This window comes from Demequina pelophila (assembly GCF_000971175.1).
Lineage (GTDB): Bacteria > Actinomycetota > Actinomycetes > Actinomycetales > Demequinaceae > Demequina > Demequina pelophila.
The window spans coordinates 56,567-111,901 of sequence record NZ_BBLY01000001.1; the positions used below are offsets into that span (position 1 = coordinate 56,567).

General features: G+C 73.6%; 58 protein-coding genes (2 of these 58 only partly in view). 48 read left to right on the forward strand and 10 right to left on the reverse strand.

Translation table 11 applies throughout. The features are described from left to right. Positions 1-489 carry the 5' portion of a DUF885 domain-containing protein gene (locus AOM03_RS00255; RefSeq protein ID WP_062377128.1) on the reverse strand. The gene continues 1,149 nt to the left of window position 1, outside the view, so only the first 489 of its 1,638 coding nucleotides appear in the window; it begins with the start codon at positions 487-489; its stop codon lies beyond the left edge, outside the window. A gap of 103 nt (positions 490-592) precedes the next feature. Further along, positions 593-988, reverse strand: a complete 396-nt coding sequence (locus AOM03_RS00260; protein WP_062377130.1) for a VOC family protein — start codon at positions 986-988, stop codon at positions 593-595. A gap of 219 nt (positions 989-1,207) precedes the next feature. Here AOM03_RS00260 and AOM03_RS00265 point away from each other — a divergent pair, with 219 nt between their 5' ends. Beyond that, positions 1,208-1,759, forward strand: coding sequence for an RNA polymerase sigma factor (locus AOM03_RS00265; protein ID WP_062377132.1), 552 nt, complete (start codon positions 1,208-1,210; stop codon positions 1,757-1,759). Continuing rightward, the gene (locus tag AOM03_RS00270) at positions 1,744-2,601 is read left to right on the forward strand and encodes a hypothetical protein (RefSeq protein WP_156157553.1); all 858 of its coding nucleotides are present in this window, start codon (positions 1,744-1,746) and stop codon (positions 2,599-2,601) included. Before AOM03_RS00265 ends, AOM03_RS00270 begins: the two co-directional genes overlap by 16 nt. 36 nt (positions 2,602-2,637) lie before the next feature. Here AOM03_RS00270 and AOM03_RS00275 read toward each other — a convergent pair whose 3' ends face one another. After that, positions 2,638-4,278 carry an MFS transporter gene (locus AOM03_RS00275; RefSeq protein ID WP_062377137.1) on the reverse strand — a complete coding sequence of 547 codons (1,641 nt, stop codon included), beginning with the start codon at positions 4,276-4,278 and terminating at the stop codon, positions 2,638-2,640. A gap of 305 nt (positions 4,279-4,583) precedes the next feature. Here AOM03_RS00275 and AOM03_RS00280 point away from each other — a divergent pair, with 305 nt between their 5' ends. Further along, entirely contained in the window at positions 4,584-5,429 is an 846-nt protein-coding gene (locus AOM03_RS00280; RefSeq protein ID WP_156157554.1) for a hypothetical protein, read from the forward strand. Positions 5,430-5,451: 22 nt separating this feature from the next. After that, on the forward strand, positions 5,452-6,372 hold the full coding sequence (locus AOM03_RS00285) for a hypothetical protein (RefSeq protein WP_062377141.1): 921 nt from the start codon (positions 5,452-5,454) through the stop codon (positions 6,370-6,372). On the opposite strand, the gene AOM03_RS00290 is transcribed toward AOM03_RS00285, so the two are convergent. Both AOM03_RS00290 and AOM03_RS00295 read right to left on the reverse strand, forming a co-directional pair. Beyond that, positions 6,354-6,647, reverse strand: a complete 294-nt coding sequence (locus tag AOM03_RS00290) for a type II toxin-antitoxin system RelE/ParE family toxin (protein WP_062377142.1) — start codon at positions 6,645-6,647, stop codon at positions 6,354-6,356. The genes AOM03_RS00285 and AOM03_RS00290 overlap by 19 nt on opposite strands. Next, on the reverse strand, positions 6,644-6,889 hold the full coding sequence (locus AOM03_RS00295) for a ribbon-helix-helix protein, CopG family (RefSeq protein ID WP_062377143.1): 246 nt from the start codon (positions 6,887-6,889) through the stop codon (positions 6,644-6,646). The genes AOM03_RS00290 and AOM03_RS00295 overlap by 4 nt, the downstream gene beginning before the upstream one ends. A 194-nt stretch (positions 6,890-7,083) precedes the next feature. Here AOM03_RS00295 and AOM03_RS00300 point away from each other — a divergent pair, with 194 nt between their 5' ends. From AOM03_RS00300 to AOM03_RS00320, 5 genes are all read left to right on the forward strand, one after another. Continuing rightward, positions 7,084-7,980 carry a hypothetical protein gene (locus AOM03_RS00300; RefSeq protein ID WP_062377144.1) on the forward strand — a complete coding sequence of 299 codons (897 nt, stop codon included), beginning with the start codon at positions 7,084-7,086 and terminating at the stop codon, positions 7,978-7,980. Between the two features lie 34 nt (positions 7,981-8,014). Next, positions 8,015-8,581, forward strand: a complete 567-nt coding sequence (locus tag AOM03_RS00305) for a sigma-70 family RNA polymerase sigma factor (RefSeq protein WP_062377146.1) — start codon at positions 8,015-8,017, stop codon at positions 8,579-8,581. Next, positions 8,578-9,354, forward strand: a complete 777-nt coding sequence (locus AOM03_RS00310) for a hypothetical protein (RefSeq protein ID WP_062377149.1) — start codon at positions 8,578-8,580, stop codon at positions 9,352-9,354. Before AOM03_RS00305 ends, AOM03_RS00310 begins: the two co-directional genes overlap by 4 nt. A gap of 269 nt (positions 9,355-9,623) precedes the next feature. After that, positions 9,624-12,818: an isoleucine--tRNA ligase gene (ileS, locus tag AOM03_RS00315; RefSeq protein ID WP_062377150.1), complete on the forward strand. Its 3,195-nt coding sequence runs from the start codon at positions 9,624-9,626 to the stop codon at positions 12,816-12,818. Positions 12,819-12,980: 162 nt separating this feature from the next. Beyond that, positions 12,981-13,871, forward strand: a complete 891-nt coding sequence (locus AOM03_RS00320; protein ID WP_062377151.1) for a sulfurtransferase — start codon at positions 12,981-12,983, stop codon at positions 13,869-13,871. Between the two features lie 55 nt (positions 13,872-13,926). On the opposite strand, the gene AOM03_RS00325 is transcribed toward AOM03_RS00320, so the two are convergent. Next, positions 13,927-14,826, reverse strand: coding sequence for an aminotransferase class IV (locus AOM03_RS00325; RefSeq protein WP_062377152.1), 900 nt, complete (start codon positions 14,824-14,826; stop codon positions 13,927-13,929). A gap of 49 nt (positions 14,827-14,875) precedes the next feature. Then, on the reverse strand, positions 14,876-16,177 hold the full coding sequence (locus AOM03_RS00330; protein WP_062377154.1) for a hypothetical protein: 1,302 nt from the start codon (positions 16,175-16,177) through the stop codon (positions 14,876-14,878). A gap of 182 nt (positions 16,178-16,359) precedes the next feature. On the opposite strand from AOM03_RS00330, the gene AOM03_RS00335 reads away from it, so the two are divergent. Genes AOM03_RS00335 through AOM03_RS00350 form a run of 4 tightly spaced genes read left to right on the forward strand, consistent with a single transcriptional unit; the run spans position 16,360 to position 19,646 of the window. Then, positions 16,360-17,319, forward strand: a complete 960-nt coding sequence (locus AOM03_RS00335; protein ID WP_062377156.1) for a folylpolyglutamate synthase/dihydrofolate synthase family protein — start codon at positions 16,360-16,362, stop codon at positions 17,317-17,319. Between the two features lie 13 nt (positions 17,320-17,332). Continuing rightward, a complete protein-coding gene (locus AOM03_RS00340; RefSeq protein ID WP_062377158.1) occupies positions 17,333-18,730 on the forward strand; it encodes a bifunctional folylpolyglutamate synthase/dihydrofolate synthase in 1,398 nt (465 codons plus the stop codon). Beyond that, a complete protein-coding gene (locus tag AOM03_RS00345; RefSeq protein WP_062377160.1) occupies positions 18,727-19,203 on the forward strand; it encodes a DUF4233 domain-containing protein in 477 nt (158 codons plus the stop codon). The genes AOM03_RS00340 and AOM03_RS00345 overlap by 4 nt, the downstream gene beginning before the upstream one ends. After that, positions 19,200-19,646 carry a hypothetical protein gene (locus AOM03_RS00350; RefSeq protein ID WP_062377162.1) on the forward strand — a complete coding sequence of 149 codons (447 nt, stop codon included), beginning with the start codon at positions 19,200-19,202 and terminating at the stop codon, positions 19,644-19,646. Before AOM03_RS00345 ends, AOM03_RS00350 begins: the two co-directional genes overlap by 4 nt. A gap of 97 nt (positions 19,647-19,743) precedes the next feature. Here the strand turns inward: AOM03_RS00350 and AOM03_RS00355 are convergent, their stop codons facing one another. Further along, on the reverse strand, positions 19,744-20,253 hold the full coding sequence (locus AOM03_RS00355) for an adenine phosphoribosyltransferase (RefSeq protein WP_062377164.1): 510 nt from the start codon (positions 20,251-20,253) through the stop codon (positions 19,744-19,746). A gap of 125 nt (positions 20,254-20,378) precedes the next feature. Between AOM03_RS00355 and ndk the strand changes: the two genes are divergently transcribed. The 17 genes from ndk (at position 20,379) to AOM03_RS00440 (ending at position 39,222) form a co-directional block, all read left to right on the forward strand. Continuing rightward, a complete protein-coding gene (gene ndk, locus AOM03_RS00360) occupies positions 20,379-20,798 on the forward strand; it encodes a nucleoside-diphosphate kinase (protein WP_062377166.1) in 420 nt (139 codons plus the stop codon). Between the two features lie 130 nt (positions 20,799-20,928). Then, positions 20,929-24,483 carry a chromosome segregation protein SMC gene (smc, locus tag AOM03_RS00365; RefSeq protein WP_062377169.1) on the forward strand — a complete coding sequence of 1,185 codons (3,555 nt, stop codon included), beginning with the start codon at positions 20,929-20,931 and terminating at the stop codon, positions 24,481-24,483. Positions 24,484-24,788: 305 nt separating this feature from the next. Next, the gene (locus AOM03_RS00370) at positions 24,789-25,016 is read left to right on the forward strand and encodes a hypothetical protein (RefSeq protein ID WP_156157556.1); all 228 of its coding nucleotides are present in this window, start codon (positions 24,789-24,791) and stop codon (positions 25,014-25,016) included. Positions 25,017-25,040: 24 nt separating this feature from the next. Beyond that, positions 25,041-26,204: a signal recognition particle-docking protein FtsY gene (gene ftsY / locus AOM03_RS00375; RefSeq protein WP_227589823.1), complete on the forward strand. Its 1,164-nt coding sequence runs from the start codon at positions 25,041-25,043 to the stop codon at positions 26,202-26,204. A gap of 248 nt (positions 26,205-26,452) precedes the next feature. After that, on the forward strand, positions 26,453-27,694 hold the full coding sequence (locus AOM03_RS00380) for an ammonium transporter (RefSeq protein ID WP_062377172.1): 1,242 nt from the start codon (positions 26,453-26,455) through the stop codon (positions 27,692-27,694). Between the two features lie 3 nt (positions 27,695-27,697). Beyond that, positions 27,698-28,036, forward strand: coding sequence for a P-II family nitrogen regulator (locus AOM03_RS00385; protein WP_042215355.1), 339 nt, complete (start codon positions 27,698-27,700; stop codon positions 28,034-28,036). A gap of 17 nt (positions 28,037-28,053) precedes the next feature. Continuing rightward, positions 28,054-29,844 (forward strand): [protein-PII] uridylyltransferase family protein, encoded by a 1,791-nt coding sequence (locus AOM03_RS00390; RefSeq protein WP_062377175.1) that lies wholly within the window; start codon positions 28,054-28,056, stop codon positions 29,842-29,844. A 30-nt stretch (positions 29,845-29,874) separates the two neighbouring features. Beyond that, positions 29,875-31,464, forward strand: coding sequence for a signal recognition particle protein (ffh, locus tag AOM03_RS00395; RefSeq protein WP_062377177.1), 1,590 nt, complete (start codon positions 29,875-29,877; stop codon positions 31,462-31,464). A gap of 7 nt (positions 31,465-31,471) precedes the next feature. Beyond that, positions 31,472-32,539 carry an amidohydrolase family protein gene (locus tag AOM03_RS00400; RefSeq protein ID WP_062379036.1) on the forward strand — a complete coding sequence of 356 codons (1,068 nt, stop codon included), beginning with the start codon at positions 31,472-31,474 and terminating at the stop codon, positions 32,537-32,539. Between the two features lie 125 nt (positions 32,540-32,664). Beyond that, the gene (locus tag AOM03_RS00405; protein ID WP_162197248.1) at positions 32,665-33,288 is read left to right on the forward strand and encodes an FMN-binding protein; all 624 of its coding nucleotides are present in this window, start codon (positions 32,665-32,667) and stop codon (positions 33,286-33,288) included. Beyond that, on the forward strand, positions 33,285-34,676 hold the full coding sequence (locus AOM03_RS00410; protein ID WP_062377182.1) for a ferredoxin reductase family protein: 1,392 nt from the start codon (positions 33,285-33,287) through the stop codon (positions 34,674-34,676). The genes AOM03_RS00405 and AOM03_RS00410 overlap by 4 nt, the downstream gene beginning before the upstream one ends. A 205-nt stretch (positions 34,677-34,881) precedes the next feature. Then, positions 34,882-36,228 carry a ferredoxin reductase family protein gene (locus AOM03_RS00415; protein ID WP_062377184.1) on the forward strand — a complete coding sequence of 449 codons (1,347 nt, stop codon included), beginning with the start codon at positions 34,882-34,884 and terminating at the stop codon, positions 36,226-36,228. An 11-nt stretch (positions 36,229-36,239) separates the two neighbouring features. After that, complete coding sequence (locus AOM03_RS00420) at positions 36,240-36,725, forward strand: FMN-binding protein (protein WP_062377186.1); 486 nt, start codon at positions 36,240-36,242, stop codon at positions 36,723-36,725. After that, on the forward strand, positions 36,725-37,531 hold the full coding sequence (locus AOM03_RS00425; protein WP_062377188.1) for an FMN-binding protein: 807 nt from the start codon (positions 36,725-36,727) through the stop codon (positions 37,529-37,531). Before AOM03_RS00420 ends, AOM03_RS00425 begins: the two co-directional genes overlap by 1 nt. Before the next feature lie 46 nt (positions 37,532-37,577). Then, positions 37,578-38,366 (forward strand): FAD:protein FMN transferase, encoded by a 789-nt coding sequence (locus tag AOM03_RS00430; protein ID WP_062377190.1) that lies wholly within the window; start codon positions 37,578-37,580, stop codon positions 38,364-38,366. Positions 38,367-38,529: 163 nt separating this feature from the next. Further along, positions 38,530-38,988: a 30S ribosomal protein S16 gene (rpsP, locus tag AOM03_RS00435; protein ID WP_062377191.1), complete on the forward strand. Its 459-nt coding sequence runs from the start codon at positions 38,530-38,532 to the stop codon at positions 38,986-38,988. Between the two features lie 3 nt (positions 38,989-38,991). Next, positions 38,992-39,222: a KH domain-containing protein gene (locus tag AOM03_RS00440; RefSeq protein ID WP_062377193.1), complete on the forward strand. Its 231-nt coding sequence runs from the start codon at positions 38,992-38,994 to the stop codon at positions 39,220-39,222. An 87-nt stretch (positions 39,223-39,309) separates the two neighbouring features. Here AOM03_RS00440 and AOM03_RS00445 read toward each other — a convergent pair whose 3' ends face one another. Further along, positions 39,310-39,720, reverse strand: a complete 411-nt coding sequence (locus tag AOM03_RS00445; protein ID WP_062377195.1) for a hypothetical protein — start codon at positions 39,718-39,720, stop codon at positions 39,310-39,312. Positions 39,721-39,813: 93 nt separating this feature from the next. On the opposite strand from AOM03_RS00445, the gene rimM reads away from it, so the two are divergent. The 13 genes from rimM (at position 39,814) to AOM03_RS00510 (ending at position 50,489) form a co-directional block, all read left to right on the forward strand. Next, positions 39,814-40,350, forward strand: a complete 537-nt coding sequence (gene rimM, locus AOM03_RS00450) for a ribosome maturation factor RimM (protein WP_062377198.1) — start codon at positions 39,814-39,816, stop codon at positions 40,348-40,350. Between the two features lie 2 nt (positions 40,351-40,352). Further along, a complete protein-coding gene (gene trmD / locus AOM03_RS00455) occupies positions 40,353-41,060 on the forward strand; it encodes a tRNA (guanosine(37)-N1)-methyltransferase TrmD (protein ID WP_062377200.1) in 708 nt (235 codons plus the stop codon). Between the two features lie 166 nt (positions 41,061-41,226). After that, complete coding sequence (rplS, locus tag AOM03_RS00460; protein ID WP_062377202.1) at positions 41,227-41,574, forward strand: 50S ribosomal protein L19; 348 nt, start codon at positions 41,227-41,229, stop codon at positions 41,572-41,574. An 89-nt stretch (positions 41,575-41,663) separates the two neighbouring features. Then, complete coding sequence (gene lepB / locus AOM03_RS00465; RefSeq protein ID WP_162197249.1) at positions 41,664-42,293, forward strand: signal peptidase I; 630 nt, start codon at positions 41,664-41,666, stop codon at positions 42,291-42,293. A 1-nt stretch (position 42,294) separates the two neighbouring features. Then, a complete protein-coding gene (gene rnhB, locus AOM03_RS00470; protein ID WP_062377207.1) occupies positions 42,295-42,978 on the forward strand; it encodes a ribonuclease HII in 684 nt (227 codons plus the stop codon). A 67-nt stretch (positions 42,979-43,045) separates the two neighbouring features. Continuing rightward, a complete protein-coding gene (locus AOM03_RS00475; protein WP_062377209.1) occupies positions 43,046-43,369 on the forward strand; it encodes a DUF2469 domain-containing protein in 324 nt (107 codons plus the stop codon). Positions 43,370-43,512: 143 nt separating this feature from the next. Next, positions 43,513-44,133 (forward strand): winged helix-turn-helix domain-containing protein, encoded by a 621-nt coding sequence (locus tag AOM03_RS00480; protein ID WP_062377211.1) that lies wholly within the window; start codon positions 43,513-43,515, stop codon positions 44,131-44,133. Further along, positions 44,130-45,413, forward strand: a complete 1,284-nt coding sequence (locus AOM03_RS00485; RefSeq protein WP_062377213.1) for an MFS transporter — start codon at positions 44,130-44,132, stop codon at positions 45,411-45,413. Before AOM03_RS00480 ends, AOM03_RS00485 begins: the two co-directional genes overlap by 4 nt. A 110-nt stretch (positions 45,414-45,523) precedes the next feature. Then, positions 45,524-45,880, forward strand: coding sequence for a YraN family protein (locus AOM03_RS12925; protein ID WP_062377215.1), 357 nt, complete (start codon positions 45,524-45,526; stop codon positions 45,878-45,880). Beyond that, positions 45,877-47,385 carry a YifB family Mg chelatase-like AAA ATPase gene (locus AOM03_RS00495; protein ID WP_227589825.1) on the forward strand — a complete coding sequence of 503 codons (1,509 nt, stop codon included), beginning with the start codon at positions 45,877-45,879 and terminating at the stop codon, positions 47,383-47,385. The genes AOM03_RS12925 and AOM03_RS00495 overlap by 4 nt, the downstream gene beginning before the upstream one ends. A 25-nt stretch (positions 47,386-47,410) precedes the next feature. Continuing rightward, complete coding sequence (gene dprA / locus AOM03_RS00500; RefSeq protein WP_062377216.1) at positions 47,411-48,610, forward strand: DNA-processing protein DprA; 1,200 nt, start codon at positions 47,411-47,413, stop codon at positions 48,608-48,610. A 75-nt stretch (positions 48,611-48,685) separates the two neighbouring features. After that, a complete protein-coding gene (locus AOM03_RS00505; RefSeq protein ID WP_062377217.1) occupies positions 48,686-49,660 on the forward strand; it encodes a tyrosine recombinase XerC in 975 nt (324 codons plus the stop codon). A gap of 13 nt (positions 49,661-49,673) precedes the next feature. Then, complete coding sequence (locus tag AOM03_RS00510; RefSeq protein ID WP_162197250.1) at positions 49,674-50,489, forward strand: FliA/WhiG family RNA polymerase sigma factor; 816 nt, start codon at positions 49,674-49,676, stop codon at positions 50,487-50,489. 4 nt (positions 50,490-50,493) lie between these two features. On the opposite strand, the gene AOM03_RS00515 is transcribed toward AOM03_RS00510, so the two are convergent. Continuing rightward, a complete protein-coding gene (locus AOM03_RS00515) occupies positions 50,494-51,057 on the reverse strand; it encodes a murein hydrolase activator EnvC family protein (RefSeq protein ID WP_062377219.1) in 564 nt (187 codons plus the stop codon). 337 nt (positions 51,058-51,394) lie between these two features. Here AOM03_RS00515 and rpsB point away from each other — a divergent pair, with 337 nt between their 5' ends. The 5 genes in view from rpsB to AOM03_RS00540 are tightly spaced (at most 52 nt apart) and all read left to right on the forward strand, a layout consistent with a single transcriptional unit that may run on beyond the window. After that, entirely contained in the window at positions 51,395-52,297 is a 903-nt protein-coding gene (rpsB, locus tag AOM03_RS00520) for a 30S ribosomal protein S2 (RefSeq protein WP_062377220.1), read from the forward strand. A gap of 10 nt (positions 52,298-52,307) precedes the next feature. After that, the gene (gene tsf, locus AOM03_RS00525) at positions 52,308-53,147 is read left to right on the forward strand and encodes a translation elongation factor Ts (protein WP_062377221.1); all 840 of its coding nucleotides are present in this window, start codon (positions 52,308-52,310) and stop codon (positions 53,145-53,147) included. Between the two features lie 52 nt (positions 53,148-53,199). Further along, positions 53,200-53,946 carry a UMP kinase gene (gene pyrH / locus AOM03_RS00530; protein ID WP_062377222.1) on the forward strand — a complete coding sequence of 249 codons (747 nt, stop codon included), beginning with the start codon at positions 53,200-53,202 and terminating at the stop codon, positions 53,944-53,946. A gap of 26 nt (positions 53,947-53,972) precedes the next feature. Beyond that, entirely contained in the window at positions 53,973-54,530 is a 558-nt protein-coding gene (frr, locus tag AOM03_RS00535) for a ribosome recycling factor (protein ID WP_062377224.1), read from the forward strand. 31 nt (positions 54,531-54,561) lie between these two features. Continuing rightward, a protein-coding gene (locus AOM03_RS00540; protein ID WP_062377226.1) for a phosphatidate cytidylyltransferase crosses the window boundary here: on the forward strand, positions 54,562-55,335 show its 5' portion. Its footprint extends 390 nt past the window's final position; only the first 774 of its 1,164 coding nucleotides appear in the window; the start codon lies at positions 54,562-54,564; its stop codon lies beyond the right edge, outside the window.

Below are 55,335 nucleotides of genomic sequence, written 5' to 3' on the forward strand. Positions count from 1 at the left end.
GACCGATGCGGCGGTCTCCTCGAGGTGGCGGCGCAGGGCCACGCGGCCCTCGCCGGCGGCGGCCTCGGCCACGTCCATGAGCTGGTCGAGCATGGCCGGCATCGCGCGGAGCTTGGCGAGGTAGGCCTCGCCGTGCTCGGCGGTGGTGAGCGGGAAGTTGCCGATGAAGGACAGCAGCATCTCCCACACGCCCATGCGGGGGTTGAGGTGCAGCAGCTCGGGGGTCCACGGGTCGCGGGCGATCTCCGCGCGGGCCGTCGTGATGATGACGTCGCGCAGCACGATCGCCTGCGGGTCCGTGCCGGGGTCGATCGCCTCCGCACGGGCGGCGAAGTCCTCGAGCTCGCGGCACGCGGTCGCGCGGCCCTCGGGGGTGAAGTCGTCCCACTCGGCCAGGCGGTCGATCTTGCCCGTCCACATGAGCGAGATGGGGCTGAGGGCGATGGCGTAGTCGTAGAACTCGTCGGCGAGCGTCTCCAGTGCGGTCATGGGGGCGACCCTATCGGCCCGCGCGGGGCCCGGATTCACCCGGGCGCCGACCGTGACGTCGCGCCAGGATCGCCCCGCGCGAACTCCCTGGTTCAGTCTCCGGTCACTCGCTGAGCCCCTGTCCCACGAGGAACCAGTTGCCCGCCGGGTCCTTGAACCAGGCGTTCATGGTCCCCGAATCGCCTGGCATGCGGGCGATCCCGTCCGCGTCCGTCATGTCGGTGACCAGGGGCTCGATCCCGGCCGCACGCATCTTCGCGACGGTGGCCACCAGGTCCTCCACCTCGAAGTTGAGCACCGTGTGCGTGGCAGGGACGTGGCCCTCCTTCTCATACACGAGAGTCCGGTGCCCGCCGGGATGGTGGATCTCGATCATGCCCGGCATCTCGGGGCTCTCGAAGAACGTCACCTCGAGACCCAGGGTGTCGCCGTAGAACTTCCTCGCCGACTCGACGTCGTCCGTCGAGAAACTGCCGAATGCGCGTGCCTCGCCAAGCATGAGAGGCCCCCTTCCGATCGGGTTCGACCCCGGGACAGGGGCCGATGCGCTCGGCGCCCCGAGCGCACCGTTCCAGTGTGCGCCCGCTCCCGCGAGGTCGCGAGGCCAGCAGCCGCATCGTCCCTCGCCCCAACCGCACGCGCCCCGCAGGTGTTGAGAGCGCATGATGGAACGACGGGAACCGCGGCGCCGGACCGGCGCCGGGGACGGGGGCCGGCCATGAGGTCGTGGGAAGGCGTGCTCGAGACGCTCGTCCGCGAGCGCCGCGGCGCACTGGTGGGATTCGCCTACCTGCTCACCGGCGACCGCCCGGCCGCCGAGGACCTGGTGCACGACGCGATCATCCGCACCTTCTCCCGCGCCCGTCGGCTCGACAACATCCACGCCGCGGAGGGCTACGTGCGACGCGCGATCACGACCCAGTTCCTCAACGGCCGCCGGTCGGCGGCCACGGCCAGGTCCAAGCAGCACCTGCTCGTCGAGAGGGACATGGCCCCGGCCGATGCGCATGCCGGGGAGTCCGCCGAGGTCGCCAAGGCCTTGGCGACCCTGACGGACCGGCAGCGCGCGTGCATCGTCCTGAGGTACTTCGAGGACCTGAGCACGGATGAGACGGCGGACCGCCTGCGGATCTCCGCCGGCGCGGTCAAGCGCTACGTGCACGATGCGGTGGCGCGGCTGCGGGAGGAGCTTGGGGCGTTCGCCGCGCCCGAGCCGACGGCGGTGCAGGTGGGGGCGGCGAAGGGAGGTGCGTCATGGCACAGGAACTGAGGGACATGCTCGACGACCTGGCGCGGCACGAGCACATCGCGTTCGACCAGGAGCATCAGGCGGACGACCTGCTGCTGTACCGCAAGGCGATCCGCCCGCGACGGGCCGCTCGGCAGTGGGGGATCGGCGTGGCCGGCGCGGCCGCGACCGTGGCGCTGGTGGCCGGAGGCTTCGCGCTGGGCGGCGGGTGGGGCGCCGACCCGGTCCAGCCGATCACGTCCCCCGAGGTCGTGACGCCGTCGCCCGAGCCGACGGCCGGCGCGGAGGGCGCCGACGGCGACGCGCCGACGGACGGGACGGCGGACGGGACGGCGGACGCTGGAGCGCTCACGGGCCCGGAGGACTGGGAGGTCGAGCACTTCCTGCTCGACCCATCTCCGGCGGGCGCCGCGATCGCCGCCCCGGCGGTCGCGGGATTCGCCGAGTCGGAGTCGTGTGCCGCGCTGCCGGACCAGGGCGCGCTCGCGGGCGACGAGGGCCTGGGCGGCGAGGGACAGTTCCTAGGCGTCTTCTCGACGACCGGCGGCGCGAACGTGGTTCATGCCCGGGCCTTCGCCGCGGAGGACGCCGCACTGGCGTACCTGGACACGGTCGCGGCGACGGGCGCGGCCTGCGCGGACGCCCTCGCCGACTCGGGCGCGACGGTCAGCAGCTCGAGCATCGCCCTGACCGGCGTGCGCGGCCAGGCGGTGCGGGTGCGCCTCGACGGCGATCAGGCGGCCGGGGACGAGTGGGCGCTGTGGGTGCACGTCGACGGTCCGGATGCCGTCGCGGTGGTGGTGGAGCCGGGCGCGGACGACCTGGCTGCGCGCATCATCGGCGACTGGGTGCGCGAGCGGTAGCGGGCGAGGGGAGTGCGCGGGCGGAGTCCCTGGAACTCACCGCAGGTGCGTGTCGAGGTCCGCGACGTGGCCGCGTACGGCCGCCGCAAGCCCGCGCAGCCAGCCCCGCACCCCACGGGAGGTGGTGCGATGGGTGGCGCGCGCCGCATCGGCCCCCGCGGCAAGGGTGCCGTCGATTGCCCCGCGCGTCCGGCGGATCCACTCGCGGCGACGGTCCTCGAGCTCGCCACGCTGGGCGAGCGCGAGGCGCACGCGGCGGGCGACGTGGAGGCGGCGCAGCGTCCTGGGGTCGAGGCGCGCGGTGAGCGCGATGGCGCCCGCCGTGAGTCCCAACGACACGAGCGGCGTCGCCTGGAGGCCCCACCTCCCGACGATGAAGCCGCCCAGCAGCGGCCCCAGCGCGGCGCCCGAGTTCATCACCACCATGTACGTCGACGCGCCCAGGTCCGCGGGCCACGGGGTGTGGCGCAGCGCCCAGTTCAGCAGCGCGGCCACCAGGATCGCCCAGCCGGAGGCCTGAAGCACCTGCGCGCCCACCGCCCCATAGCCGTGGCCCAGGAGCATCGCGCCCCAGGCACCCGCGAGGATCACGAGCCCCACGGCGACAGTCTCGACGGGCCGGGTCGCGAGGAACCGGCCCACCACCAGCGTCGATCCCACCGCGACGGTGCCGCCCAGCGCGAACAGCACGGGCACGGTGGCCGTGCCCACGTGCGCGACGTCCGTGAAGAAGGGGACGACGTACGTCCACGTGGTCGACATGGCCACGGAGGCCGTGAACGTGACCGCGAGGACGCGCAGGTAGTCGCGCAGCGACGGCAGGTCGCCCCGGTCCTGGCGGGGGGCGGGGGCCTCGTCGGCGTCGTCGGGCTGGGCGTCGGGCTCGGCCGTGGCGCCGCGGGCGCGGGGCCGTCCGGGGAGCAGCCCGGCGAGCGCGACGGCGAGCAGGGCGCCCAGCGTGGCGAACCCCCAGTACGGCGCCTGCCAGCCCAGATGGGTGCCCGCCACCGTCACCAGCGGCGTCCCGATCACGCCCGCCGCGGACGCACCCAGCATCACCCGCGTCACGGTCCGGCCTCTCAGATGCGGGGCGAACATGCTCGCGGCGGTGGGCGCGACCACGGCCCAGAACAGGGCGTGCGCGGCGGCGGAGATGACGCGGCCGCCGGCGAGCTGCACGAAGTCTGTGGCGGTCGCCGCGACAGCGACGCCCGCGGTCCACACGGCCATCGTCACGCCGAGCGTGAGGCGGCGCGAGAGCCGCGCGGTGAGCGCGGTGAGCGGCAGCGCCGCGAGCACCACGGTGAGGGCGAAGGCGGTGGCCAGCAGGCCCACCTGCGCGACGGAGACCCCCAGGCCCTGTGCGATCGCCGGGCCGAGCGCCACGATGGACGCCTCGTTCGCGCCGGTGACGAACGCGCCGGCAGCGAGCGCGGCGAGCGCGAGTCCCGCGCGCCGCGGCGACAGCGTGAGCGAGGCGAGGCTGCGGACCCCGGGGTCCGCCTGGTCGACCACGACGGCCTCGCCGCCGGCGACCGTGGGAATGGCGAGGGTCGTGGGGTCGGCCTCCGGTGCATCGTCCCTGGTTGGGGTGCCGGTGCCGGGAGGGTGGGCCGGGGCGTGGTCGAGGACGTGCGCCAGCGAGTCGAGGTCGAGGGTGCGGGTGGAGTCGCTCATGGGTGGCTCCCTGGTCGGTGGCGGGCAAGGTGGGTGCGCCATCGGAGGGATCCGGCGGCGCGTGAGGGCCGCGCCGCCCAGCGAGCCCGGTCGGGGACCGGCTCGCCTGAAGTACCAACGGCGCGCCCGCCGGATCTGTTTCCGTCGTCGCGCCGCCGCATATCAACGTTAGGGCCGCGGGGGACGATGCGGAAGGGGCCTTGGGTTCTTTTCGCGTCTTCTTGCCCCCAACCTGAGGGGGCGACGACGTGTTGTGGTGGCAGAGGCGTCCGTACGGGGGCGCCCACCCTGGGGAGGGGACGATCATGCGAACTACAGTGAAGATCGCGGCGATCGCGTCGGCGGGAGCGTTCGCGCTGGCCGCGTGCACGACGTCGGAGTCGGCGGACACGACCGCGGAGGTGGCCGACGACGGCGCGCCCACCGCGGCTGCGGCCCCGGACACGAGTGCCGCCGGAAGCACGGCGCCTCAGGGGTCCATCGACTTCCCGGAGGCGCGCGGGGCCGCGGAGGAGCAGCTGCTCAACGCGTTGATCGCGTACGAACCCGAGATCGACGGCACGGACGCGACCATGCTCGGCGAGCGCGGCGTCGACAGCATCGACGACTTCCCGGACACCCCGCGCGTGGTGGATCCCGCCGCCTGCGGTCCCATCACCGAGGCGCTCTCGTTCGGGCAGGGCGATCGGGAGGGCAATGATGTGTTCGCGTACCTGTTCTACCTGTCGTCCGAAGGCGAGCCGATGGGCGACGTGGTGGCGGACGTGATGGTGCGGCTGTACGACAGCCCCGAGGGCGCTCAGGGCATCCCGGCGTCCGCACTTGCCGCCGCGGACGACTGCACGGGCTTCAGTGAGTCCATCCTCGAGCGCGGCAGCGAGGTGACGGTGAGCGGCGTCGCCGTGGACCGCGTGGCCTTCTCCAATCTGGATCGCGACGCCACGCGCGTGTCGGTGGTGGTCGAGTCCTGGATCGAGGACGGCGCCGACCGGCTGGATGGTCCACGCTTCGAGCGCCACTACTACTACCCAGTGGGCAACGCGGTGATCCGGGTGACCACGTACGAAGGCGAGGGCTACGGGCTCGACGATCCGCCGGTGGTCGTGGGCCAGCTCCTCACCGGCCTCATCGAGCACGCCGGGCTCGAGTAGCGGCGCGGGGGAGAGGCGCGAGATGAGCATCACGATGAGGTGGCCGGCGGCCGCGGCGGTCGGCGCCCTGGCGCTTGCGGCCTGCACCGGCGCCGGGCCCGACGCCCAGACGAGCGGAGCCCCGGACGAGGACGCTGCGGTGACGGCGGCCGCCTCGCCCGGGGACTCGCCCACGGCTTCGCCGACGGCTTCACCCGCGGCGGCGCCCGCGCCGGGCGACCGGCCCATCCATGACGTCGCGCTGGGCGAGTACATCGCGGGGTTCAGCCCCGACCTTGCGGGCGTCGGCGGGCGGGACGGCGAGGCGCTCGCCTGGACCCCCGACGACTCGCCCGAGGCGCGCTGGTTCCCCGTCACGGGATTCCATGAGGGGCCGGCCGCGGCCGTCGCGCCCGCGGACTGCGCGCCGCTGGAGGCCGGACTGCGACTCCTCACCGACCAGGACCTGACCGCGAGGTCCGGCGACGCGGTCGCGTCGCTCGGGTACGCCCAGACGCCGGGCGGCACCGCGTGGGAGAGCCACGTGGGGGTCGAGCTGCGCGTCTTCGCCGATGCCTCGGGCGCGGCGCAGACGCTCGCGGTCGTGGCGGGCTCGAGCGACTGCACCGAGTTCGAGGTAAGCGAGGCGGATGTCAATCCGCCGATGGTGACCCGTTTCACCGGCCTGCGGGTCGAGTCCGTCGACCTCGACGGGATCGACGGCCCGGTTGCGGAGGTGAGCGGCGGGGAGGTGGAAATGCTCGTCGACGGCGTGCCGCTCGAGGTCACGGACGAGGCGGGCGACGCACTCGAGGGGCCTACAGGGGAGGAATACGACGGTCACCAGTACCTCTATGCGACCGGGCCCTACCTCATCACGGTGAGGACGGGCCTGCTCGAGAATGACGACGCCGCCGCGGCCGCGGTGCTGTCCCAGCTCGTTGCCTACCTGGAGGCGGCCTGAGACGGATCGCGCCGGGTATGCAGGACTCGGAGCACCACGATGTCCGGGCCCTCAAGCCGGTAGAAGACTCCGAAGGGGAAGCGCCGCACGCGGGCGCGACGCACCCCGGGCATGCCCTCGACCGGCGGAGCGCCGTTGGGAAACATCTTCATCCGCTCGATCGCGCCGTCGAGGCTCTCGAGGAAGCGGGCCGCCGTCGCGTCGTCGACCTCGCGGTAGCGGTCGCGGATGTCGGCCAGGTCACGCGCGGCGCGCGCGGTGAGCCGGACGCTCACCGGTCGGAATGGAGATCGGCTCGCACCTGGTCCCAGTCCCGAAGCGACGCGTCCGGCTCATCGAGCGCGGCGGTGAGCAGTCGTCGTTCCTCGTCGCTCGGCACGTAGACCGCCTCGCCGAAGTGCGTGCGCAACGCTTCCTGAACCACCTCCGAACGTGTGCGGTGCTCGATCCTGCGGGCGCGCTCGACGATCTCGAAGAGCTCCTCCGGCAGGGTCACCGCGACCTTGCGCACCGCCATCGCCACTCCCACCGTTCGCTCGGGTATGACTTCAGCATACTCGCGGCCGTCGTCGTGCGGAAGGCGCCCGCCGGCGGCGCCGCCCGTCCTTCCAGCGTCATGTCGCACCGCCGCGCGGTGTCTCACAACCTCCGGGAGGGGTCGCCTGTTCTGAGCCTGTGGTGGCCGGGCGGCCGCCCGGGGGAGGCAGGATCATGAACGGACGAGAGAAGGGCACGGGGGCGGGCGCGCGGCGCCGTGGCGTCCTGGTCGCGGCGATGGCGTGCGTGGCGCCGCTGGTGGCGGCGTGCGATTCGGGCACCGCCGGCGACGAGGCGGCCGCGGATTCCGCGCCGACGGCGGCTGCGGACTCGGCGTCGGCGTCGTCGCCGGAGCCCACGGAGGACGCCGCTGCGGGGGCGACCGGCACGGCTCCCGCCGATGATCCCGACCTCTGGGATCGCTTGGAGGCGTTCGACGATGTGGTGGAGATCGAGGGCTTCGCGGTGCCGTCGAGATTCCGGTCGCCGGTCGATCGCGCGGACGGGTGGTACGGCTCGTCGACACCGGCCGTCGAGCCCGCCGACTGCGTCGGCTTCATGCGCGCCGAAGGCCTCGGCACGACCGCGGACCTGACCTCCGCCGCGGGCGACCTGATCAACCCCGTGTCGCCGTTCTTCCCTGGCGGCAAGCTTCCCGGCGAGGACGAGGCAGTGCCGAGCGTGAGCGTCTTCACGCGCGTCTTCGGCGACGAGGCGCTCGCCGGCGAGGTGACGCCGCTGCTCCTGGACGCCGATTGCACGACGTACACGACGATGGAGACATGGGACGATGGCACGTTCACGTCGCAGGTGGTGGTCGACGAGGTGACGGCGGTCGACCTGGAAGGGTTGTCGGAGCCCGCGGTGCGGATCGCCTACGGCGCCTCTTCCGCTTCCCTTCACGAGGAGGCCACCGGCGAGACCCAGGAATGGGCCGGCCCGCCCAGCGTCGCGTACGTGTACGTGGACGGGCCTTACGGGATCACGGTGGGCGTCGAGGGGGTCGACGGTGCGGAGGCCATCGCCGCGAGCGTGATCGGCCGGTTCCTCGACCACATGGCCGCCGAGTGACACCGGCGCGCACCCGAGCGATGATGGAGTGACGATGGCGGCGGCGGGAGGACGCACCATGGGGGCGTGGCACGGTGTGCTCGACACCCTGGTCCGCGAGCGCCGCAGCCGCCTGGTCGGCTACGCGTACCTGCTCTCGGGTGACCGGCCGACCGCCGAGGACCTGGTCCACGACGCGATCATCCGCGCGTTCACGCGCGCGCGACGGCTCGACCACGTCAACGAGGCCGAGGCCTACGTGCGCCGGGCGATCCTCACCCAATTCCTCAACGGTCGCAGTCGGCAGGCCGTGGCGCGCGCCAAGCAGCATCTGCTGATCGAGCGCGACGTCGCGCCGGCCGACGAGCACGCGGGCGAGCACGATGCGGTGGTTCTCGCGCTGCGCGAGCTTCCCGCCCGCCAGCGCGCGTGCGTGGTGCTTCGCCACGTCGAGGACCTGTCCACGTCGGAGACCGCCGAGCGGATGGGCGTCTCGGAGGGGGCGGTCAAGCGCTACCTGCACGATGCGCTGGAGCGCCTCCGGCAGACGCTGGGGGACCTGGGCGGCGAGCAAGCGCACGAGAGCGTCGCGGTCGAGGCACGACGAGGGGGTGCGCGATGACCGAGGACCTGCGCGGGCAGTTGCTCGCCTCGCTGGACAAGGAGGCGCGGCGCTTCGCTGCCGACCACCCCGGCGACGAGACGGGGCTCTACGAGCGCGCCATCGCGCCGGGCCGGCGTGCGCGGCGGATGCGCGAGGCGGCGGTCGGGATCGCCGCGACGGCCGTGCTCGCCGTCGGCGCGTACGCGCTGTTCGTCGACCGCGCGCCGATGGACCCGGCCCCGCCCGCACCGCCCGTCCCGGAAACCACCCTCGACCTGCGACTGCGCGAGTGGGAGCCGCCCGCGACGCTCGAGCCCGATCGCGCCGCGGAGGGCCTGGTCGAGACGTTCGGCCTCGAGGCCGGCGCCGTGCCCGGGTGCGACCTGCTCGACGCATATGCGCGGCTCGAGGCCGCTGCCGACCGGGGCGGGGCACCCGTGGCGCTCGGCGCCGTGGTGACGCCGGAGGGCGGCGCGAATGTGGCGGTCGCGCGCCGGTTCGCCTCGGAGGACGATGCGACGGCCTACCTGGGCGACGCGGCCACCACCGCGCGGGCGTGCGCGGACGAGGCGGCGGCCGCGGGGCTCGCGGTGACCGTCGGCGACGTGGGCCTGGCCACCGTCGCTGGTGAGGGGCTCCGGGTCGAGGTCACGGAGGTCGCGGAGCCCGACGTCGCGTGGACCGCATGGATCCACGTCCGGGGCGACGAGGCGCTCGCGGTCACCGTGGAGCCCGGCGCCCGCGACCTGGCGGGCGCGACGATCGTCGCGTGGTTCGTCGCGGCCGGATAGCGGCCCGCCCGGCCGCCGCCCGTCCTTGCCACGCTGTCCTACACTGGACGCACCAGCATCGACCCGGCCATCACCGGCGAGCTTGCGGAAGAACGGGCGCCACCCGGTGGCGGCGCCCCAGTAGACCCGCACGGGCAGCCCGTCACAGCGTTCACGAGAGGCGACCGCACCGGAAGGTGGGGGAGCAAGCGGGGTGGTACCGCGCATCGTCCCCAGGGACGGGGCGTCCTCGCAGTCGATGACGTCAGTGACCACCACGCGAGGACCGCATGAACGCCGCCCGTTACCCGCTGCACCGCTCCGCCGATCAGGACACCCATGCCGAGGTGCCGCCGTCGCCGCACTTCCCGTCGATCGAGACGGACGTGCTCGCGTACTGGGAGCACGACGGCACGTTCCAGGCGTCGATCGACAACCGCCCGGCCGAGAACCCGGCGGACGAGTTCGTCTTCTACGACGGCCCGCCCTTCGCGAACGGCCTGCCGCACTACGGCCACCTGCTCACCGGCTACGCCAAGGACGTGGTCCCGCGCTTCGAGACGATGCGCGGCAAGCGCGTCGAGCGTCGCTTCGGCTGGGACACCCACGGCCTGCCCGCGGAGCTCGAGGCCGAGCGCGTGCTGGGCATCACCGACAAGGCCCAGATCGACGAGATGGGCATCGCGGCGTTCAACGAGGCGTGCCGCTCGTCCGTCCTGAAGTACACCGAGGAGTGGGAGCAGTACGTCACCCGCCAGGCCCGCTGGGTGGACTTCGAGAACGACTACAAGACGCTCGACGTCACCTTCATGGAGTCGGTGATCTGGGCGTTCAAGACTCTCTACGACAAGGGCCTCGCCTACGAGGGCCACCGCGTGCTCCCGTACTGCTGGCGCGACGAGACCCCGCTGTCCAACCACGAGCTGCGCATGGACGACGACGTGTACGCCATGCGCCAGGACCCGGCGCTCACCGTGCTGCTGCCGCTGGTCGACGCGCCCGGCGACCTCGCGGGCGCGTCCGTGCTGGTGTGGACCACCACGCCGTGGACCCTGCCGTCGAACCTCGCCGCCGCGGTGGGCCCGGAGATCGAGTACTCCGTGGTGCGCCCGGTCGAGGGCGCGTTCGCCGGTCGCACGCTGGTGCTGGCCTCCGCGCGCGTCGCCGAGTATGCGCGCGAGCTGGGCGAGGGCTGCGAGACGGTCGCGACGGTGCCGGGCTCGGCGCTCGCGGGGCTGTCGTACCAGGCGCCCTTCGCGTACTTCGCGGGCACGGAGAACGCCCACCGCATCCTCGCGGGCGAGTTCGTCTCGACCGAGGACGGCACCGGAATCGTCCACCTGGCCCCCGGCTTCGGTGAGGACGATGCGGCCGTGTGCCAGGACGCCGGCATCCCCACCGTGGTGCCGGTCGACTCCAAGGGCCGCTTCACCAGCGAGGTCACTGACTACGCGGGCCAGCAGGTCTTCGACGCCAACCCCGTCATCATCAAGGACCTCAAGGAGCGCGGCACGGTCCTGCGCCACGAGACCTACGACCACAGCTACCCGCACTGCTGGCGCTGCCGCAACCCGCTCATCTACAAGGCCGTGTCCTCGTGGTTCGTGCGCGTGACCGAGTTCCGCGACCGCATGGTCGAGCTCAACGAGCAGATCCGCTGGGTGCCCGAGCACATCAAGCACGGGCAGTTCGGCAAGTGGCTCGAGGGCGCGCGCGACTGGTCCATCAGCCGCAACCGCTACTTCGGCACCCCGATCCCGGTGTGGGTGAGCGACGACCCGGCGCACCCGCGCATGGACGTTTACGGCTCGCTCGAGGAGCTCGAGCGCGACTTCGGGCGCCTGCCGCTCGACGAGCGCGGCGAGCCCAACCTCCACCGCCCCTACATCGACGACCTCACCCGGCCCAACCCCGACGACCCGACCGGCCGGTCGACCATGCGCCGCATCCCGGACGTGCTCGACGTGTGGTTCGACTCGGGCTCGATGCCGTTCGCGCAGGTGCACTACCCGTTCAACAACCGCGAGTGGTTCGACAGCCACTACCCGGGCGACTTCATCGTCGAGTACATCGGCCAGACCCGCGGCTGGTTCTACACCCTGCACGTCCTCGCGACGGCCCTGTTCGACAAGCCGAGCTTCAAGACCTGCGTGAGCCACGGCATCGTCCTCGGGTCCGACGGCCGCAAGATGTCCAAGTCCCTGCGCAACTACCCGGACGTCAACGAGGTGTTCCAGCGCGACGGCTCCGACGCGATGCGCTGGTTCCTCATGAGCTCGCCCATCCTGCGCGGCGGCAACCTGGTGGTCACCGAGGAGGGCATCCGCGAGGGCGTCCGCCAGGTGATGCTCCCACTGTGGTCCACCTACTACTTCTTCACCCTCTACGCGGGCGCCGCGAACGGCGGCGCGGGCGTGCTGGGCGTCGAGGTGGACGATGCGCGGGTCGCGTCGCTGCCGGTCATGGACCGGTACGTGCTCGCCAAGACGGCCGAGCTGGTCTCCACCGTCACCGAGCAGATGGAGGCGTTCGACGTGCCCGGCGCGTCCGAGTCGCTGCGCCAGTACATGGACCTGCTCACCAACTGGTACGTGCGCACCCAGCGCGACCGGTTCTGGGACGAGGACCAGGACGCGTTCGACACGCTCTACACGGTGCTGGTCACCGTGTCGCGCCTGGCCGCGCCGCTGCTGCCGCTCATGACCGAGGAGGTCTACCGCGGCCTCACCGGCGAGCGCTCCGTGCACCTCACCGACTACCCGGTCGCGCGCTCCGCGTGGGCCGACGCGTCGCTCGGGTCCGTCATGGACCAGGTGCGCGAGGTGGTGTCGAGCGCCCACGCGCTGCGCAAGAAGGAGCAGATCCGCGTGCGCCAGCCGCTCACGTCGCTCACGGTGGCGGTCGCGTCGCCGGCGCTGCTGGAGCCGTACGCCGCGCTCATCGCGTCCGAGCTGAATGTGCGCGAGGTGCGCCTGATCTCCATCGAGGAGTTCACCGCCGCCAACCCGGTCGAGCGTCGCCTCACGGTGAACGCGCGTGCGGCCGGCCCGCGCATCGGCAAGCAGGTGCAGGCCGCGATCAAGGGGTCCAAGACCGGCGACTGGTCCGAGGGCGCGGACGGGGTCGTGTCCGGCGGCGTCGCGCTGGTCGAGGGCGAGTACGCGCTCGAGACCGTGATCGGGGCGGACGGCGGCGCGGCCGCGGTGCTGCCCGGCGCCGAGGGCGGCTTCGTGCTGCTCGACACCGCGATCACGCCGGAGCTCGAGGCGGAGGGCTTCGCCCGCGATCTCATCCGCGCGATCCAGGACGAGCGCAAGAACGCCGGCCTCAACGTGTCCGACCGCATCGCGCTGCGCGTCACGGTGCCCGCCGAGCGGGTCGAGGCCGTCGAGGCGCACCGCGCGCTCATCGCGGGCGAGGTGCTCGCGACGTCGTTCGAGGTGACCGCCGGCGAGGCGCAGCAGATCGAGGTCGCGAAGGCCTGAGCCGTCCCCCCGCCCGTCACCCCTCCACACACAAAATGCGCTGCTCCACACATGCGTCGGCGTGTCGTCGGCGTGTCGCGCAGATATCAGCGATTCTGCGCCGCTGTGAGCCGGTCGTGTGTGGAGGAGTGACGGCGGGCGGGGGCGTGCAACGATGAGTTCATGACGGTGCTCATCGATGTCGCGCAGTTGACCCACGAGCTCGCCGGGGAGCGGCCGCCGCGGCTGCTCGACGTGCGGTGGGTGCTCACCAAGCCCGACGGACGCGAGGACCACGCCGCGGGTCATATCCCGGGCGCCGTGTACGTGGACCTCGACACCGACCTCGCCGCGCACGGCGAGCCCGAGGATGGCCGCCACCCGCTGCCCACCCGCGAGGCGTTCGAGGCGGCGGCGCGGCGGTGGGGACTCCAGGGCGGCGACGCGGTGGTGGTCTACGACCACGGCCCTGCGTTCGCCGCGGCCCGCGCCTGGTGGCTCCTGCGCCACGCGGGCGTCGACGTCCGGATCCTCGACGGCGGGCTCGAGGCGTGGATCGCGGCCGGCGGGGCGGTCGAGGCCGGCGCCGTGACGCCCCCGCCGGGGGCCATCACGCTCGACTGGGACCGCATGCCCGTCGTCGACGCCGACGGCGCCGGGACGTGGCCGTCGCACGGCACCCTGCTCGACGCGCGCGTGGGGGAGCGGTACCGCGGCGAGGTGGAGCCCGTCGACCCCGCCGCCGGTCACATCCCGGGCGCCATCAACGCCCCGACCGCCGCCAACGTGCATCCCGACGGGACGTTCCTGCACTCGGACGACCTGGTGGTCCGGTTCGCGGCGATGGGCTGCTGGGCGGACAGCGGCGCCGTCGCGGGCCGCGCCGCGGAGTCGGGCTCGGACCCGAACGCCCCGAAGGTCGCCGTCTACTGCGGCTCCGGGGTGACCGCGGCCCATCAGATCGCGGCTCTCGAGATCGCCGGCATCCCGGCCGCGCTCTACCCGGGGTCGTGGTCGCAGTGGTCCAACCAGGCGCATCGTCCCGTGGCGACGGGGGCCGAGCCCGGCGCCTGACGAGGACCCGCAGCGCGCCCGACGCGCCCAGCGCGCCCAACTCGCCCAGCGCGACCTACGCCCGCGCGAGCATGTCGTCCACGACCGCGCCGGTGAGCTCCCGGTCGATCGCGAGCTCCCGCCCGTCCAGCGTGTGCAGCGGGCGCAGGAGGAAGGCCGAGTCGGCGAGCCAGATCGCGTCCGCCGACGCGAGCTCGTCGACCCGGATGGCCCGGTAGTCGCACGTGAAGCCGCGCGCCTCGAACGCCTCGAACGCCGCGCGCTGGGCGGTGCCGTGCAGCAGGCCTCCGTCGATCTCGGGCGTCGAGACCATCCCGCCGTAGCGGACCAGCACCGTCGAGCGCGGCGCCTCGAGCACGAAGCCGTCGGTCGTGGTGAACACCACCTCCTGGGCCCCGCGCGCGGCGGCGTGGCGCAGCGCCGCCATGTTGACCGCATACGACAGGGTCTTGGCGCCGATGGTGAGCCACGGCGCGCTCGCCCCGATGCCCAGGGGATAGCCGCGGGTGAGCGTGATCGCGGAGACGCCGTCCCGGCGCGCGGGCCGCGGGTCGGGGAACTCGTCCGCATAGACGAAGCCGAACGGGCTGCCCGCAGGACGGTCGGGCGAGGCCTCGGCGCCGCCGCGCGTGTAGACGATCTTCACGAGCACGGTGGGCGGCGGGGCGTCCAGCGGCGCGAGGAACTCCCGCACCGCGGTCGCCACGGCGTCGCGCAGGTCGCCCAGGTCGGGCGCGGGCAGGTCGAGCATGCTCGCCGACTGGGCGAGCCGCTCGAGGTGCGGCTCGAGGTCGTGGATGCGGCCGTGGTGGACGCCCACGGACTCGAAGACGCCGTCGCCGCGGGTGAGCCCCTGGTCGGTGGCGGTCGCGATGGGCGTGGACGGGTCGATGACGCGCGCGGGCGCGGACGGCACGCCGGCGGCGGGCGAGCCGCAGAGGACGAGGACGGGCATGGCACCTCCCACCGGCCACCGTAGCCCCCGAGGGGACGATGCGCGACGGTCAGTTCGCGGGCGAGGCCGCCCCCGCGTCGGGGGTCGGGTCCGGTGCGGGGCCGGCCTCGGGCGCGGTCGTCGGGTCCTCCTCGGGCATCGGCTCCGGTGGGACCGTCGCCTCACTCGCGGAAGGGTCGGGGGAGTCCCCGCCCGCCTCCGCGTCGTCGGGACTCAGGGCCGTCCCGTCCGCACCCACCACGTCCCCGTCGACGCGCGTCCGGCGCAGCTCGACCTCGCCCGACGTCGCGATCACCGCGCCCGCGCCGCTCGTCGCTACGTTGCCCACCAGCGCGGAGGCGGAGATGCGCACGTCGTGCTGCCCGCCGCTCACGTGGAGGCCGCCGCCGGCGGCCGTCGCGGTGTTGTCCACCACCTGGCTGCCGGACACGTCGACCGCGGCCTCCTTCACCGCGATGGCGCCGCCGTGCGCGCACCAGTTCGACGTGAAGGTGGACCCGCTGATCGCGACGGGCTCCGCCGTGCCGACCGCCAGCACCGCCCCGCCGTGCCCGTCCGCGCTCGATCCGCAGGTGTGGCCCGTGACGAACGTGCGCTCGAGCGCGAGCGTGCCGCCCCGGACGGCCACCGCACCGCCGCCGCCCAGGTCCTCGAGCCCCAGGCCGCCCTCCAGGTCGCGCGGGCCGCCCTCCGCGTTGCCGTCGACCAGGGTGAGGCCCACGAGCTCGATGCGCGGGGTGGCGCGGGTGGTGCAGTCGTCCGCGAGGGTGCCCAGCCCCGCCTCGCACGCGTTCGCGTACAGCAGCGGCCGCTCGTGCGCCCCCGCGAGCGCCACCGTGCCGCCGCCGTCGATCCGGACGCGCTCGAGCGGCGCCCCGCCCTCCTCACAGCCCACGGTGTTGCACACGGTGAGGGTGGTGTCGAGCACGATGACGTGCAGCGCGGTCCCGCAGTCGAAGGAGATGTCCCCGCCCGCGCGCACGGCGGCCGCGACGGCCGCGGACGTGCACGTCTCGGGCGACCCGCCGCCCACGATCACGCGGTCCTCCTCCACCGCCACGATGCCCTGAGCGTCCCCGGCCGATGCGCCGGTCGCCCCGCGCCTCACGTCCGGCATGGGCTCGGGAGAGGGTGCCGCCGCCGCGGGTGCGGTGACCGCGGGCTGGACCTCGGGCGCGGCCTGGGGCCTCGCGGTGGGCGATGCGGTGGCGGCCTCGGGTGCCGATCCGCCGGTGGGGGCGGGCGACGCCCCGTACGCCCGGGGAGTCGCGGGAGGCGCGACGGTGCACGCGGTCAGTCCCAGAAGGGCGACCGCCGCGAACCCGAGGAGTGCCGGGGACGACTCACGCATGGCAGGAGAATAGGGGGCAAATCCGACATTCCCGACTCGGCGGCGTGTCGCACCGTGGGCGTGTCGCGACGCGCGACCCGAATCCGTGCATCGTCCCTGCTAGTGGCGAATGTGGCCACCATCACACCCCGGGAGGCGTCGTTTCGTCGGGTGGGCCGTCGGGGGTGGCTGAGAATGGTCGCGTGACGATGGACGTCTTCCCCGACCTCAGCCTGGCCGAGGCCGCGCGCGAGCTTGCCGCGCACCTCGAGGGCCGTCCGGGACCGCGTCGCGACGGCACCCTCATGCGGGTCTCGGACGCGCTGTCGCGGCTGGAGGATCCGCACCTCGACCTCGACATCATTCACATCGCCGGACTCGACGGACGGGCGTCGACCGCCCGCATGACCGAGGCGATCCTGCGCCGCCACGGGCTGCGCACCGCGCTGCTGGCGCCCGCGCGTCGTGGCGCAGAAGCGCTCTTCGTGGACGGCGCCGAGCTCGGGCCGGCCGCCCTGGTCGCGGCCTGGCGCCGCGCCGCCCCCGCGCTCCATCATGTGGACGCGCGTGCCGGCGAGGCGGGCCGCGCGACGCACGAGGAGGCGCTGCTGGTGCTCGGCCTCGTGGCCGCGCGCGCGGCCGAGGTGGACGTGGTGGTCCTCGAGGCCGCCGGCACGGACAGGGACGCGACGCACGCGGCCGATGCACGGGTCGCCGTCCTCGCGGACGTCGCCCCGGCGGGCGCCGGGACGGGTGCCTCGCGCGATGCCGCGGCCGGGACTCCGGCCACCCTCACGCCCGCCCAGGCGGCCCGCGCCGCGGCCGGGATCATCAAGCCGGGCGCCGCGGTGGTGTGCGGGCCGCAGCGCCCCGCGGCCGCGACCGTGATCGCGCAGGCGGTGGCCGCGCGCGGCGCCGTGCTCGCGGTCGACGGCCAGCGCCTGTCCGTCACCGATCGGCGCGAGGTCGAGCAGGGGCAGGTCGCCACGCTCACCACCGTCGCCCGCACGTACCGGGACGTCTTCGTCCCGGGCACGGGGGAGCGGGAGGCGCACCACGCGTTGCTCGCGCTCGCCGCGTGCGAGGCGTACGTGGGCGCCGGGATCCCGCGCGCGCTGCACCTGCCGTCCGTGGCGCACGGACTCGCCGCCGCTCCTGCATGAAACACTGGGGCCCATGACCGACCTTGACCTCGGTGGCCTGAGCCTCGAGGAGGCCGAGCGCGAGATCTACGCGCACATCGTCTCCCGCAACCCCGAGCACGACTTCGAACCCACCCTCGACCGCGTTCGCGCCGCCTGCGACCTGCTGGGCAGCCCGCAGGACGCCTACCGCGTGGTCCACGTCACCGGCACCAACGGCAAGACGTCCACCGCGCGCATGACCGAGTCGCTGGTGCGCGAGCACGGCCTGCGCACCGGGCTGCTCACCTCGCCGCACCTCACCACGGTGCGCGAGCGCATCCAGATCGACGGCGAGCCCATCTCCCGCGAGGACTTCGTGCGGCTGTGGCTCGACGTCGCGCCCATCCTGCACCTGGTGGACGCGCGCTCTGCGGAGTCCGGCGGGCCGCGCATGAGCTTCTTCGAGGTGCTCGTGGTGCTCGCGCTCGCCGCCTTCGCGGACGCCCCGGTGGACGTCGCGGTCGTCGAGGTGGGCATGGGCGGCGTCTGGGACGCCACCAACGTGGTGACCGCCGAGGTCGCCGTCGTCACCCCCGTGAGCCTCGACCACCAGGAGTGGCTGGGCGACTCGCTCGCGGACATCGCGGCGGAGAAGGCCGGCATCATCAAGGACGGCGCCGCCGTGGTGGTCGCCCACCAGAGCGAGTCCGTCGAGCCCGTCCTCGCGGTCGCGGCGCAGGAGCACTCCGCGCGCGCCTACTGGGAGGGCGAGGACCTCGAGGTGGTCGAGCGCACCCCCGGCGTGGGCGGCCAGCTGGTCACCCTGCGCACGCCCGCGGCCCGCTACGAGGACGTCTTCGTGCCCATGTACGGCGCGTACCAGGCGCACAACGCGCTGCTCGCGCTCGCGGCCACGGAGCTGCTGATGGCCGGCGGGGGAGAGCCCGCCGCGCTGTCCGGCGAGGTGGTCGAGGCGGGCTTCGCCGCCGCCACGTCCCCGGGCCGGCTCGAGGCGGTGCGCACGTCGCCGCTGATCCTGGTCGACGCCGCGCACAACCCCCACGGCATCGAGGCCATGGTCGGCGCGCTCGACGAGTCGTTCACCTTCGAGACGCTCGTGGGCGTCGTCGGCATCCTGCGCGACAAGGACGCCGAGGGCATCCTCGCCGCGCTCGAGGGCGCGCTCGAGCACGTGGTGATCACCGCATCGGCCTCCCCCCGGGCCATCCCGGTCGACGAGCTCGCGCCGCTCGCGCACCAGATCTTCGGCGAGGACCGCGTCACGGTCGCGGACACGCTGCCCGACGCGATCGACCACGCCGTCCAGCGCGCGGAGCGCGACTCGGACATCGGCGCCGGCGTGCTCGTGGTCGGCTCGGTCACGCTGATCGCCGAGGCGCGCATCCTCACCGGCGCGGACCGCCGCAAGGGCACCGGACAGGCGCGATGAGCGACGCGACCGACGCGCCCGAGCCCGCGCGCCCGCAGCGCCCCGCGCGCCTCACCCTCACTCAGTCCGTGCTCGCGCTGCAGGCGCTCGGCGCGCTGTTCGCCGTCCTGGTCCTGTGGGGCCTGGGCCGCACGGACATGGTGGACGTCCCCGCCTGGCTCACGTGGGGCGGCGGGCTCGGACTCGTCGTGCTCCTCGCCTTCGCGGCGGGCCGTCAGGACCGCCGCTGGGGCACCTGGCTGGGCTGGGCGCTCCAGGCGCCCATGCTGGTCGCGGGCCTCATCGAGCCCACGATCGCGATCATCGGCGCGATGTTCCTCGCGCTGTGGGTGACCGCGCTGCGCCTGGGCGGGCGCATCGATCGCGAGCGCGCGGAGCGCCTCGCGGCCGGGGACGATGCGACGGCCGGGGACGATGCAGCGGAGACCGCCGCGCCCGGCGCCCCGGGGGACGAGGCGGGGCGCGACCGATGAGCGGATTCCTGTGGCGCATGGGCGGCGCGCTCGCCGCCGGCCTCCTGGGCCTGTCCCTGGTGTTCTGGCAGCTCGAGCACGCCTCGCTGCTGCGCTTCGCGGGCGAGGGACGCCCGTCGCCCGCGGTGTACGCGCTGCTGTTCGCGGGGCTGGTGCTGCTGGGCGGCGCGGTCCTGTACGGCTTCACCCGGTGGTCGGCCTACCTGCGCGAGCATCCCGAGACCCGGCAGCTGCCGCCCTGGTTCCTCATCGGGCTCATCGTGTTCTCGGGGGCGCTGTTCGTGGTCGGCTCGGCGATCCACGCCGGCTGGGTCCGCGAGCAGGACCCCACCCCCGTCGAGATCTCGCAGGGCTTCGTCGCCTACGAGGTGTTCTTCGCCGCGCTCGCGCTGCTGCCGCTCGTGCTGCTCGCGGCCCGCTGGTCGCCGGGCTACCGGCACTGAATGCGGCTCCCGCGCGGGCGGCCACGCGGACGTCGCCCCGGATGCGACGAGGGGGCCGCGGCGGGATGTCCCGCCGCGGCCCCCACGCGCGTTCGGCTCAGATGGTGACGACCGACTGGATCTCGTAGCCCTCGAGCGCCGCGCGGCCGTCGAGCTCGCCCAGCTCCATGAGGAAGGCGAAGCGGACGCTCTTCGCGCCGCCGCGCTCGAGCATCTCCGCCACGGCGCGGGCGGTGCCGCCCGTCGCGAGCACGTCGTCGATCACCAGGACGTCGCGGCCCTCGATGGGGCCCGCCGCGACGGTGAGGTCCGTGGCGCCGTACTCCATCTTCACGCCCGCCTCGAGCAGGTCGGTGCCGGGCATCTTGCCCTTCTTGCGGACCATCGTCATGCCCACGCCCAGGGTCTGGGCGACCACCGGGGCGAAGATGAACCCGCGCGCGTCGATGCCGGCCACCACGTCCACGTTCGCCGCTCGCGGCGGCATGAGCGCGATGCAGGCCTCGCGGAAGCGCTCGGGGCTCGCGAGGATGGGTGCGATGTCGTAGAAGAGGACCCCCTCGATGGGGAAGTCGGGATACGTGTCGAAGTCGTCGATCGTGATCACGGGTCCATCCTGGCACGGGGCACCGACGCCGCGGCCCACCGCCGCGTGCCGGCCCGCGCATCGTCCCTCGATGATTGTGCATTGCCCCTGGTGCCACGCCCGCGCGCACCGCTAGGCTCCCGGCCATGACGGAGCGGACGTTGATCCTGGTCAAGCCCGATGGCGTGCGGCGCGGACTGTCGGGGGAGGTGCTCCGGCGGGTCGAGGCGAAGGGCTACGCGCTCGTCGCGGTCGAGCTGCGCACCGCGACGCCCGAGCTGCTCGCCGAGCACTACGCCGAGCACCTGGGCAAGCCCTTCTACGACCCGCTCGTGGAGTTCATGCTGTCGGGGCCGGTGCTCGCCGCGGTCGCCGAGGGTGAGCGCGTCATCGAGGGCTTCCGCTCGCTGTCCGGGGCCACGGATCCCACCACGGCCGCCCCGGGCACCATCCGCGGCGACCTGGCCCGCGCCTGGGACGCCCCGGTGATCCACAACATCGTGCACGGCTCGGACTCGGTCGCGAGCGCGGAGCGCGAGATCGGCCTCTGGTTCCCGGGACTCTGAGTCCGTCGGGCGCGGCGCCTCCGCGCCACCACCACGTCACTGCGGGGCCTGGCCCGGCGAACTGTGAGATTCCTGGTACCGCCGCCTGCGCTCCCCGGGGTGTGGGGGCGCTGGCCCTACACTCGGGCGCATGCATCTCAAGACGCTGACGCTGCGCGGCTTCAAGTCGTTCGCGTCGGCGACCACTCTTGAGCTCGAGCCCGGGATCACCTGCGTCGTGGGCCCCAACGGCTCCGGCAAGTCCAACGTGGTCGACGCGCTCGCCTGGGTGATGGGCGAGCAGGGCGCGAAGACCCTGCGTGGCGGGCAGATGGCGGACGTCATCTTCGCGGGCACCGCTGGCCGCGCGCCGCTGGGCCGCGCCGAGGTCTCGCTCACGATCGACAACGCCGACGGCGCCCTGCCGATCGACTACACCGAGGTCACCATCAGCCGCACGCTGTTCCGCGCGGGCGGCTCCGAGTACGCGATCAACGGCTCCTCGTGCCGCCTGCTCGACATCCAGGACCTGCTCAGCGACTCGGGGCTGGGCCGCGAGATGCACGTGATCGTGGGTCAGGGCCGCCTCGACGAGGTGCTGCGCGCGACCCCGGAGGATCGCCGCCACTTCATCGAGGAGGCCGCCGGCATCCTCAAGCACCGCCGCCGCAAGGACAAGGCGCTGCGCAAGCTCGACTCGATGCAGGCCAACCTCACCCGCGTCCAGGACCTGACGGTCGAGATCCGCCGCCAGCTGGGACCGCTGGGACGCCAGGCCGAGGTGGCCCGTCGCGCCCAGCGCATCCAGGTGGACGTGCGCGACGCGCGCTCGCGGCTGCTCGCCGACGACCTCGCGACGCTCCAGGGGTCGATGACCAAGGACCGGGCGGACGAGACCGCGCTGCTCGAGCGCCGCGCCGCGGTCGAGCAGGCGCTCGAGGCCGCGCGCGTCGAGCTCGCGGAGCTCGAGCGCGTCGCCGCCGCCGCGACGCCCGCGCTCACCCAGGCCAACGACATCTACTACCGGCTCAGCGCGATCCGCGAGCGGCTGCGCAACCTCTCGCAGCTCGCGGAGGAGCGGCTGCGGATGCTCGGCACGCACGTCGACGCCACGCCGCCCACGGACCTGGTGGACCTCGACGACCAGGTGGCCCGCGCCAAGTCCGCCCGTGCGGAGCTCGACGCCGAGGTCGCCGCCGCCGGGACCGCCCTCGAGCGGGCGATCGAGGCGCGCAAGGAGGCCGAGGAGGTCGCGCGCGCCTCGGACCGCCATCACGCGAACCTGCTGCGCTCCGTGGCCGACCGTCGCGAGGGCGTCGCGCGTCTCGCGGGCCAGGTGGCCGCGAAGCGCTCGCGCGTCGAGGCGGGCGAGGCCGAGATCGGCCGCCTCCAGGAGCAGCTCGCGGCCGCCCAGAAGCGCGCCCACGTGGCGACCACCGAGTTCCAGCACCTCGAGACCTCCGTCGCGACCACCGAGCCGGGGGAGGAGGGCCTCGACGAGCAGGTCGAGTCCGCCTCCGCGCGCTGGGAGGACGCGAAGACGGCGCTCGCGGACCTCAAGGACGCCCTCAACGCCGCGATGCGCGAGCGTGACACGTGGGCGGCCAAGGGTGAGGCCCTCGAGCTGTCCCTGGTGCGCAAGGACGGCGCCGGCGCCCTGCTCGCGAGCGACAGCCGCGCCGTGCGCGGCACCGTCGCGTCGCTCATCGACGTGGGCGGGGACGCGGAGGACGCGATCGCCGCGGCGCTGGGACCCTTCGCGGATGCCCTCGCGGCGGACACGGTCGAGGACGCGGTCGACGCGATCCGCTGGCTGCGCGACGAGGACGCCGGGCGCGCCCGCATCCTCGTGAGCGACTCGATGGCGCACGGGAGCAACCCCGCCGTGAGCCTCCCGGACGGCGCGGCCTGGGCCTCCGACCTGGTCGACGGGCCCGCGGGGCTCGTCGAGACCGTGCGTGCGCTCGTCGCGGGAGTGGCGGTGGTGGACGACCTGGCCTCCGCCCGCGCTCTCGTCAACGAGCACCGCGAGGTGGTCGCGGTGACCCGCCGCGGCGACCTGCTGGGCGCCTGGCGCGCCTCGGGCGGCGCCGGCGACGCGCCGTCGGTGATCCACATGCAGGCGGCGCTGGACGATGCGCGGGAGCGCCGCGACGCCGCCGCCGCCACGGTCGAGCAGACCCAGGCGCGCATCGTCGCCGCCACCGAGGCGGAGCGGGTGGCGCGCGCCGAGCACGGCGCCGTGGTCGCGCGCCTCAGCGAGGCCGATGCGCGGATGGCCAAGGCCGCCGAGCAGCTGGGACAGCTGGGCGCCCAGGCGCGCGCGGCGACCAACGAGGGGGAGCGCCTCACCACGCAGCTCGAGCAGGCGCACGCCCGCCTCGAGGGCGATGAGGCCGAGCTCGAGGGCCTCGCGGACCGGCTCACGGCCGCCCAGTCCGAGCCCGAGCAGTTCGAGGAGGACACCCGCGAGGCCGCCGCCCGCCGCGACGCGGACGAGGCGGCCGCGAAGGCCGCCCGCGCCGCCGAGACCGACGCGCGCCTCGCCCTGCGCACCTCGGAGGAGCGCGCACGCGCGCTCGCCTCGCGCGCGGAGAGCCTCGAAAAGGCCGCGATCGCCGAGCGTGAGGCCCGGGCGCGCGCCAAGGCGGCCGCGCTGCGCCGCGAGCGCCAGGCCGTGGCCGCCCGCGAGGTCATCGCCGGCTGCACCGACGCGCTGCACCTGCTCGACGCCTCCGTCCAGCGGGCCGACGAGGCCCGCGCCCGCGTCGAGGCCGAGCGCTCCGAGCGTTCGGGCCGGCTGGGCGAGGTGCGCGCGCTGGTCGAGCGGCACGCCGCCGAGCACGCCCGCCTCACCGACGACGCCCACCGCGACGAGGTCGCGCGCGCCGAGCAGAACGTCCGACTCGAGCAGCTGCGCCAGCGCGCCGTCGACGAGCTGGGCGTGGACCCCGACCGGCTGGTCGAGGAGTACGGCCCCGACGTGCCCGTGCCGGTCCCGGACCCCGACGCGGACGAGGACGCCGAGCCCGCCACCGAGCCCTACGACCGCGAGGCCCAGGAGAAGCGCCTGCGCAAGGCCGAACGCGAGATGAACAAGCTGGGCAAGGTCAACCCGCTCGCGCTCGAGGAGTTCGCCGCGCTCGAGGAGCGCCACAAGTTCCTCACCGACCAGCTCGCGGACATCAAGAAGTCCCGCGCGGACCTGCTCACCATCGTCGCGGAGATCGACGACCGCGTGGAGAAGGTGTTCGCGGAGGCCTTCGCGGACACGGCCGCCCAGTTCGAGCGCATCTTCCCGCGCCTGTTCCCGGGAGGCGAGGGGCGCATCGTCCTCACCGACCCCGACCGCATGCTCGAGACGGGCATCGAGGTCGAGGCGCGCCCCGCCGGCAAGAAGGTCAAGCGGCTGTCCCTGCTGTCCGGCGGCGAGCGCTCGCTCACCGCCGTCGCGCTGCTCGTGTCGATCTTCAAGGCCCGTCCCAGCCCGTTCTACGTCATGGACGAGGTCGAGGCCGCGCTCGACGACGTCAACCTGGGCCGCCTGCTCGAGATCTTCAAGGAGCTGCAGGAGGACTCGCAGCTCATCGTCATCACGCACCAGAAGCGCACCATGGAGATCGCCGACGCCCTGTACGGCGTGACGATGCGCGGCGACGGCGTGACGACGGTCATCAGCCAGCGGCTGGGGGACGACGCGGCGTAGGGGCGCGCGCGGCCGGGTCGGCGCGCCGTCTCGCCGCGCCGTCTTCCCGAGCCCCACGGAAAGGGGACGGGGGTCCCTAGCCAGATGCGCATCGTCCCGCCTACCATGGGCACCGATGCCGATGCGGGCGTCCGCCCTCACTCCGCTGAACGCGGCAGGCATCCCCCCGAGGACCACGAACCGGGCCCGCGCGCGCCAGCGCGGGCGCGAATCGCCCGGTATGGACCCGTCTGCGCGGTGCGACGGATGAGGACGGCACCCGTCCCGTCCCCCGACACCACTGGAGAGCACCGATGTTCCACTACATGGAAGGCACGCTGATCGTCGCCGTGCTGATGGCGATCATCATCACCGTGGCCGCCTTCGCCGCCGAGGGTCGCGGCCGCCGCCTGATCCGCATCCTGCTGGGCGTCGAGGAGCGTCGCCCCATGCGCGAGCAGCTCTACGCCGAGGTCGAGCGCCCCGAGGCGTCGCTCGACGTGGTGCAGCGCATGTCGCGCATCGACCGCGAGCGCGAGCCCGTCCACTCCTGACCGGCGACCTGAGAGACTGTGCCCGTGGACGTCTCATGGATCCCTGGAGATAACGACCTTCTGGTCACCGCCATCGCGGCCCTCGTGGTCGTCGGCGGTGCCGTCGCCGGCCTTGTGGGCCGCGGGCGCAAGGCCCCGCCCCGGCAGGCCGAGCCCCCGACCCCGGTCGCGCCGACCGCTCCGGCCCCTCAGGCCGATGCGACGGTCGCCGAGCCCGAGGCCCCCGAGTCCGTGGTCGAGGAGGCCGAGCAGGCCGCCGCCACCCTCGAGGCCCCCGAGGCCCCGTCGAGCCGGTTCGCGCGCCTGCACGACCGCATCCGCTCCGGATTCGGGCAGTCGCTGCTCGCGATCTTCGGGCGGGGCGGGCTGTCGCAGGACGACTGGGACGAGCTCGAGGAGACCCTCCTCATGGCGGACGTGGGCGCCGCCGCGACCGACGAGCTGCTGGCGGACCTGCGCCGCCGCGTCAAGGCCGATCCCGAGGCCAGCCCCAAGGACCTGCTGCGCGCCGCGCTGCTCGAGGTCATCGACCCCGCGCTGGACCGCTCGCTCGCGCTGAGCGAGCCCGGCTCCGACGAGATCGACACGGCCGTGGTCGTGGGCGTCAACGGCGTGGGCAAGACCACCACCGTGGGCAAGCTCGCGCGCGTGCTGGTCGCGGAGGGGCGCACCGTGGTGCTCGGCGCCGCAGACACCTTCCGCGCCGCCGCCGCGGACCAGCTCGAGACCTGGGGCGAGCGCGTGGGCGTGCCCGTGGTCCGCTCGCACGTCGACGGCGCGGACCCCGCCTCCGTCGCGTTCGAGGCCGCCGACCGCGCCCGTGCCGAGGGCGCGGACGTGCTCCTGGTCGACACGGCCGGCCGCCTGCAGAACAAGCAGGGCCTCATGGACGAGCTGGGCAAGATCGTCCGCGTCGTGTCCAAGATCAGCGCGCCCAAGGAGGTGCTGCTGGTCCTCGACGCCACCACCGGCCAGAACGGCCTCACCCAGGCCAAGGTGTTCGGCCAGGTAGCCCCCATCACGGGCATCGTCCTCACCAAGCTCGACGGCACCGCCAAGGGCGGCATCGTCATCGCGGTCCAGCGCGAGCTCGGCGTCCCGGTGAAGTTCGTGGGCCTGGGCGAGGGCGCGGACGACCTGGCCCCGTTCGACGCCGAGGGCTTCGTCGACTCGCTCCTGGGCGACTGACCTCCCCGGACACTCCGCACGGAAGGGGCGGCGACACGCCGGTCTGAGTCCTGCCACGGGGCACCGAGGACCGCGTGTCGCGCCTGAATCCGTGCGGAGTGTCCACGGTTTGTCGGTCCCGCAACACAGTCTTTACGGCACACCGTCACATGTAACCGCGCGGAAACACGCGGGTCGTTCAGGGGAAACAGCGCTACGACAGGCTCTTTTACGACTAGCCAGGGGGCTAGGCGAAAAGGAGAAGCAGAATGGATAGCGGCAACATTGCCTGGCTCCTGACTTCTGCATCGCTCGTGCTGCTGATGACGCCGGGACTGGCGTTCTTCTACGGCGGCATGTCGCGAGGCAAGTCGGTGCTCAACATGATGATGATGAGCTTTGGCGCCCTCGCGGTCGTCACGGTGGGATGGGTGCTCGTCGGCAACGCCATCTCGGTGGGCGAGTCCGTGGGCGGCCTGTTCGGCAACCCGAGCTCGGACTTCCTGATCGCGACGTCCTGGGCTGACTACGCCTCGGCCGGCGACGGCGAGGGTCTCATCGCGGTGGGCTTCGGCGCCACGTTCGCCATCATCACCGTCGCCCTGATCTCGGGCTCGATCGCGGACCGCGCGAAGTTCAGCGCCTGGCTCGTGTTCGCGTTCCTCTGGGGCATCCTGGTCTACGCGCCCGTCTCGCACTGGGTCTGGGGCGGCGGCATCCTGAGCGACGCCGGCCCGATCTTCAGCGAGGACTGGTTCCCGCAGGACTTCGCGGGCGGCACCGTGGTCCACATCAACGCCGGTGTCGCGGGCCTGGTGCTCGCGCTCATCCTGGGCGTCCGCAAGGGCTTCGGCAAGGAGCCGATGCGCCCGCACAACCTTCCGTTCGTCATGCTGGGCGCCGCGCTGCTGTGGTTCGGCTGGTTCGGCTTCAACGCCGGTTCCGCCTTCGCCGCGGACGTCTACGCCTCGGCCGCGTGGGTCAACACCACCGCCGCCACCGCCGCCGCGATCCTCGGCTGGCTCGTCACCGAGCGCATCCGCGACGGCAAGGCCACCTCGCTGGGCGCCGCCTCGGGTGTGGTCGCCGGTCTGGTCGCCATCACCCCGGCCGCCGTCGCGGTCGACCCGTGGGGCGCGCTGCTCATCGGCCTCATCGCCGGTATCCTCTCGGCGCTCGCCGTGGGCCTCAAGTACAAGCTGGGCTACGACGACTCGCTCGACGTGGTGGGCGTCCACCTGGTCGCCGGTCTGTGGGGCACCGTGGCCATCGGCCTCTTCGGCACCACGACCTTCGGCTCCTGGGACGGCCTGTTCACCGGCGGCGGCGTGGGCGGCCTGACCGCTCAGGTGGTCGCGGCGCTGGTCACCATCGTGTACTCGGCGGTCGCTACGCTCATCATCGGACTCGCCATCAAGTTCACCATCGGATTCCGTGTGAGCGAAGAGGTCGAGGTTGCAGGCATCGACCTCGCCGAGCACGGCGAGACCGCCTACGAGGAGGCCAAGTAACCCATGAAGCTCGTCACCGCCATCATCCAGCCCCACCGCGTCGATGAGGTCCGTGCGGCCCTCGAGGCCGCCGGTGTCAAGGGCGTGACCGTCTCCGAGGCGGCCGGCTACGGCCGCCAGAAGGGCCACACCGAGGTCTACCGCGGTGCGGAGTACACGGTCGACCTGGTTCCCAAGACCCGCCTCGAGGTGCTCGTGGACGACGCGGACGCCGCGACCGTCACCGAGGCCATCGTCTCCGCCGCGCAGACCGGCAAGATCGGCGACGGCAAGGTCTGGGTCGTTCCCGTCGACGACGTCGCCCGTGTCCGCACGGGTGAGCACGGCGCGGACGCCCTCTAAGGAGAACCGACCGATCCATGGCCGACCGTTCCGTGCACGCACCGGACGGCGCCGACGCTGAGGTCCCGCACCCCCGTGGGGTGCGGGACCTCAAGCGCGTCCGGCGCGAGCAGGTCGAGGCGCTGGCCGCCTCCGACGTCTCGGGCCACGATCGCCGCGCGGCCATGACCGCGCTGGTGCTGGGACGGCTGGCCGAGCACTGGGAGGACGCCGGGGGACCGGACGAGGGCATCGCCTTCGGCGCCGTCGGCTCCCTGGGCCGCGGGGACGCGGGCCCGCACTCGGACCTCGACCTGGTGATCATCCACGACGGCCGCACCCACACCAAGGACGACATCGCCGACCTCGCGCAGCGGCTGTGGTACCCCATCTGGGACGCGGGGCTCGAGCTCGACTACTCGATGCGCTCGCTCACGGAGTGCCGCCAGGTGGCCTCCAAGGACCTCGCCGCCGCCGCGGGCCTGCTCGACCTGCGCCACGTCGCGGGGGACGATGCGGTGGTCACCCAGGCGCGCGCCTCCATCTACCAGGACTGGCGCGCCGCCGCGCGCAAGCGCCTGCCCGACCTGCTGGCCGCCTCGCGCGCCCGCGCCGAGCGCTTCGGCGAGCTCGCCTACCTCATCGAGCCGCACCTCAAGGAGGCCCGCGGAGGCCTGCGGGACCTCACCAGCCTCACGGCGCTGTCCGCCACGTGGCTCACCGACCGCCCGCACGGCTCGGTCGACCAGGCGGGGGAGCTGCTGCTCGACGTGCGCGACGCGATGCAGCTCGAGGCCGGTCGCCCCGTCACCGTGCTGGGCCGTCACCTCGCGCCCGAGGTCGCCGCCCGGATGGGCCTCGACGACCCCGACGACCTGCTCGCCGCGCTCGCCGAGGCAGGCCGCACCGTCGCGTACTCCCTCGACTTCACCGAGCGCGGCGCCCGCCGCTCGCTCGAGCGCTCCGGGGTGGGCTCGCGCGCCTTCCTCGCGCGCCGCCGCGCGGCCGCGCCGCGCCACATCCCCGTCGCCCAGGGGCTCATCGACGTGGACGGCGAGCTCGCCCTCGCTCCGGGATACGCCGCGGGGGACGATGCGCTGCTTCCGCTGCGCGCCGCCGCCACCGCCGCGGCGACGGGCCTCACGTTCACCCCCACCCTGCTCGAGACGCTCACCACGTGTCCCGACCTGCCCGAGCCGTGGCCCCAGGAGGCCCGGCGGCATCTGCGCGACCTGCTGCGCGCGTCCACGCACCTGGTCCAGGTGTGGGAGGCCGTCGACCTCTGGGGCCTCGCGGCCCGCTGGATCCCGCAATGGGACGCGGTGCGCAACCGTCCGCAGCGCAGCCCCATCCACCGCTACACCGTCGACCGCCACATGATCGAGGCCGTCGTCATCGCGGGCCGCCACCGGCGCGGGGTGCCCCGCGCCGACCTGCTGCTGCTCGCGGCCCTGGTCCACGACATCGGCAAGCGTCCCGGCGCCACCGATCACTCCGTCGACGGCGCGGCGCTCATCCCGGCCATCGCGGCGCGCATGGGCCTGTCCGGTCGCACGGCCCACGATCTCGAGCTGCTGGTGCGCGAGCACCTCACCCTCGCGGACCTCGCGACCACCCAGGACCCGGACGACCCGGCCACCGTCCGGGCGCTGCTCGACGCGGTCGAGCACCGGGCCGATCTGCTCGAGGTGCTGCGGGCCCTGACCGAGGCCGACGCCCGCGCCGCGGGGCCCAAGGCATGGACCGCGTGGCGCTCCCAGCTGGTCGACGGGCTCACCGCCCGGGCGCGCGCGGCGCTCGGCTCCGAGGGGAGCGGCCCGGGTCGGTAGAATGCCGGGGCACGCTGCGAAGGGAAACCCGTGTTCGCCAACCTCTCCGATCGCCTTACCGAGACGTTCCGCAATCTGCGGGGCAAGGGCCGCCTGTCCGAGTCGGACATCGACGGCACCATCCGGGAGATCCGTCGCGCGCTGCTCGATGCGGATGTCGCGGTCCCCGTCGTGCGCGCCTTCACCGGCGCGATCCGCGAGCGCGCGCTCGGCGCGGAGGTCTCCGGCGCGCTGAACCCCGGCCAGCAGGTCGTCAAGATCGTCAACGAGGAGCTCGTCGCGATCCTGGGCGGCGAGGCGCGTCAGATGCGCTTCTCCAAGACCGGCCCGACCGTCATCATGCTCGCGGGTCTCCAGGGTGCCGGTAAGACCACCCTCGCGGGCAAGCTCGCGCACCACCTCAAGGGCCAGGGCCACACCCCGCTGCTCGTCGCGGCGGACCTTCAGCGTCCCAACGCCGTCACCCAGCTACAGGTGGTCGGCGAGCGCGCCGGCGTCACCGTCTTCGCACCGGAGCCGGGCGTCACCCGCGAGGACGAGGTGCCCCGCGGCAACCCCGTCGAGGTGGCCCGCCAGGGCCTGCGCGAGGCCGAGCAGCGCCAGCACTCCGTCGTGATCGTCGACACCGCCGGCCGCCTGGGCATCGACCAGGAGCTCATGCGCCAGGCGGGCGACATCCGTGCGGCGGTGAACCCGGACGAGGTCCTGTTCGTCATCGACGCGATGATCGGTCAGGACGCCGTCGCGACCGCGACCGCGTTCCAGGAGGGCGTCGACTTCACGGGCGTGGTGCTCACCAAGCTCGACGGCGACGCGCGCGGCGGTGCCGCGCTGTCCGTCTCGCACGTGACCGGCCGTCCCATCATGTTCGCGTCGACGGGCGAGAAGCTCGACGACTTCGAGGTGTTCCACCCCGACCGCATGGCGTCGCGCATCCTCGACATGGGCGACATCCTCACCCTGATCGAGCAGGCCGAGAAGGCCTTCGACCAGGCCGAGGCCGAGCGCATGGCGGAGAAGGTCAGCAAGGGCGAGGACTTCACCCTCACCGACTTCCTCGCGCAGATGCAGCAGCTCAAGAACATGGGCTCGATGAAGAAGATGCTCACCATGCTCCCGGGCATGGGGCAGATGCGCGAGCAGATCGAGAACTTCGACGAGCGCGAGCTGGTGCGCACCGAGGCGATCATCCAGTCGATGACGCCCGCCGAGCGCGACAACCCCAAGATGCTCAACGGCTCGCGCCGTTCCCGCATCGCCAAGGGCTCGGGCACCTCCGTCGCCCAGATCAACTCGCTCGTCAAGCGCTTCGAGCAGGCGCAGCAGATGATGCGCGCGATGGCCCGCGGCGGCGGCATGCCGCAGATGCCCGGACAGGGCGGCGGCCCCGGCGCGTTCGGCGGCATGCCCGGCGGCAAGAAGTCCAAGGGCAAGCAGGCGCCCCAGCGCAAGGTCAAGGGCAAGTCCGGCAACCCCGCCAAGCGGGCCCAGCAGGAGGCTGCGCAGCGCAACCGCCCGGCCGCCGCATCGTCCCCCGGCTCGGCCTTCGGGATCGAGCCTCCCAAGGACTTCGACCCCAACCAGCTCGACACCGACCTGAGCAAGTACCTGGGACGCTGACGTGGTGATGCACCTCGCCGGCCCGGTGGTCGTGGGGGACGACGAGGTGCGCGCGGAGGCGTGGGTGGTCGACGGCCGCCTCACGTTCGAGCGCCCCGACGGTCCCGTCGAGCGCACGCTCGAGGGCGTCGTCATCCCCGGCCTGGTGGACGTCCACTGCCACGTGGGCCTCGACTCCGGGGGAGAGGTCGAGCCCGAGCTCGCGCTCAAGCAGGCGATGGTCGACCGCGACGCCGGCACGCTGCTCATCCGCGACGCCGGCTCGCCCACCTCGACGGCCTTCCTCCACGACGTGATCGAGGCGCCGCGGCTCATCCGCGCCGGACGCTTCATCGCGCGCCCCAAGCGCTACCTGCGCCACTACGCCCGCGAGATCGAGGTCGCCGACCTGCCCACGGCCATGGCCGAGGAGGCCCGCAAGGGCGACGGCTGGGTCAAGATCATCGCCGACTGGATCGACCGCGACGCCGGCGACCTCACCCCGCTGTGGCCCACCGACGTGCTCGCCGAGGGCGTCGCCGCCGCCCACGAGGCCGGCGCGCGCGTCACCGCGCACACCTTCGCCACGGAGGCGGCGGACGGCCTGCTCGACGCCGGCATCGACTGCATCGAGCACGGCACGGGCCTGCTGCCCGAGCACCTCGCCGAGTGCGCGCGCCGCGGCATCCCCGTGGTGCCCACCCTGCTGCAGCTCGAGAACTTCCCCGGGTTCGCGGCGCAGGGCGACGGGAAGTTCCCCGAGTACGCGGCGCGCATGCGGCGCATGCACGCGCGCCGCTTCGAGCACGTCCGGGCCATGCACGATGCGGGGGTCCCGCTGCTCGTGGGCACGGACGCGGGCGGGACGATCGGCCACGGCAACCTCCCGACCGAGGCCGCGCTGCTGGTCGAGGCGGGCCTTCCCGCCGCCGAGGTGATCGCGATCGCGACCTGGCGGGCGCGCTCCTACCTGGGCGTTCCCGGGCTCGAGGAGGGCGCCTCGGCGGACCTCGTGGTCTACGCCGACGACCCGCGCGAGGACATCCGGGCGCTCGAGCGGCCCACGCACGTGGTGCTGCGCGGCGCGCTCGTCTGAATTCTGCGCCCGGCCCGCCCCGGCCGGTGCGCATGGCGCCCGGTTCGTCCGGCGCGTCCGGTTTGCCAGGAGACTCCCAGGCTCGGCCCCGGCGGTTCCCAGCCGCGCGGACGAGTGTGGGAGGCATGAAGCGATCGACGACCGTAGTAGTGGGCGGGCTCTCCGCCGTGATGATGTCCGCAGGCTGGATCGCCGGATCCGGCATGCTCACCAGCGGCGAGGAGACCTCCACGGTCGACGCGGCCGCGTCCGCCACGACCGACGCGACCACCGGCTCCGCCGCCGACGACCAGGCGACCTCCGCCGACGACTCGAGCGTCGCGCTCGCCGACGAGGAGTCCGCCGCATCGGCCGATGAATCGACCACGTCGGACGACGAGGCGGCGCTGGACAACTCGACCACAGCGGACGCCACCACCGAGGCCGACGCATCCACGGACACCTCGGCCGATGCATCGTCCACGGGCGTGTCCGGCACGTTCGACGGCTCGGCCGTCTCCACGCGCTACGGCGCCTTCCAGGCGGAGATCACCGTCGAGGACGGCGTCATCGTCGCCATCGACTGGCTGCAGGACGGCGAGGCGGACCACCACTCGCAGCAGATCAACGACTACGCGATCCCGCAGCTCGAGAGCCTCATCCTCGAGGCGCAGTCGACGGACGTGGGGTCCATCTCCGGCGCCTCCTTCACCTCCGAGGGCGTCGAGGACGCCGTCTACAGCGCGATGGAGGAGGCGGGGCTGGTATGAGCGTCATCGAGGGGACCGGCGTCGTGCTCGACACCCGCGTCGAGGACCGTCGCCGCCGCGCGGCCGCTCTCGAGCGCCGCCGCGAGACCGCCTTCGCGCTCGGCTGGCTCGCCGGCACCGGCACCATCGCCTTCATGCTCGCGTCCGGCACCGTGGACGTCACCACCGTGCCCGGCTTCCTCACGACGCTGGGGCGCCTCGCAGGCATCGTCGCCTCGACCACGATCCTGTGCCAGCTGATCCTCATCGGCCGCATCCCGTGGGTCGAGCGGTACGTGGGTCACGACAAGGCGGCGCGCCTGCACGGCCAGTTGGGGCGCATGGGCTTCCTCTTCATCCTCGCCCACCTGGTCTTCATCGTCACCGGCTACGCGCTGTCCACGCGCAGCGGCGTCCTCGACCAGGCCTGGTCGCTGGTGGTCGACTACGGCGGCCCCATGTTCCTCGCGTGGGCGGGATTCATCCTGCTCACCGCGGTCGTGGTGACCTCGCTCGCGCTGATGCGGTCGCGCTGGTCCTACGAGGACTGGCACGTGGTCCACCTGTTCGCTTACGTCGCGATCGGCTTCTCCGTGCCCCACCAGTTCACGGACGGCTCCACCTTCCGGGAGATGGGCTGGGGCTGGTGGTACTGGCTCGTGCTGTGGACCGTCGCGGTGGGCGGGCTGCTCGTCTTCCGCGTGATCCGCCCCCTGGTGCTCCTGCGCCGCCACGACCTTCGCGTCGCCGCGCTCGACCGCCTCGCCGACGGCTCGATCGTTGTGACGATGTCGGGCCGCGACCTCACCCGGCTGGGCCCCCGTCCCGGACAGTTCCTGCTCTTCCGCTTCCTGGACCGCGAGCGCTGGGCGCAGGCCCACCCGTACTCGCTGTCCCGCGCGCCGCTCGACGGCTGGCTGCGCATCACCGTCAAGCCCCTGGGCGACGGGTCCGCGGGCCTCGCGAATCTCCGCGTGGGCACCCGCGTCATGGTCGAGGGCCCGCTGGGCACCATGACCGAGGACTCGCGCGCCGGCGACCACCTGGTCCTCGCCGGGGCCGGCGTGGGCATCACGCCCGTGCTCGCCCTGCTCGAGGGGGCCGCGTACCGGCCGGGGGAGTGCACCGTCATCGTGCGCGCCTCGTCCATCGCCGAGGCCCCTCACCTCGACGAGATCCGGGCCATCGCGACCGCGCGCGGCGCCCGCCTGTACGAGCTCATCGGCCATCGCGGCGCGAGCTGGGGCGCCGCGGGTGCGGAGGCCCCGCTACCCGTGCTCGTCCCGGAGATCGCCGGCGCCGACGTCTACGCGTGCGGCCCCGAGGCATGGGCCGATGCGCTGCTCGCCGAGGCGCGCGCCTGCGGCGTGAGCGAGGATCGCCTCCACCGCGAGGAGTTCGTGTGGTGAGCTGAGCCCCGGGCCTGGGCCCGGGGCCGGGGCCTGGGCCAGGACCTGGGCCCGGGCCCGGGCCTGGACCTGGGCCCCCACCTCGCCCCGAGGGTTCCGTGCGGGTGGGACCCTCGGGCATGCTGGGCGCGGGGGAGCGGGGCCGCGGAACAGTCGGGCCGCCGACCGCGTTGCCCCTGCCACATGCCGAGTCCCCGGAGGCACCATGGCCGTCACCGCCGCGCCGTACGCGCGCCGTGCCGCGCGCCGCGGCTGGTGGCGCGACGGTCTCGAGGCCGCCGTCTATCTGGTCGCCGCCGTCGGCATCGCGCTGTTCGTCGCGTCCGGCGGGCTGCTCGCGAACTCACCGCTCGACTGGGTCTACGCGGCGGGCCGGGCGGCGGGCATTGTCGCCGCCGTGCTGGTGCTCACCCAGGTCACGCTGGTTTCGCGCGCGCCGTGGGTCGAGCGGGCCCTGGGCCACGACCGCGCCGCCGCCACCCACACCCGACTGGGCAAGGTCGCGTTCATCGCGATGCTCGCCCACGTGGGCATCATCACCGCCGCCTCCGCGAGCTATGACGAGCGCTCGATCTTCGCGCAGACCGCCGCCTTCTGGGACCTGGGCTGGTTCATGGTGGCCGCGCAGGCGGGCTTCGGGCTCGTCACGGTGGTGGTCGCCACGTCGCTGGCCGCGGTGCGCTCGCGATGGCGGTACGAGCGCTGGCACGCGATCCACCTGCTCATGTACGTCGCGATCGCGGCGGTGGTCCCGCACCAGTTTCTCGAGGGCTCGACCTTCCGCGACGGCGGGCTCGCGTGGTGGTTCTGGTTCCTGCTCTACGCGGGCGCGATCGGCTCCTTCGTGGCCTACCGCATCGTCCGCCCCCTCGTGCGCTCCGCGCGCCACGGCCTGCGCGTCGCCCAGGTGACCGCCCACGATGACGGGTCGACGAGCATCGTCGTCGAGGGCGCCGACCTGGACCGCCTCGGCGCCAGGCCGGGCCAGTTCATGCTGTGGCGCTTCCTCGACCGGCGGCGGTGGGCGCAGGCGCACCCCTATTCGTTGTCGCGCGCCCCGCGCCGCGACTCGCTGCGGCTCACCGTGAAGCCCTCGGGCGACCACTCGGCGTCCCTGCGCGACCTCCGGCCCGGCACCCGCGTGATCGCGGAGGGGCCGCTGGGGGTGTTCTCGAATGTCGCGCGGACCGCGGCTGGCTCGGTGCTGGTCGCGGCGGGAATCGGCATCACGCCCATCCGGGCGCTGCTCGAGGAGGCCGACGGGCCCTGTGACGTCATTGTGCGCGTCCGCTCGCGCGACGAGGCGCCGCTGCTCGACGAGGTCGAGGCGGTCGCGGCCGAGCGCGGGGCGCGCCTGCATGTGGTCACGGGGCCCCGCGGCGCCGGTTGGGGTACGGCGGCGGGGGAGAGCCTCGCGGATCTGGTGCCGGACGTCGTGGCACGCGACGTGTTCGTCTGCGGCCCGGTGCCGTGGGCCGATGCGGTGGTCGCCGACGCGCGCGCCGCCGGGGTCCCGTCCGGGGCCGTGCATCGGGAGAGGTTCGGATGGTGAGAGGAGAGGGCATGGCTGTGACACGAGCCGGAGGGGCGCTGGCGTTCGCGGGCGCCGCGGGGGTGCTGCTGAGCGCGTGCGGGGGTGACGCGGAATCCACGCAGGCGGGATTCGACGAGGCGCCGAGCGCGGTGGTGGACTCTGCCGACGATGCCGCCGTGGCGGACGCGACCGCGGAGGCGGGTGCCAGTGAGGCTGCGGGTTCGGCGGGCTCCTACGCGGACGGCGTCTATGACGGCCCGCGCGTGGTCAATGCCCGCGGCGGCTACCAGGCGCAGGTGACCATCGAGGGCGGGGTGATCACCTCCGTGGGCGCGATCGAGGCCGGGACGGACGCGCCCGAGTCGCTCGAGGTGAACGCGTTCGCCGTGCCCGAGCTGGTCGACCGCGTGCTCGCCGCGCAGAGCGCCGACGTCGACCACGTGTCCGGCTCCTCGTTCACCTCGCCCGCGTTCCTCGAGTCGGTCCAGGGCGCCCTCGACGACGCCGCGGCCTGATGCGCGCGTCCCGGGCCCTCCTGGTCGCCGGCGGCTGCGCGGCCATCGTCGGCGCGGGCTGGGTCGCCTCGCCCAAGGAGCTGCCGACGCTCGACCTCGTCGCCCCCGCAGGTGATCGGGACACTGAGGACCCCTCCTCTCCGGTCCGGGACACTGAGGACCGCGAATCCGCCGATGGTGACGTCAACGGGGACACTGAGGACCGCGAGTCCACCGAACCGGCGCCGTCGCCGTCCGTCTCGTGCACGCCCGACGACGATGGCGACTCGGACGACGATGGTGACTCGGACGACGACCGGGACAGTGAGGACCGCGAATCCGACGACCATGACGATGATCGGGACAGTGAGGACCGCGAATCCGACGACCATGACGATGATCGGGACGCTGAGGACCGGGAAGCCGACGACGACGACTGCGTCCTCGTGACTCCCGGGCCGAGCGTCACTGAGCCCGCCGCCGAAGCGCCGGCCAGCGCCACCACCGACCCCGCGCCCGCCACCACCGACCCCGCGACCACCGACCCCACCACCACCACGCACGACGGCCCCGTCGTCACCAACCCACGCGGCAACTACCAGGCGCGGATCACGGTCGCGGACGGCCGCATCGTCGCCGTCGACGCGATCGTCGCGGGCACGAGCGCCGGCGAGTCCGTCGAGATCAACGCCCAGGCCATCCCCGCACTGGCGGACCGCGTGCTGGCCGCGCAGTCCGCGAACGTGGACGAGGTGTCCGGCGCGAGCTTCACCTCGCCCGCCTTCCTCGAGTCCGTGCGGGGAGCGATGGCTGACGCCGGACTGTGAGGATCCGCCCAGCGACCTCCCAGGCGCGGCTGGAAGGATGCGACGCATGACAGCCCACAACGCCGCGCCCCACAGGACCACCGTCCACGCGATGGCCATGCCCTTCACGGTCGAGCTCGACGGCGCGGACCCCGCCGACGCCGAGCCCGCGATCGCCTCCTTCCACGGAGTCCTCCGGTGGGCGGACGACGTGTTCTCGCTGTGGAAGGACGACTCGTCCCTCAGCCGCCACCTGGCCGGCGAGCTCGCCCTCGAGGAGTGCCCGCCCGAGCTGCGCGAGGTGCTCGAGGCCTGCGAGTGGTTCCGCGAGGCGACCGACGGGGGCTTCGACGCGCGCCGCCGGGACGGCGTGATCGACCCGACCGGCCTCGTCAAGGGCTGGGCCGTGGCCCGCGCCGCGCGGGCGCTCGACCGCGCAGGCGCCTCCGGCTGGATGGTCGGGGCCTCGGGCGACATCCTCTGCTCGCCCGGGACCACCCGGCGCATCGGCATCGCCGACCCCCACGTCAAGGGCGACCCGGCCGGCACCCCCGTCCTCGACGTCGTCGAGCTCGGCGGCGCGTTCACCGCGCTCGCGACCTCCGGCGGCGCGCAGGTGGTCGACCACATCTGGGACCCCGAGACCGGGGAGGTGGCGCGCCACTACCCGCAGGTCTCGGTCGCCGGCACGGACCTCACCGTGTGCGACGCCTGGGCGACGGCCATCGCCGGAGGCGGCCCGCGCATCGTCCCCCGGGCCCTGGCCGCGGGACTCGAGGTGCTGCTCGTCACGGGACTGCGCCACGACGGCACGTACGATGCGCAGAGTTCGCCGGGATGGCCCTCGGTCGCCTAGGCCACTGCGCCGGGTCGCCCGCACCCGGCCCGTTCTGGCATACTTGGTCGCTGGCGCAAGCGGCCCTCTACCCGCGCGCGCCGATTCGTCTGGCCAGCCGGCCCGCCTGATTCCCCGGGCGACGCCGCGCCGGCTCACACCGAATTCAGAAATGGAGACAGCCATGGCTGTGAAGATTCGCCTCAAGCGCTTCGGCAAGAAGCGCGCCCCGTTCTACCGCGTCGTCGTGATGGACTCGCGCACCAAGCGTGACGGTCGCGCGATCGAGGAGATCGGCAAGTACCACCCGACCGAGGAGCCCTCGGTCATCGAGATCGACTCGGCGCGTGCGCAGTACTGGCTCTCGGTGGGCGCGCAGCCCTCGGAGCAGGTCACCGCGCTGCTCAAGCTGACCGGCGACTGGGACACCTTCAAGGGTGGCAAGGGCGAGAGCACCGTCAAGGTCGCCGAGGGCAAGGCCGACGCCGAGGCCGCCATCAAGGCGCAGGCCGACGCCGCCGAGAAGCTCAAGGCCGAGGCCGCCGCCGCCAAGGAGAAGGCCGCCGCCGAGGCTGCTGCTGAGGCCGCCGCCGCGGAGGCTCCCGCCGAGGACGCCGCCGAGGCCCCCGCCGAGGACGCGTAAGCGATGGTCCTGGAGGCGCTCGAGTTCCTGGTGCGCAGCATCGTCCGCAACCCGGACGATGTTCGCGTCACCGAGCGCACCGGCCGCCGTGGCACCACGCTCAACGTGGTGGTCCACCCCGACGACCTGCCTCGCGTGATCGGCCGTCGCGGCCGCACCGCGAGCGCGATCCGCACGGTCGTCGACGCGGTCGCCCGCGACGACGTCCGCGTCAACATCGTGGACGTCGCGTAGCCGACACCCGGACGCACGAAGGCCCCCTCCGCCTGGAGGGGGCCTTCGCCTTTCCCGGGATGGACCGGGGACGATGCAGGGGCCGGGTCAGGCGTGCGACTCCCGGAAGAAGCGGGCCGCCTTGGGCGTCGACAGCAGCAGGATGATGAGCACCGCGCCGCCGAACTGCCCCCACGCCTGCGCCGCCTCGATGTCGACCAGCTCGCGCAGCGCGTAGATCGCGGCGCCCGCCCGGATGCCCATGAGCAGGTAGACGGCGAAGCGCGCGCGCTGCGAGCCCGCGGCGAGGCCCTGGGCGACCGCGACGGTGATGAGCCCGATGACGAGCATGGTGATCGCGATGATGCGCACCTGCGTGATATCCGCCTCGAACACGGGCTCGGGCTGGAACGTGCCCCACAGGAACAGGCCGCCGCCGATGAGGTCGGACAGCGCGGCGAGCCACGTGAGGATGACGACGAGGGTGACGCCGAAGGGGCGTCGGACGGCCTGAGACATGAGGTTCCTTTCCTGGTACCTCCCACGCTAGTGGCGGCGCCACAGTCCGGCCCGAGCCCGTCGTCCCAGGCGTGTCGCCGTAGGCTGGGCGTCATGAGAGTGACCGTCGCGCGCATCGGCCGCGCCCATGGACTGCGCGGCGAGGTGAGCGTCGAGCTGCGCACCGACATCCCCGAGGACCGCCTGATTCCCGGAGAGGCCTACGAGACCGAGCCCGCCGAGGCCGGCCCGCTGACCATCGCGCGCGTGCGCGTGCAGTCCGGGCGCTGGTACGTGCAGTTCGAGGAGATCGGCGACCGCACCGCGGCGGAGAACGCGCGCGGCATCGAGCTGGTGCTCGACGCGGACGAGTCCGACGAGGAGGACGCCTGGTTCGTCCAGGAGCTCGTGGGCCTCGAGGCCGTGCGCCCCGACGGCACCGTGCTGGGCACCGTGGTGGACCTCATGTCGATGCCCGCGCAGGACCTGCTCGTGGTCAAGCAGCCCGGCGGTTCGCGCGCGATGATCCCGTTCGTCGAGGAGTTCGTGCCCGAGGTGGACCTCGAGGGCGGGCGCGTGGTGCTCACCCCGCCGTACGGGCTGCTCGCGGGCGAGGAGCCCGAGTCCACCGGCGAGACCGCGGGGGACTGAGCATGCGCATCGACGTCATCACCATCTTTCCCGAGTTCTTCGGGGTGCTCGACGTGTCCCTGCTGGGCAAGGCCCGCCAGTCCGAGCTGGTCGAGACCCGCGTCCACGACCTGCGCGAGTGGGCCGCCTTCAAGTCCGACGGCACCCCGGACGTGCACCGCACCGTGGACGACGCCCCGTTCGGCGGCGGCGCCGGCATGGTGATGAAGCCCGACGTGTGGGGACGGGCCCTCGACGACGTGCTGCGTCCCGGCGGCACGCTCATCGTCCCCTCGCCCGCGGGACGGCTGTTCACCCAGGCCGAGGCCGCGGACCTCGCGACCGTGCCGCAGCTCGTGTTCGCGTGCGGGCGCTACGAGGGCATCGACGCGCGCGTGGCCGAGCACTACGCGCAGCAGGGCCACGACGTGCGCGAGCTGTCGCTGGGCGACTACGTGCTCAACGGGGGAGAGGTCGCGGCGCTCGCGATGACCGAGGCCGTCACGCGGCTCATCCCCGGCTTCATGGGCAACGCCCACTCGATCGTCGAGGAGTCGCACTCCGACGGCCTGCTCGAGTACCCCTCCTACACGCGGCCGGCCACATGGCGCGGCCACGACGTGCCGGACGTGCTGCTCAGCGGCCACCACGCGCGCATCGCCGAGTGGCGCCGCGACCAGCAGCTGTCCCGGACCCGGGATCGTCGTCCCGACCTGCTCCCGGAGGATTGACGCGGACCTCGCCTCCGGGCGGTCGGGTATGGCAGAATAGATCCTCGGTGCGCGCGGCGCCTGGACCTGCCACAGGGGGTCCGGCACGAGCCGCAGCGACACTGTCACACCGATGCCGCAAGGCAGAGCCGTGCGTGACCTGTGGCATGTGCGAGGAGAGACAGTCATGCAGAAGCTTGACAACATCGTCGCGGACCAGGTCCGCGACAACGTGCCGGCGTTCCGTGCCGGTGACACCGTCAAGGTCCACGTCAAGGTCATCGAGGGCAACCGCTCGCGTATCCAGGTGTTCCAGGGCGTCGTCATCGCGCGTCAGGGCCACGGCGTGAGCGAGACCTTCACGGTCCGCAAGATCTCGTTCGGCGTGGGCGTGGAGCGTGTGTTCCCGCTGCACGCGCCCACCATCGAGCAGATCGAGGTCGTCACTCGCGGTGACGTGCGTCGCGCGAAGCTGTACTACCTGCGCAACCTGCGCGGCAAGGCGGCGCGCATCCGCGAGAAGCGCGAGAACTGATCATCGCGACCAGCAGCGACGAACGACCGGCAGGCGGAGCTCCGTCTGCCGGTCGTCGCGCATGGGCGGCTCTCAAGGAGATCGTCCTCGTGGTGGTCAGCGCCCTCGCGCTGTCGCTGCTGGTCAAGACCTTCCTGTTCCAGTCCTTCTACATCCCGTCGCCGTCGATGGTGCCGACGCTCGAGGTGGGGGACCGGATCCTCGTCACCAAGTGGCGGCCCGACCCGCTGCCGCTGCGCCGCGGTGACGTGGTGGTCTTCAAGGACCCGAACCAGTGGCTTGGCGCCCCCGTCGAGGAGTCCAGCGACGTCCGGCGCATCGTCAAGGACGTGCTCACCTGGACCGGGCTGCTGCCCGAGGACGCCGGCGAGCACCTCATCAAGCGCGTGATCGGGCTGCCCGGCGACACCGTCGAGTGCACGGACCCGGACGCCCAGGTGCGCGTCAACGGCGAGCCGCTCGACGAGCCGTACATCGCCGCCGGCTCGCGCCCCTGCGGCACCACCTTCACCATCGACGTGCCCGACGGCTACCTGTGGCTCATGGGCGACAACCGCGACGACAGCGCGGACTCCCGCGCCCACATGGGCGACCCGGGCGGCGGCACCGTGCCGCGCGCCAACGTGGTCGGCTCGACCTTCGCCATCGTGTGGCCCTTCGACCGCTTCGGCGGCGTGGGCAACCCCTTCGGCGACGACGCGCCGCACGAGAAGGACTGACGTGACGGTCTCGCTCGAGCGCGAGACGGCCCTGTGGGACGCCGGCGCGCGCATCGTCGCCGGCATCGACGAGGTGGGCCGCGGCGCCCTCGCCGGCCCCGTGTCCGTGGGCGTGGTCGCCCTGGGACGATGCACGGCCTGGCCGGACGGGCTCACGGACTCCAAGCGGCTCACCCGGGCGCGCCGCGAGGCGCTGATCGAGCCGATCCGGGCCTTCGCCGCGGCCTCCGCGGTGGGGCACGCGAGCGCCGACGAGATCGACGCGCACGGCATCGTCGCCGCGCTGCGGCTGGCCGGTCGCCGGGCGCTCGGATCGCTGGGCGTGGCGGTCGACGCCGTCCTGCTCGACGGCACCCACGACTGGCTCACGCCGCCCGCGCCGGACCTCTTCGCACAGGTCGACGCGTGGGGCGGGGCCGGCTCCGGGCCGGGCGATGACTGGGCCCCGCCGCCCGTGACCATGGTGGTCAAGGGCGACCTGACCTGCGCCTCGATCGCGGGCGGCTCCGTGCTCGCCAAGGTCGAGCGCGACGGGCTCATGGCCGCCGCGCACGACTCGCACCCCGACTACGGGTGGAGCGGCAACAAGGGCTACGGCGCGGCCGTCCACCTCGAGGCGCTGCGGCGGCTGGGACCCAGCCCGCTGCATCGGCGCTCGTGGAGACTCCCCGCCCGCGAGGGGTGATCTCCGCGCGCGCGTCGTCGGCGCGGCGTCGTTCCCGTCCCGGTCGGGCCGTTCGTAGAATGGCCGCGTGAGCCACGACGACCTTGAGAAGTACGAGACCGAGGCCGAGCTGGCGCTCTACCGCGAGTACCGCGACGTCGTGGGGCTGTTCCAGTACGTGGTCGAGACCGAGCGCCGCTTCTACCTGTGCAACAAGGTCGACCTGCAGGTCAAGGCCTCCGGCGGCGACATCTACTTCGAGGTCACCATGGCCGACGCCTGGGTGTGGGACGTGTACCGCTCGGCCCGCCTGGTGAAGTCCGTCCGGGTGGTGACGTTCAAGGACGTCAACGTCGAGGAGCTCGCCCGCGACGAGGCGCTGCCCGATCTGCGCCAGCTGCGCGGTCGCTGAGTCTCCGCGCGGCTCCTCTCGGCTCCGCGTCCTCTCCACTCCACTGCGCCCGCGCGCGCGTTCGGTCCTGCGCCCATGCCCCCATCGTTCTCATGTCCAAAGAAGTCTTTGCAAAGAATCATTTGCAACTGTAGCCTGGCCGCATGAACGATGGCCCCGCATCCGACGCCGCTCAGGTCGACCCCGAGGACCGTCAGGTCGACCCCGAGGCGCTCAAGGCGCTCGCCCACCCGCTCCGGGTGGAGCTCTTCGACCGGCTCGCGATGTACGGGCCGGCCACCGCATCGTCGCTGGCCAAGGGGCTGGGGGAGACCTCCGGCGCGACCAGCTATCACCTGCGCCAGCTCGCGCGGCACGGCTTCATCGAGGAGGACGCCGGGCGCGGGACCGCGCGGGAGCGGTGGTGGCGCATCGCCAAGGGCGGGCTGCAGCTGTCGGCCGAGCACCTCGAGGGCGACGCCGCCGCGCGTGAGGCCGGCGACCTGGTGACGCGGCAGTGGCTCGACCTGCGGGCCCGGCACGCCGACGCCTTCGTGCGCCGCGGGCTCGCCGAGCTGGGCACGCCCTGGGTCGAGGCGTCGATGCTGTCCACGGCGCCCGCCACCCTCACGGCCGAGGAGCTCGAGGAGGTCAACCGCGAGCTGCTGTCGACCCTGACGGCGCTCGTCGACCGCTACCGCGACCGCGAGGCCCCCGAGGGCGCGCGCCCGGTGATGTTCCAGGTCAACGGGTTCCCGCTCGTGGACGCCCCGGGGCAGGCATGAGCGCCGGGCCCGTGAAGGGCGGCGGCATCGGGCACGGCTTCGGGCGGCTGTGGGGTGCGGCGATCTCCTCGAACCTCGCGGATGGCATCGCGCGCCTGGCGGTCCCGCTGACCGCGGTGACGCTGACGACGGATCCGCTCGCGATCTCCCTGCTCGCGGCCCTGTCGTACGTGCCGTGGCTGGTCTTCGGCGTGCCCGCGGGCGTGATCGTCGATCGCGTGGACCGCCGCGTCGCGATGGCGATCGGCAACGCGGGGCGCATGGTGGCGGCCGTCGGGGTGGCGCTCGCGATCGCCACGGGTCACGTGTCGGTGCCGATCCTCGCCGCGGCCACGCTGCTGTTCGGGTTCGGCGAGACCGTGGTCGACAACGCGACCACCGCCGTCGTCCCCTCGCTCGTGGGCCGAGAGCGGCTCGACAAGGCCAACGGTCGCATCCAGGCGGCGCAGACGGGCATCGACATGTTCGTGGCCACCCCCGTCTCGGGGGTCCTGTTCGCGCTCGCGATGGTGCTGCCCATGATCGTCGGCGCGCTCGGCTACGTCGTGGCGGCGGTGCTCGCGCTGAGCCTGCCGGTCGCCGCGGCGCATGCGCGTCCGGCCGACGAGTCGGGCGTGCGCGCGCCGGCGGTGCCACTGCGCGACGCGATGCGGTTCCTGTGGCACCACGCGTACCTGCGGCCGATGGTCCTGCTCACCTCGCTGATCGGCGCCTTCATCGCATTCGCGCAGGCGGTCACCGTGCTCGTCTTCGTCGACCACTTCGGCGTGGGGCCCGGCGCGATCGGCCTGGTGACGGCCGGCATCGGGGTCGGCGGCGTGCTCGGCTCGCTGACCGCGCCGAGCGTCGTCGCGGCGCTCGGACGCGGCCGCACACTCCTGGGCGGCATGATGCTTGCCGGGCTGGGCCTCGCGGCCGTGGCGCTCGCGCCGAGCGCGTGGGTCGCGGTCGCCGTGTACGGCGCGGCGGCCTACGGGGTCGCGTGCTGGAACGTCGTGTGGGGTTCGATGTGCCAGGCGCTGATCCCCGGGGGCATCCTGGGCCGGGCGACCGGGGCGATGCGCACCGCGTCGTGGGGGCTCATGCCCGTCGCGACGCTCGTCGGCGGCTGGGTCGCGCGCGAGCACCTCATGTGGCCGTACGCGATCGGAGGGCTGGCGACCGCGGCGCTCGCGGTCGTGGGTGGCCGGCTGCTGCTGGCGGCCGATGCGCGGCTCGCCGAGTCGTCGCCCTCGCCGTCGACGGAGGTCGCCGAGGACGGGGTGGCCGTCCCCGCCTGAGCCTCCCCGCCCGGTGCGGGCGATGTCCCCAGGCCCCGCCCGGGGCACGCCGTCCCCGGTGGGAGGCGACGGCGAGGCGTGCATCGTCCCCTGCGGCGCAGCCTGGGCGCATGGCGGTCAAGGATGCGGTGGGGCGGTTCGGCGAGGAGTACGCGGCGCGCCGGCTGGTCGAGCAGGGCTGGACCCTGCTGGACCGGAACTGGCGGTGCGAACACGGCGAGATCGATCTGGTGGGCCTCGACGGCGGCGCGCTCGTGGTCGTCGAGGTGAAGACGCGGCGGTCGGAAGCGTGCGGCGGGGCGCTCGAGGCGGTCACCCCGGCGAAGGTCGCGCGCCTGAGGCGGCTCGCCGGGGCGTGGCTCGAGGCGCAGCCGCGCGCGTTCCCGTCCGTGCGCATCGACGTGGCCGCCGTGACGCTGCCTCGGCGAGGGGATCCGAGCGTCGAGTTCGTCAGGGACGTCGGGTGATCGGCCGCGCGCGGTCGGTGGTGCTCGCGGGGCTCACCGGGCACATGATCGAGGTCGAGGCGCACGTCGCGCAGGGGCTGCCGTCCTTCACCATCGTGGGTCTGCCCGACACCGCTCTGTCGGAGGCGCGGGACCGGGTGCGCGCGGCGATCGTGTCCTCGGGCGTCGAGTGGCCGCGGCGCCGCGTCACCGTCAACCTGTCGCCGGCGTCGCTGCCCAAGTCGGGCTCCGCGACGGATCTCGCGATCGCCGTCGCCGTGATGGCGGGCGCCGGGGGCGTCGACCCGGTGCTGGCGCAGCGCCCGGTGCTGCTGGGGGAGTTGGGTCTCGATGGACGCGTGCGGCCGGTGCGGGGTGTGCTGCCGTCCGTGGCGGCGGCCGTCGGCGCCGGCCACACCCGCCTGGTCGTGCCGCACGGCAACGCCGCGGAGGCGAGCCTGGTCGCGGGGGCATCGATCCGGGCCGACGCGACGCTCGCCGACGTGCTCACCGCCCTCGGGGCTCGTGACGCGGTCCCCACGGCCACCGCCCCGGTGCCCGCGCCGCCCGCGGCGCCACGGGGCGCGGCGGTCGCCGCGGACCTGACCGAGGTGCGCGGCCAGTCCGAGGCGCGCCTCGCGCTCGAGGTGGCCGCGGCGGGCGGACACCACCTGCTCATGCTCGGGCCTCCCGGCGCCGGCAAGACCATGCTGGCGGAGCGGCTCCCGGGGATCCTTCCGGATCTGACCGAGGCCGAGGCGGTGACGGCGACGGCCATCCACTCGCTCGCCGGCACCCTGGATGCCGCCGAGGGCCTGCTGCGCCGGCCGCCGTTCGAATCGCCCCACCACACCGCGTCGGCGGCCGCGATCGTGGGCGGCGGCACGCGGCTCGCCAGGCCGGGCGCGGTATCGCTCGCCCACGGCGGCGTGCTCTTCCTGGACGAGGCCCCGGAGTTTCCGGCGCGCGTGCTCGAGACCCTGCGCCAGCCGCTCGAGCGCGGCGAGATCGTCCTGCACCGCGCGCACGGCGTCACGCGCTATCCGGCGCGCTTCCAGCTGGTGCTCGCCGCGAACCCGTGCCCGTGCGGCCGCTTCGTCGGGGACGGGGCGCGGTGCTCGTGCCGGCCCAATGAACGGCGGCGGTACCTGACACGCCTGTCGGGGCCGCTGCTCGACCGCATCGACCTGCAGGTGGGGCTCCTGCCGAGCGGGCGCGCCGACGCGCCGGGCGAGCCCTCCGCGACGGTCGCGGCGCGCGTCGCCGCCGCCCGCGCGCGGGCCCGGGCGCGGCTCGCGGAGCACGGCTGGAGCGCGAACGCCCAGGCCAGCGGCGTGTGGCTGCGCCGCACGACGGACCGGCGCGCGTGCGCCGCCCTGTGGGGCGCGATGGACCGCGGCGCCCTCACCGCGCGCGGAGCCGACCGGGCGCTGCGCGTCGCCTGGACCCTCGCGGACCTCGCGGGCGACGACGCGCCCACCGACGCCCACGTGGCCCAGGCGCTCGCGTTCCGGCAGGGGACGTGAGCGCGGTGCGCGGGGGAGGCGGCCGATGAACAGGGCGGCGCTGGTGTGGAGCGCGATCGCCGAGCCGCTGGACCGGGAGGCGGCATGGCTGGCGACCTCGCTGGGCCACCAGGACGCGCTGGCCTGGGCGCGCGAGGCGCGCGCGGATCCGGTGTCTGCCACCATGGCGCTCGCGCTCGACAAGGACAGGGCCGATGCCCTGCTCCGCGCGTCGCAACGGTGGGCCGCCCGCCTGGACGACGCCGATCCCGACCGCATGCTCGAGGCCGCGGCGCGCGTGGGGGCGACGGCGCTCACGAGCGACGACGAGGGGTGGCCTCGCGCCCTCGCCGACTGGGATGCCAAGGCCCCGCACGCGCTGTGGGTGCGGGGGCGGACGGACCTCGACGCGCTGTGGTCGCGGTCCCTTGCGATTGTGGGCGCCCGCGCGGCCACCGCCTACGGCGAGCACGTCGCGGCCGAGATCGCCGGGGCCGCGGTCGATTCCGGGCTCACCGTCCTCAGCGGGGGCGCGTACGGCATCGACGCGGCCGCGCACCGCGGGGCGCTGGCGTGCGGCGGGGCGACCGTCGCGGTGCTCGCCGGGGGAGTGGACCGGCTCTATCCCGCCGGAAACTCGTCGCTCCTCGCCGCGGTGATCGAGTCGGGCGCCGTCGTGAGCGAGCTGCCGCCCGGATACGCCCCGCATCGGTCGCGCTTCCTGTCCCGCAATCGCCTCATCGGCGCCGCGCGCGCGACCGTCGTCGTCGAGGCCGCCCCCGTGTCCGGCGCCCTCAACACGGCGCGCCACGCCGCCGAGTTGCACCGGCCGGTGGGCGCGGTGCCCGGTCCCATCACGGCAGCGTCCTCCCGGGGCTGCAACGAGCTGATCCGGGACTCCCTGGCGACCCTGCTGGCGGCTCCCGGCCAGGCGATCGCACTGGCGCTGCCGGTCGGAGAGGCGCTGGAGGCCGAGGCGGGAAGGGAGGCGGCACCGGCGGCGAAGGGCTCGGCGGGCATCGAATTCGGGAGCATGGCCGAGCGCGCCGCCTACGACGCGCTGGGCCCCAAGACGCGCGGCCTCGACGCGCTCGCGGCGACCGCGGGGCTGGCGCCGGCGGAGGCGCTCACCGCGCTCGGCGGACTGCTGGCGAGGGGCCTCGCGCGGCGCGACGGGGGCGGTTGGAGGCGGATCCCGCCTCGCCGCGCGGAGAATCTTTCGGATAACACCGGACAAACCAGGTGAAAGCGGTGCGGCGCATGTGACAAATGTGACTCATGGGGTTGATCACGAACCCGACGTAATGCCAGGGTTTTCGGTATGTCCCCCACATCGGCCGCCTCGGGCGAGCTGCTCACCTCCTTCGAGGGGTATCTGCGCCACCAGCGCGGCCTCTCGCAGCACACGGTGCGCGCCTACCTGGGTGACCTGCGGGCGCTCGCGGCGCACCTGGGAGTCGACAAGGGCGCCGCCTCGGGCCCGGACGCCACCACGGGCAGTGCAGCGCGCGCGGCACGGACGGACGCCGTCCTCGCGGCCGCGACCCTCGCGGACCTGCGCGGCTGGCTGGGATCCATGGCGGCGGCGGGACTGAGCCGCACGTCGCTCGCCCGCCGCGGAGCCTCGGTGCGCGCCTTCTACTCCTGGGCGGCGGACACCGGCCGGGTCGAGTCCGACCCCGCCGCACGGCTCGCGTCGGCCCGGGCTGCGACCACGCTCCCGACGGTGCTGTCCGCGGAGGACGCCGCGCGCCTGCTCGACGTGGCCCGCACGCGCGCCGACGACGGCGACCCGCTGCACCTGCGCGACTGGGCGGCTCTCGAACTCATCTACGCCTCGGGGCTGCGCGTGGGCGAGGTGGCGGCGCTGGACGTCACCCACCTCGACTTCGCGGACCGGCTCGTGCGCGTGCTGGGCAAGGGCGGCAAGGAGCGGATGGTGCCGTTCGGCGCGCCCGCGGCCCAGGCGCTCGACACATGGTTGGAGCGCGGCCGGCCCGCGCTCGTGGTGCCGACCACCGGCACCGCGCTGTTCCTGGGCGGACGCGGCCGGCGCGTCGACCCGCGCCAGCTTCGCGAGGCCGTCCACCGCGTGTGCCGGGCGGCCGAGGTCGAGGACGTCGCGCCGCACGCGCTGCGTCACTCGGCCGCGACCCATCTTCTTGCCGGTGGCTCCGACCTGCGGTCGGTGCAGGAAGTGCTCGGCCATGCGAGCCTCGCCACCACCCAGCGGTACACCCACGTGTCCGCGGAGCGCCTGCGCGCCGCGTACCACCTCGCTCATCCACGCGCCTAGAGGGAGACGCACCATGACCGAGATTACGACGATGACGTCCGCACCCGGTCCGGCGACGAGGCCGGTCCATACGCTGTCCCAGGTCGACATCTGGTGGCAGGAGATGGCGTTCACGGGCGCCGTCCGCACCCGCGCCCGCGAGGGTCTGATCACTCACTATGCACCCCTGGTGACCCAGGTCGCGTCCCGCATGATCGTCAAGCTGCCCGACAGCGTCGAGCTCGGGGACCTCGTCTCGTACGGGATGTTCGGGCTCATCGACGCCGTCGAGAAGTTCGAGTCGGGCCGCGGCATCAAGTTCGAGACGTACGCCGCGACGCGCATCCGGGGAGCGATCATCGACGAGCTGCGCGCCGCCGACTGGGTGCCGCGCTCGGTGAGGTCCAAGGCACGCACGCTGGAGCAGGCCGCCTCACGACTCGAGCAGCGGCTCCAGCGGCCGGTCACGGACGACGACGTGGCCGAGGACATCGGCTGGGAGGCCGGCGAGGTCCGCACGGTCCGCGCGCAGGTGGCCCTGTCGCACATCGCGGCGCTCGACTCGCTCCCGGGCGAGCCGGAGACGCAGCCCATCCCCACGCTCGCCGCGCTCGGTGCGACGGGGGGCTCCTCGCGGCTCGAGGCGCGCGAGCGCACCATGCTGCTCGCGGAGGCCGTCCAGCAGGTGCGCGACCGCGAGCAGGAGGTGCTCCGCCTGTACTACTTCGAGAACCTCACGCTCGCTCAGATCGGCCAGATCCTGGGCGTGACCGAGTCGCGGGTGTCCCAGATCCATTCGGCGGCGGTGAAGAAGCTGCGGGAGACGCTCGCGAGCACCGGCGCCTTCTGACGGCTCACTCCATCAGCACCACCGGGCCCAGGCCCGCGAGCAGGTCGAGCGGGTCGACGTAGGCCCCGTCGACTCGCACGCCCAGGTGGACGCACGCGGCGGGCGCGCAGTGGCTGCGTCCGCCGCCCACCGTGCCGATCTCCTCGCCCGCCGCGACGACGGTGCCCACCTCGACGCCCGGCTCGACCGGCTCGAGCGCGGTCCGCAGGCCGCCGCCGTGGTCGATCGCCACGACCTCGCGGTCGACGATCCACCCGGCCACGACCACCACCCCGGATGCGGGGGCGACCACCGGCTCGCCCTCGTCCGCGGGGATGTCGATGCCGCGGTGGCCCGCGCCCCACGGGCTCGGCGGGGCCAGGTACAGGCGGGCCGCCCGTGGGGTCGAGGTGGGCCAGTGCAACGCGGTGGGTGTGCCCTCGGGGGACGATGCGTGGGCAGGGTCGAGCGCCCCCGCGGGCGCGGCGAGCGCCGCGCCCGTCAGCAGCGCGGCCCCGACGGCCGCCGCGACGGCGCCGCGGGAGCGGACCGGAGCAAGGCCGGCGAGAGGGCGAAGAGGGGAGCGCACCCTCCGATCGTCGCGACCCCGGCTCAGGGCGGGCGGCGCGAGAGGGCTCGCCCGTGCATCGTCCCCGGGAACGGGGCCTGGGGACATCGGCCGCGACACGGGTCGTCGTCCCGCCCACCCCTCGGGTACCATTGACCCTGCATCCGGCATGCCCGGATGACATCGCGCATCATTCGCGCCCGTCAGGGCGCGCCGGGAGGGCGAGGTCCGAGCAATCGGTGCCCGACCGCGTTGATGCCAGGGATGCGAGCCGCCCGGCCCGCATCGTCAACCGAAAAGGCGCGTCAGCGCCGCCAAGAGAACACCACGCGCCGTGCGCGTGAGACAAGGAAGAACCATGGCCGTCGTGACCATGCGTCAGCTGCTCGACTCGGGCGTCCACTTCGGACACCAGACCAGCCGCTGGAACCCCAAGATGAAGCGCTTCATCTTCACCGAGCGCAACGGCATCTACATCATCGACCTGCAGCAGTCGCTGTCGAAGATCGACGCCGCCTACGAGTTCGTGCGTGACACCGTCGCCCACGGCGGCACCGTGCTGTTCGTCGGCACCAAGCGCCAGGCGCAGGAGCAGATCGCCGAGCAGGCCAAGCGCGTGGGCATGCCCTACGTCAACGAGCGCTGGCTGGGCGGCATGCTCACCAACTTCCAGACCGTGAGCAAGCGCGTCGCGCGCCTCAAGGAGCTCGAGGAGATCGACTTCGACGACGTCGCCGGCTCGGGCCGCACCAAGAAGGAGCTGCTGGGCCTCCGCCGCGAGATGGAGAAGCTCGACAAGACCCTGGGCGGCATCCGCGACATGGCCAAGGTGCCCTCGGTCGTCTGGATCGTCGACACCAACAAGGAGCACCTCGCCGTCGACGAGGCCGCGAAGCTGCAGATCCCCGTCGTGGGCATCCTCGACTCGAACTGCGACCCCGACCAGGTCGCCTACGGCATCCCGGGCAACGACGACGCCATCCGCTCGGTGGGCCTGCTCACCCGCGTGATCGCCGACGCCGTGGCCGAGGGCATCCGCCTGCGCCACGCCGGCAAGTCGGGCGAGACCGCCGCCGCCGGCGAGGAGCCCCTCGCCGAGTGGGAGCAGGAGCTGCTCGACGGCGCGAAGGCCGACGCTCCGGCCGCCGACGCCACCGATGTCCCCGCCGCTGAGACCGCCGAGGCGCCCGCGGAGGCGCCCGTCGCTGAGACCACCCCGGCCGAGGCGCCCGCCGAGGCGACCGAGGCCGCTGAGAAGTAAGGGAACCCCTATGGCGAACTACACCGCTGCCGACATCAAGGCGCTCCGCGAGCGCACGGGTGCGGGCATGCTCGACGTCAAGAAGGCGCTCGACGAGGCGAACGGCGACCTGGACAAGGCCGTCGACATCCTCCGCGTCAAGGGCCTCAAGGGCGTGACGAAGCGTGAGGGTCGCGCCGCGTCGGAGGGCCTCGTCCTCGCCTCCATCCAGGAGGTCGACGGCGGCCAGGCCGGCACGCTCATCGAGCTCAACTCGGAGACCGACTTCGTCGCGAAGAACGAGAAGTTCGTCGCCCTCGCCGAGCAGGTGCTCGCGGCCGTCGTGGCCGCCGGCGCCGCGACCATCGAGGAGGCCCTCGCGGCCGACCTGGGTGGCAAGCCCGTCAGCGAGGTCGTCAACGAGAACGCGGGCGTGCTGGGCGAGAAGATCGTCCTGCGTCGCGTCGCGCGCGTCGAGGCCCCGGTCGTCACCGAGTACCTCCACAAGACCAACAAGGACCTGCCCGCGCAGGTGGGCGTGCTCGTGGGCACGGACGCCGCCGCCGGCGAGGTCTCGCGCGACGTGGCGATGCACATCGCCGCGTACTCGCCCACCTTCCTCACCCGTGAGGACGTCCCCGCGGAGACCGTCGCCAACGAGCGTCGCGTCGCCGAGGAGACCGCGAAGGGCGAGGGCAAGCCCGAGGCCGCCCTGCCGAAGATCGTGGACGGCCGCATGAACGGCTTCTTCAAGGAGAACGTCCTGGTCGACCAGGCATTCGCCAAGGACCCCAAGACCACGGTCGGCAAGGTCGTCGCGAACACGGGAGGCGCCCTGGTCGCGTTCGCCCGTTTCCGCGTGGGAGCATAAGCACCACACCCCACATTCGAGCTAGGCGCGGCGCGCCGTCAGGAGGAACCCCGTGTCCGAGACCAGCAATCTGATCCCGGACGGGGAGCCCCAGGCGGCGCGCCGCGTTCTTCTCAAGCTCTCCGGCGAGATGTTCGGCGGAGGCAAGCTGGGCCTCGACCCGGAGATCGTCTCGCGCGTCGCGCGCGAGATCGCCGACGCGGTGCGTCAGGGCGTGCAGGTCTGCGTGGTCGTGGGCGGCGGCAACTTCTTCCGCGGCGCGCAGCTGTCCGAGTCCGGCATGGAGCGCGCCCGCGCCGACTACATGGGCATGCTCGGCACCGTCATGAACGCCCTCGCCCTCCAGGACTTCCTCGAGCAGGCCGGGCAGGCGACGCGCGTGCAGACCGCCATCACCATGGGTCAGGTCGCCGAGTCGTACATCCCGCTGCGCGCCATCCGCCACATGGAGAAGGGCCGCGTCGTGGTCTTCGGCGCCGGCGCCGGCATGCCGTACTTCTCCACCGACACCGTGTCCCTCCAGCGCGCGCTCGAGACGCGCTGCTCGGAGGTGCTCATGGGCAAGAACGGCGTCGACGCGATCTACACCGCGGACCCCCGCACCAACCCCGACGCGGAGCGCCTCGAGCACGTCACGTACGGCGACGCGCTGCAGCGCCGCCTGGCCGTCATGGACTCCGCGGCGTTCTCGCTCGCGATGGACAACGAGGTGCCCATGCGCGTGTTCGGGCTCGACACCCCTGGAAATGTGACTCGCGCCCTCCTGGGTGAGACAATCGGAACCCTGGTGACGGCCTGACGCCGCACCACGTGAAGGAGACAAGCGTGACTGAGATGATCCTCCTCGAGGCCGAGGAGAACATGGACAACGCGGTGGCCGTCGCGAAGGACAACTTCGCCGCCATCCGCACCGGACAGGCGTCGTCGGCGATGTTCGCCAACATCGCCGTGGACTACTACGGGGCACCCACCCCGCTGCAGCAGCTGGCATCGATCCAGGTGGTCGAGGCGCGCTCGGTGGTGATCTCGCCCTACGACGTGAGCGCGAAGAAGGAGATCGAGACCGCGCTGCGCAACTCGGACCTGGGCGTCAACCCCACGGACGACGGCAAGGTGCTCCGCGTCAACCTCCCGCAGCTGACGGAGGAGCGCCGCCGCGACTACGTCAAGCTCGCGAAGACGAAGGCCGAGGAGTCCCGCGTCACCATCCGCAACATGCGCCGCAAGGCCAAGGACGCGATCGACGCCTCCGTGAAGGACGGCGAGGTCGGCGAGGACGAGGGCACGCGCGCGGAGAAGGAGCTCGACGCGCTCACCAAGAAGCACGTGGACGCGATCGACGCGCTCCTCGCCCACAAGGAGAGCGAGCTGCTCGCGGTCTGATGGGCACGCTGACCGCGCGACGGGGCGTCTCATGAGGTGGGGGCGGCGTCGAGCCGCGGAGAACCACACCTCGACCGAGGCCCCCGTCGGCGGCTCGCCCTTCGCGCCCGTGAATCCGGCGCCCGCGCAGGCCGACCCGGCCGGCGCATCGTCCCCCGGGCCCGTCCCGGCCGGGCTGGAGCCGGGGGAGGACCCGGTCCTGCCCGGACCCGCCGACGCGCCGCAGCAGCGGCCCGCGACGGTCGCCCCCGTACCGGAGGCGGCCGAGCAGGTGGCCGCGGCCATCGCGGTCCGCGAGGACCACGCGGCCGGGGAGGACGATGCGGCGGATCCCGTCGATCCGTCCGTCCCGCCCGCGGACACGGTCCCCGCACCCCGCCCGCCGCGCGCCGGGCGCAACCTGTGGCTCGCCTTCGGCGTGGGCCTGGTGCTGGGCGTCGGCTCCCTGGCCGCCGCCTGGTGGCACCCGCTCGCGCTCGCCGCGCTGGTCTACGGCTTCTGCATCGCAGCGATCGTGGAGTGGCGCAGCGCGCTCGCGCGCATCGGGCTGCGCGTCCCGCTCGTGCCGGTCATCGCCGTCACGGTGGGCATGGCCATCGCGACGTGGTTCGCCCGCGCGGAGGGCCTCGTGGTGGCCGTCATCGTGGCGGCCGCCGGCATCGTCGCCTGGCGCATCGTCGACGAACGCGTCGAGAACACGCTCGCCGACTCGCTGGCGGGCATCTTCACGGTGGCCTGGATCCCGTTCCTGGGCTCCTTCGTCATGCTGCTCGAGATGGCCGAGGACGGTTGGCTGCGCGTCTTC

Bases quoted from the DNA above. Each gene is read 5' to 3' on its own strand.
- AOM03_RS00480 (WP_062377211.1), top strand. From the start codon at position 43,513: ATGAACGATGGCCCCGCATCCGACGCCGCTCAGGTCGACCCCGAGGAC.
- AOM03_RS12925 (WP_062377215.1), top strand. From the start codon at position 45,524: ATGGCGGTCAAGGATGCGGTGGGGCGGTTCGGCGAGGAGTACGCGGCG.
- AOM03_RS00285 (WP_062377141.1), top strand. From the start codon at position 5,452: ATGAGCATCACGATGAGGTGGCCGGCGGCCGCGGCGGTCGGCGCCCTG.
- AOM03_RS00265 (WP_062377132.1), top strand. From the start codon at position 1,208: ATGAGGTCGTGGGAAGGCGTGCTCGAGACGCTCGTCCGCGAGCGCCGC.
- AOM03_RS00405 (WP_162197248.1), top strand. From the start codon at position 32,665: ATGAAGCGATCGACGACCGTAGTAGTGGGCGGGCTCTCCGCCGTGATG.
- AOM03_RS00415 (WP_062377184.1), top strand. From the start codon at position 34,882: ATGGCCGTCACCGCCGCGCCGTACGCGCGCCGTGCCGCGCGCCGCGGC.
- AOM03_RS00510 (WP_162197250.1), top strand. From the start codon at position 49,674: ATGACCGAGATTACGACGATGACGTCCGCACCCGGTCCGGCGACGAGG.
- tsf (WP_062377221.1), top strand. From the start codon at position 52,308: ATGGCGAACTACACCGCTGCCGACATCAAGGCGCTCCGCGAGCGCACG.
- trmD (WP_062377200.1), top strand. From the start codon at position 40,353: ATGCGCATCGACGTCATCACCATCTTTCCCGAGTTCTTCGGGGTGCTC.
- ileS (WP_062377150.1), top strand. From the start codon at position 9,624: ATGAACGCCGCCCGTTACCCGCTGCACCGCTCCGCCGATCAGGACACC.
- AOM03_RS00270 (WP_156157553.1), top strand. From the start codon at position 1,744: ATGGCACAGGAACTGAGGGACATGCTCGACGACCTGGCGCGGCACGAG.
- AOM03_RS00325 (WP_062377152.1), bottom strand. From the start codon at position 14,826: ATGCCCGTCCTCGTCCTCTGCGGCTCGCCCGCCGCCGGCGTGCCGTCC.
- AOM03_RS00410 (WP_062377182.1), top strand. From the start codon at position 33,285: ATGAGCGTCATCGAGGGGACCGGCGTCGTGCTCGACACCCGCGTCGAG.
- AOM03_RS00370 (WP_156157556.1), top strand. From the start codon at position 24,789: ATGGAAGGCACGCTGATCGTCGCCGTGCTGATGGCGATCATCATCACC.
- smc (WP_062377169.1), top strand. From the start codon at position 20,929: ATGCATCTCAAGACGCTGACGCTGCGCGGCTTCAAGTCGTTCGCGTCG.
- AOM03_RS00310 (WP_062377149.1), top strand. From the start codon at position 8,578: ATGACCGAGGACCTGCGCGGGCAGTTGCTCGCCTCGCTGGACAAGGAG.
- AOM03_RS00320 (WP_062377151.1), top strand. From the start codon at position 12,981: ATGACGGTGCTCATCGATGTCGCGCAGTTGACCCACGAGCTCGCCGGG.
- AOM03_RS00440 (WP_062377193.1), top strand. From the start codon at position 38,992: ATGGTCCTGGAGGCGCTCGAGTTCCTGGTGCGCAGCATCGTCCGCAAC.
- AOM03_RS00350 (WP_062377162.1), top strand. From the start codon at position 19,200: ATGAGCGGATTCCTGTGGCGCATGGGCGGCGCGCTCGCCGCCGGCCTC.
- rpsP (WP_062377191.1), top strand. From the start codon at position 38,530: ATGGCTGTGAAGATTCGCCTCAAGCGCTTCGGCAAGAAGCGCGCCCCG.
- AOM03_RS00345 (WP_062377160.1), top strand. From the start codon at position 18,727: ATGAGCGACGCGACCGACGCGCCCGAGCCCGCGCGCCCGCAGCGCCCC.
- AOM03_RS00445 (WP_062377195.1), bottom strand. From the start codon at position 39,720: ATGTCTCAGGCCGTCCGACGCCCCTTCGGCGTCACCCTCGTCGTCATC.
- AOM03_RS00390 (WP_062377175.1), top strand. From the start codon at position 28,054: ATGGCCGACCGTTCCGTGCACGCACCGGACGGCGCCGACGCTGAGGTC.
- AOM03_RS00385 (WP_042215355.1), top strand. From the start codon at position 27,698: ATGAAGCTCGTCACCGCCATCATCCAGCCCCACCGCGTCGATGAGGTC.
- rplS (WP_062377202.1), top strand. From the start codon at position 41,227: ATGCAGAAGCTTGACAACATCGTCGCGGACCAGGTCCGCGACAACGTG.
- AOM03_RS00505 (WP_062377217.1), top strand. From the start codon at position 48,686: ATGTCCCCCACATCGGCCGCCTCGGGCGAGCTGCTCACCTCCTTCGAG.
- AOM03_RS00300 (WP_062377144.1), top strand. From the start codon at position 7,084: ATGAACGGACGAGAGAAGGGCACGGGGGCGGGCGCGCGGCGCCGTGGC.
- AOM03_RS00400 (WP_062379036.1), top strand. From the start codon at position 31,472: ATGCACCTCGCCGGCCCGGTGGTCGTGGGGGACGACGAGGTGCGCGCG.
- dprA (WP_062377216.1), top strand. From the start codon at position 47,411: ATGAACAGGGCGGCGCTGGTGTGGAGCGCGATCGCCGAGCCGCTGGAC.
- AOM03_RS00425 (WP_062377188.1), top strand. From the start codon at position 36,725: ATGCGCGCGTCCCGGGCCCTCCTGGTCGCCGGCGGCTGCGCGGCCATC.
- AOM03_RS00340 (WP_062377158.1), top strand. From the start codon at position 17,333: ATGACCGACCTTGACCTCGGTGGCCTGAGCCTCGAGGAGGCCGAGCGC.
- AOM03_RS00305 (WP_062377146.1), top strand. From the start codon at position 8,015: ATGGCGGCGGCGGGAGGACGCACCATGGGGGCGTGGCACGGTGTGCTC.
- AOM03_RS00295 (WP_062377143.1), bottom strand. From the start codon at position 6,889: ATGGCGGTGCGCAAGGTCGCGGTGACCCTGCCGGAGGAGCTCTTCGAG.
- AOM03_RS00485 (WP_062377213.1), top strand. From the start codon at position 44,130: ATGAGCGCCGGGCCCGTGAAGGGCGGCGGCATCGGGCACGGCTTCGGG.
- AOM03_RS00420 (WP_062377186.1), top strand. From the start codon at position 36,240: ATGGCTGTGACACGAGCCGGAGGGGCGCTGGCGTTCGCGGGCGCCGCG.
- AOM03_RS00260 (WP_062377130.1), bottom strand. From the start codon at position 988: ATGCTTGGCGAGGCACGCGCATTCGGCAGTTTCTCGACGGACGACGTC.
- rpsB (WP_062377220.1), top strand. From the start codon at position 51,395: ATGGCCGTCGTGACCATGCGTCAGCTGCTCGACTCGGGCGTCCACTTC.
- AOM03_RS00280 (WP_156157554.1), top strand. From the start codon at position 4,584: ATGCGAACTACAGTGAAGATCGCGGCGATCGCGTCGGCGGGAGCGTTC.
- AOM03_RS00275 (WP_062377137.1), bottom strand. From the start codon at position 4,278: ATGAGCGACTCCACCCGCACCCTCGACCTCGACTCGCTGGCGCACGTC.
- AOM03_RS00330 (WP_062377154.1), bottom strand. From the start codon at position 16,177: ATGCGTGAGTCGTCCCCGGCACTCCTCGGGTTCGCGGCGGTCGCCCTT.
- AOM03_RS00430 (WP_062377190.1), top strand. From the start codon at position 37,578: ATGACAGCCCACAACGCCGCGCCCCACAGGACCACCGTCCACGCGATG.
- rimM (WP_062377198.1), top strand. From the start codon at position 39,814: ATGAGAGTGACCGTCGCGCGCATCGGCCGCGCCCATGGACTGCGCGGC.
- AOM03_RS00380 (WP_062377172.1), top strand. From the start codon at position 26,453: ATGGATAGCGGCAACATTGCCTGGCTCCTGACTTCTGCATCGCTCGTG.
- ndk (WP_062377166.1), top strand. From the start codon at position 20,379: ATGACGGAGCGGACGTTGATCCTGGTCAAGCCCGATGGCGTGCGGCGC.